The sequence below is a fragment of the Nocardioides flavescens genome (assembly GCF_009823805.1).
Taxonomy (GTDB): Bacteria; Actinomycetota; Actinomycetes; order Propionibacteriales; family Nocardioidaceae; genus Nocardioides; species Nocardioides flavescens.
In genome coordinates this window covers 1-49,823 of the sequence record NZ_WUEK01000019.1, presented here as the reverse complement: position 1 = coordinate 49,823, position 49,823 = coordinate 1, and the positions used below count along the sequence as shown (strand labels likewise).

The window sequence follows — 49,823 nt, the reverse complement described above, 5'->3', positions numbered from 1 at the left end:
GGCGGAGGCGACGCCGTCGGCGGAGGCGGTGACGGAGGTCATGAGCTGGCGCAGGGAGGTGTTGGCGGCATCCAGGCTGGTGGCCATGGTGCCGACCTCGTCGCGGGTGGTGACGCCGGCGGTCTTCGACAGGTCGCCGGCGGCCATGGCGTCGGCGACGTCCTTGACCTTCCCGACGGAGCGGGCCAGCGCCCGGGCGATCAGCCAGCCGAGCAGCAGCGCCAGCGCCGTACCGAGGACCAGCACCCCGATGACCAGGTTGCGGCTGGAGGCGTAGGTCGACTGCACGTCGGCGGCCGCCGCGGCAGCGGAGGTCTTCTCGATGCCGGTCAGGTCGGCCATCGCAGCCTTCATGTCCTCGGAGAGGGGAGCGACCTGGCTGTCGAAGGCGTTGGTCCAGCCGGCGATGTCGTTCTTGCTCGAGAACTGCGGCAGCACGTCGACGGCGGTGTCGTGATAGCTCTTGGTGGCCTCCTCCAGGGTCTGCAGCGCGGCACGCTTGTCGGCGCTCAGGTCGAGACCGGAGTAGTCGGCCGCCGCGGTCTCGAACGCCTGGTAGCCGTCGTCGAAGGCCTGGTTGGCGGCGTCGTACTCCGCGTCCTGACGGATCAGGGCCTCGCGGGCCTGGATGCGCATGGCGGCGATCCCGGCCTCCATCGACGCGGCGGCCTGCAGGCCGGCGACGTTCTGGTCGTTGATGTCGTTGGCCACGTGGGTCGACCCGCCCAGTGCTCGCAGTCCGACGACGCCCACGATCACCGCCACCAGGGCGGCGAGGCCGACGGCGAAGAGGATCTTGACGGCGAGGCGGAGGTCGCTGAAGCGGCTGGTGAGCCCGCGAGCGGCGGCTGTGTCCATGAGGTGGGGTCCTGTCTGGGGTGGGAGAGGGAGTGGCGGGGCGCCGGTCAGGCGGTCGTGAAGTGCCGGACGTTCGCCCGCAGGTCGGAGGCCATACGGGCGAGCTCGTCGACGGCGGACTGGGTCTGGGCCAGCGCCTGGGTGGTCGTGGTGGCCGCACCCGAGACCCCGGAGATGTTGGTGGCGATCTCGCTCGAGGAGGTGGAGGCCTCGGCGACGTTGCGCGACATCTCGTTGGTGGTGGCGGTCTGCTCCTCCACCGCCGAGGCGATGGTGAGCTGGTAGTCGTTGATCGAGGTGATGATGGTGGAGATCTCACCGATCGCCTCGACCGCACCGGTGGTGTCGCCCTGGATGGCCTCGACCCGGGCGGCGATGTCCTTGGTGGCCTGGGCGGTCTCCTGGGCCAGCTCCTTGACCTCGTTGGCGACCACGGCGAACCCCTTGCCGGCCTCGCCGGCACGGGCGGCCTCGATGGTGGCGTTCAACGCCAGCAGGTTGGTCTGCTCAGCGATGGAGGTGATGACCTTGACGACGTTGCCGATCTCCTGGCTCGAGGTCCCCAGCCGCGACACGGTCTCGTTGGTGGTCTCCACCATCGACACCGCCTGAGCGGCCACCCGGGCGGCCTCGTTGGCGGAGTGCGCGATCTCGCGGATGGAGGCACCCATCTGCTCGGCACCCGCCGCGACCGTCGAGACGTTGCGCGAGACCTCCTCGGCCGCACCCGAGACCACACCCGCCTGCACCGAGGTCTCCTCCGCCCCGGCCGCGATCTGCTGCGACGACGCCGACAGCTCTTCGGAGGCGGAGGCGACGCCGTCTGCGGAGGCGGTCGCCGAGACCAGGACTTCGCTCACCTTGTCCATCGCGCGGTTGAGGGCTCGCTCCAGGTCGCCGACGCACCCGGTGGTGCCCGACGACAGCCGCTGCCTGAGATCGCCGTCCGCGAACTGGCCGACCATGGCGATCGCCGCCTTGAGGGGGACGACGAGACTGCGAGAGATGAGCACGGCGAGGACGATGAGCAGGCCGATGGCGACGAGGGAGACCACGAGGATGACCGTCGTCATCTTGTCGATGGCGCCCTGCGTGCTGGCCGCGTCGTTCCTCGCGTCCGAGGTGAAGTCGTCGACCGCGGCGCCGAGCACCTCGTCGCTGGTGTCGTTGGCGTTCTGGACGTTGCCGATGCTGGCCTCGGCGGACTCCGGGTCGGCGGCGGCAGCGTTGACGAAGGTGCTGATCGCCGCGGTGTAGTCGGTCATCGCCTGCTCGACATCGTCGACCTGAGCGGCGTTGTGGGCGACGAGGTCGTAGCCCTGCAGCGTCCGCACCAGCTCCTGGACGGTGGCGGTGTCGTCAGCGACGTCGGCCTTCGCCTTGTCCCCGTCGCCTGCGGCGAGCAGGCGGTACGCCGTCGCCTTGAGCTCGCTGGCCCGCGTGTCGAGCGCGCGCAGCGTCACGGCCGCCTGCTCGGTCTGGCTGACGGCCCTGGTCTGCGCGCTCACACTGCGCGCCTCGACGAGCGCCACACCCCCGACGACCAGTGTGGCGAGCACGCCGATGGCCGCGATGACGGCGATCCGCTTGGCGACGGTCCAGTTGATGTGCGGCATGACGGTGCTCCGGTTCGGACGGGGGTCGGGTCGAGGGGACGGGTGGGGTCAGGCGGCGGCGGCGCGCTCGACGTCGAGGTCGAGCAGCAGCTCGCCCTCGAGCTTGTAGGCGCCGCGGATCAGCTCGCGCGAGGGACCGGACAGGGTGTCCGGCGGTGGCTCGAACTGACCGGCGCCGACGTCGACGACGGCGCCGATGGTGTCGACGAGCAGGGCGACCGGCTCGCCGGCGACGCGTACGACGACCAGCATCGGCTCACCCGCCTCGGCGTCGCGGGCCGGGAGCCCGAGCTGCTCGCGGAGGTCGATGGCGGTCAGCACCTGGCCCCGCAGGTTGATCAGCCCGGCGAGGCCGGGGGGTGCCAGCGGGATGCGGGTGCGCATCTGGCCGCGCAGCACCTCCTGGACGGCCTCCACGCTGACGCCGTACGTGCTGCCGTGCAGGGTGAAGGTGACCAGGCGGCGGTGACCGACGGAGTGGTCGGCCGCGACGGTCGCGACGGTGGTGCTCATCAGAGCGCTCCTTCCAGCTGGGCCTCGTAGGGGTCGGCCTCGTCGGCGTCGACGAAGAAGCGCGGGTCGGCCGCGAGGATCGCGCTGCGCACGTCGAGCACCTCGACGATGCGGTCGCGGATCAGCGTCGAGCCGAGCAGGCCGTGGTCGTCGATGTCGCTGCGCGAGCGGGTGTCCTCGTCGACGATGTCGACGATCTCGTCGACGACGATCGCGACGCTGCGACCGCCCGCGGAGTAGACGACCATCGCGAGGTCCTCGCCGTGGCGCTCACTCATCGCGCCGAGGTGGCTGTCGAGGCGCAGCAACGGCAGGATCGAGCCGCGGTACTGCACGACCTCGCGGCTGCCGACGACCTCGACCGAGCTGGTCGGCACCTGCTCGAGGCGGGTGACCGACGACAGCGGGATCGCGACCCGGCGCCCGCCTCCGATGCCGGCGATGAGCATGCTGACCTGCTCGGCGGCGTCAGTGGTGTCGAGGACCGACTCCCGGCCCGTCGAGCCGTGCTCGAGGGCCTCCTGGGAGAGCGCGTTGCGGGCGAGGGACTGCACGTCCAGGATCAGCGCGACCCGGCCGTCGCCGAGGATGGTGGCCCCGGAGAACGCGCCGACCGCCTTGAGCCTCGTGGTGAGCGGCTTGACCACGATCTCCTCGGTGCTGAGCACCCGGTCGATCACCAGGCCGAAGCGGCGGCCCTCGGCCTGCAGGACGGCGATGAGCACGTGGCCGTCGGAGCGGTCGGACTCGACGTGCAGCACCTCGGCGAGGTTGACCAGGGGCAGCAGGTCGCCGCGCAGGCGGTAGACGGGTGCGCCGTTGACGTCCTCGACCTCCGCCGCGGCGCGGTCGGCGTCGAGGGCGACCAGCTCGAGCAGGCTCACCTGGGGGATCGCGTATCGGTCGCCGGAGCACTCCACGGTCAGCGCCGGCACGATCGCCAGGGTCAGCGGGATCCGCAGCCGGCAGGTCGTGCCGCGACCCAGGACCGACTCGACCTCGATGGTGCCGCCGATGGCCTCGATGTTGGTGCGGACGACGTCCATGCCGACACCGCGACCGGAGACGTTGGTGACCGCGGCGGCGGTGGAGAAGCCGGGCAGGAAGATCAGCTGCAGCAGGTCGGCCTGGCTCATCGCGTCGATTTGGCCCTGCGTGCGCAGCCCCCGCTCGACCGCCTTCGCCGCGACCCGGGCCGGGTCGATGCCGGCGCCGTCGTCGGCGACCTCGACGACGACCTGGCCGCCCTCGTGGTAGGCGCGCAGGGTGAGCAGCCCCTCCTCGGGCTTGCCGGCCGCGCGACGCTGCTCGGGGGACTCCAGACCGTGGTCGACGGCGTTGCGGACGAGGTGGGTGAGCGGGTCCTTGACCGACTCCAGCAGGGAGCGGTCGAGCTCGGTCTCGCGACCGAACATGTCCAGGGAGACCTTCTTGCCGCAGATCGAGCCGAGGTCGCGCACGACGCGGGGGAGCTTGGCCCACAGGTGGTCCATGGGCTGCATCCGCGTCTTCATCACCCCCTCCTGCAGCTCGGTGGCGATGAGGTTGAGCCGCTGCGCGGCGCCGTTCAGCTCGCCGCCGGCCTGCTCGCCGGCCTGGCGCACGATCTGGTTGCGGGTCAGGACGAGCTCGCCCACCAGGCGCATCAGGCTGTCGAGGAGGTCGACGTCGACGCGGATGCTCGACTCGGCCAGGTTGCGCTTGGCCTTGCCCTCGCCGCCGTCTTGCGGGGCGGCGGCCTCGGTGGTCTCGGGCTCGGTGGTGTCGGGCTCGCGGGTCTCGGTCGCGGCGACGGGAGCCGGCGCCGGTACGGCGGCAGGCAGCTCGGGCGCGAGGTCCTCGAGCGCGACAGGCTCGGGCTCGTCCGGGGTCTCGTCCACGGTCGCGTCGGCCTCGTCGGCGACCTGTGGTGCGACGGGCAGGTCGACCGCGGGGTCGAGCACCGGGTCGACGACGGCCTCGGCGGGGGCGGCGGGGGCTCGGCCCTCGAGCACGGCGGTGACCCGGGCGACCACCGCGGTCACGTCGACGTCGCCCTCGGTGCCGTCGGCCTCGATGGCGGCGAGGAGCTCACGCACCGTGTCGACCATCGCGAGCAGCACGTCGGTCGTCTCCGGCGTCATCCGCATCTTGCCGTCGCGCAACCGGGCGAGGAGGTTCTCGCCGACGTGGGTCACCGACTCGAGCTGACCGAAGGCCAGGAACCCGCTCGTGCCCTTGATGGTGTGGATGGTCCTGAAGATGCTGGCCAACAGGTCGCGCGAGTCCGGCTGCTGCTCCAGCGCGACCAGGTCCCGGTCCAGCTGATCGAGGTTCTCGTGACTCTCGACCAGGAACTCCTGGACGATCTCGTCCATCTCATCCATGCCGACGTTCCCTCTCGTCCGTGAGATCTGCTCCGTAGGGAGCGCCGTCCACATCGGCCTTGTGGGGCCCGACCTGAGGAGAAGGTCGTCACAGGGGTGAGGACCGGACCAGACCGCTGCGGGTCAGCGCGCGACCAGTGAGACCAGACCGGCGCAACCGGCCGCCCCTAGGGCGTGGCTCCTGGACGTGCCGATGGTGAAGCGCTCGGTCCCGACGGCGCGGACGGCGCCGTCCCGAGGTCGAGGGAGCAGTCGACGCCCTCAGTGCGAAGACCGCGACGCCCTCGAGGAGGCCGGCGGCGAGCCCGGCGAGGTTCCCGGGCTGGATCGGGGCTGCACCAGCCCACAGGCTGTTGTCAGCGCGATCAGGCTGCAGCCTTCAGCGCTTGCCGATGATCCCGACGACCGCAGGCGCCTTCTGCTCGACCACGGAGACGCGGAACCCCGCGGTCTGCAGGGCCGCCGACGTCTTCTCGACGATGTGCGGCACCTGGTCGGGCCGGGTGGCCTCGAAGAAGAGGTAGACCGCACCGCCCGGCAGCACGCGCTCGTGCAGCAGCGCCACCTCGTCGGCGCAGTTGCGCACCCAGAACAGGTTGACGTTGAACGCGAAGACCTTGGTCAGGCGCTTGACCGGCACCCGCAGGGTCGCCAGGTCGATCTGCCGGACCGTGAGCCGACCGGCCTCGACGTACGCCGCGCAGCGCCTCTTGGTCCGGTCGACACCGGACTCCGAGCGGTCGATCGCGAACAGCTTGCCGGTCTGCAGGCGCGAGCAGATCAGCTCGGCTCCGGCACCTGGTCCACAGCCGATCTCGAGGATGTGGTCACCGGGCTGGACGTCCATGAAGTCCACCGCCCAGCGGATCCGAGCCGGGATCGTCTGCACCGCCATGACACACACCCTGCCAGATCGGGGCACACGCGCGCCCCGGTAGGTTCGCCACGTGACTGCGGTACGACGTGTCGGCGTGCTGGGAGCCCGGGGCAAGGTGGGCGCCGAGGTCGTCCGGGCGGTCGAGGAGGCCGATGACCTCGAGCTCGTCGCGAGCCTCGACGCGGGCGACGCGCTCGAGGAGCTCGTGAGCGCCGGAGCCGAGGCGGTGGTCGACTTCACCCACCCCGATGCGGTCATGGACTCCCTTCGTTTCTGCGCCGAGCACGGCATCCACGCGGTGGTCGGGACCACCGGCTTCGACGACGAGCGCCTGGCCACCCTGCGCGGCTGGCTCGGTGACGACCCCGGCGCGGGCGTGCTCATCGCCCCCAACTTCTCCATCGGCGCCGTGCTGATGATGCGGTTCGCCGCCGCGGCCGCGCCGTTCTACGAGTCGGTCGAGATCGTCGAGCTGCACCACCCCACCAAGGCCGACGCGCCGTCCGGCACCGCCCGGCGCACGGCGGAGCTCGTCGCCGCCGCCCGGCGCGAGGCGGGGCTGGGGCCGGTGCCCGACGCGACCAGCACCGGTCTCGACGGCGCGCGCGGTGCCGACGTCGCCGGCGTGCACGTCCACAGCGTGCGGGCGCGGGGGCTCGTCGCCCACCAGGAGGTGCTGCTCGGTGGGGTGGGGGAGACCCTGACGATCCGCCACGACTCGATGGACCGGGCCTCCTTCACCCCCGGGGTGCTCGCGGGGCTGCGCTGGATCGCCGACCACCCCGGCCTGACGGTCGGGCTCGAGCACGTCCTCGACCTGGACTGACCGCGGAGACCGGCACCGGGACCGGTCCCACTTCTGCAAGTTCCTGCAACGCAGGAACCTGCGAGCACACGTGTGTTCTCAACCGCGGCCCTGCGGCGGCAGGGTGCAGCCATCTCGTCCGACTCGGGACCAGATGAGTGAAGAGAAGAGAACGCCCATGTCACGGACCCACCGCCAGGTGTGGAGCGCGGCGGCCGCGAGCATCGTCGCCGCCGGCACGCTCTCGGTCGCCGCCGTCGCCGGCACCGCCAGCGCGACCACCAGCACCGGCACCGCCGCCAGCAGCACCACCACTGCCGCCACCACCCGCATCAGCAGTGACGAGGTCGACCCCGCCCGCGCCGTCCGCGTGGTCCAGGGTGCGGTGACCTCGCTGCGCCAGCACGGCCCCCAGGTGCGCCTCAGCCGCGGCCAGGCCTTCCGCGCCACCGACGCGGTGCTCGACAGCTCGGGCGCGAGCCACGTGCGCATGCAGCGCACCTACCGCGGCCTGCGGGTCGTCGGCGGCGACCTCGTGGTCCACCAGAGCGCCGGCGGCGCCTGGGCCGGGGTGAGCCAGACCCTCGGCAAGCCGCTGCGCCTGCGCACCACGCCCGGGGTCACCGAGGCCGAGGCGATCGCCGAGGCGCTCGCGCCGTCGAAGGAGACCCGCGAGATCGACGGGCTGCGTGCCCGCCAGCAGGCTCCCCAGCTCGTCGTCGACACCCTCGGCCAGGGCACCCGTCTCGCGTGGGCCGTCGAGACCGCCGGCAAGCGCACCGACGGCACGCCGAGCCGCATGACGTCGTACGTCGACGCCAAGACCGGTGAGGTGCTGCGCCGCGAGGAGGGCATCCAGACCGTCGACGGCTCCGGCCAGTCGCTCTACAGCGGCACCGTCCCGCTGCAGGTGACCCAGTCCGGCACGACCTACCAGCTCAAGGACGCGACGCGCGGTGGCACCTACACCACCGACATGGCCGGCAAGCAGGACTCGACCGGCTGCTCGCTCTTCGGCATCGGCTGCTCCAACGGCACGCTCGTGACCAGCTCGACCACGACCTTCGGCAACGGCACCAACGCCAACCGTGCCTCGGCCGCCGTCGACGCGCAGTACGGCACCAACGAGACCTGGGACTACTACAACCAGGTCCACGCCCGGGCCGGCATCTTCGGCAACGGCAAGGGCTCGTTCAACCGCGTGCACTACGGCAAGAACTACGCCAACGCCTTCTGGGACGGCACCAAGATGACCTACGGCGACGGTGACGGCACCAACTACGGCCCGCTCGTCTCGCTCGACGTCGCGGGTCACGAGATGTCGCACGGCGTCACGGAGAACACCGCCGGTCTGACCTACTCCGGTGAGTCCGGCGGCCTCAACGAGGCCACCTCCGACATCTTCGGCACGATGGTGGAGTTCTACGCCGCCAACAGCGCCGACCCCGGTGACTACCTCATCGGCGAGGAGTTCGACCTCAAGAACGCCAAGGGCTTCCGCCGCATGGACAACCCCGTCTCCGACGGCAAGTCGCCGAACTGCTGGAGCACGGGCACCAAGGACCTCGACGTCCACTACTCCTCGGGCGTGGGCAACCACTTCTTCTACCTGCTCGCCGAGGGCTCGGGTGCCAAGACCATCAACGGCATCGCCCACAGCTCCACCACCTGCAACGGCTCCACCGTGACCGGCATCGGTCGCGACGCCGCGCAGCGCATCTGGTTCCGCGCGCTGACGGTCTACATGACCTCCGGCACGACGTACGCCCAGGCCCGCACCGCCACGCTCGACGCGGCACGCGACCTGTACGGCGCGGGCTCGACCCAGCAGTCCACCGTCGCGGCGGCGTGGAGCGCGGTCAGCGTGAACTGAGCTCCACCCGACCGACCGCGGGGTCCCGGACAGCGGGGGTTGCCCGGCACCCCGCGGTGGTCCCTCGCGAGTCGGACGGAAACGGCGAGCGAGGGACCCAGGGGGTCCGCACCGGCTGATGTGGCTTCGGTGCGGACCCCTTCTCGCGCGTTCCCGGTGGTTGAGGAAGGACGTTCCCGGTGGTTGAGGAAGGACGAAGTTCTGTCTCGAAACCACTCTCGCCGGTGAGTGGTTTCGAGACAGTCGCTAGCGCGACTTCCTCAACCACCGACCAGCCGCAGCAGCGCGGCGGTGAGCGCGGCGCCGGCGACGACGACGAGGAACGGCGCCCGCAGGACGAGCAGCACGACGGCGGCGCCGAGGCCGGCGGCTCTCTCGTCGAGCACGAGCCGCGAGCCGTCGGCGAGCACCTGGACGGCGACCAGCGCCGCGAGGAGCGCGACCGGGATCAGGTCGGCGACCCGGCTCACGAGCGGCTGCTCGAGCACCTGGGGCGGGACCGAGAGACCGGCCAGCTTGAGCAGGTAGCAGCCGACCCCGGCACCGAGCACCGCCGCCCAGATCACGTCGGCCTCCTCTCGGGTCGGCGGCCGGGTGTCAGGAGCCCGGCGAGCAGGGCGACCCCGCCCGCCGCCAGCACCGGCACACCGGCCGGGGTCAGCGGCACGGCGCCGATCGCGACCGCCGCGGCCAGCACGGCGATCACGCGGGCCCGGGGGCCGGCCAGCCGCGGCCACAGCAGGGCGAGGAACGCGCCGCCGACGGCCGCGTCGAGGCCGTAGGTGCGCGGGTCGCCGATGGCGGTGCCGCCGAGCGCCCCGAGCAGGGTGAACAGGTTCCAGAGCACGAAGACCGAGCCGCCGGTCCACAGGTACGCCGTGCGCGCGCCGGCGCGCGTCGAACGGGCCACCGTCATCGCGGTCGACTCGTCGATCAGCAGCTGGGCCGCACCGGCGCGCCGGGCACCACCCATCTGGAGCAGCGTGGCCACGCGCAGGCCGTACAGCGTGTTGCGGGTGCCGAGCAGCAGCGCGGCGGCGCTCGCCGCCAGGGCGGAGCCGCCGCCCGCGAGCACCCCGACCAGCGCGAACTGCGAGGCGCCGGTGAACATCACCAGGGACAGCGCACAGGTCTGCGCGACCGAGAGACCGGCCGCGACGGAGACCGCGCCGAACGACACGCCGTACAGACCCGTCGCGGCGCCGACGCCGAGGGCGTCGCGGACGATCGCCCGCCGGTCCTCGACCGGCGGACCGAGGGGCTCGCTCACGACAGCTGCGTGTGGAGGCGCACCTGCTTGAGCCGCACCTCGCCGGCCTCGTCGAGCTCGAGCTCGCGGTGGGCGGAGTCCGCACCCCAGCCTGCGGCGGTGAGGAACCCCCGCAGCCTGTCGTCGCTCGCGCCCACCCAGGTCACCCCCCGGGTGAACCGGTCGGCGACCAGGGTGTCGGCGGCGGCCTGCAGGAGCCGGGAGCCGTGCCCGCGTCCGCGCTCGTCGGGGTCGACGATGAGCTCGCGCAGCTCGCCGTCGGCGACGGGGTCGCAGTCGGGGTCGCCGGCCGGACCGGTGATGGCGAAGCCCACCACCCGGTTGCGCTCGAGCGCCACCAGCACGCGGTTGCGGGCGTCGCCGGGCTTCGCGAACGACGCGCGCCAGGCCTCCGCCGCCCCGGCCACGGCCTCTGGGCCCGACGGGAACGCCTCGGCGGGCACGAGGTCGCCGTACAGGCTCGGCCACGCCCGCAGCTGGACGGTCGCGATCGCCTCGGCGTCGTCGGCCCAGGCGATCCGCACGGACACGTCAGCACTGGTCACGGGCCCATCGTCGCAGCCCCGCGGGGCCTCACCGGGGCCGACCTACGTTGGATCGCATGGAGACGCGCAACCTCGGCCGCAGCGGCCTGAAGATCTCGGCCATCGCCTACGGCAACTGGCTCACCCACGGCTCGCAGGTCGAGGAGGACGCCGCGCTCGCGTGCGTGCGCCAGGCGCTCGAGGAGGGCATCACGACGTTCGACACCGCCGACGTGTACGCCGGCACCCGGGCCGAGACGGTGCTCGGCAAGGCGCTGGCCGGCGAGCGGCGCGAGGGCCTGGAGATCTTCACCAAGGTCTACTGGCCCACCGGCAAGGGTCACAACGACCACGGCCTGTCCCGCAAGCACATCCACGAGTCGATCGACGCCTCGCTGCGCCGGCTGCAGACCGACCACGTCGACCTCTACCAGGCCCACCGCTACGACCACGAGACGCCGCTCGAGGAGACGATGGAGGCCTTCGCCGACGTCGTGCGCGCCGGCAAGGCGCTCTACATCGGGGTCTCGGAGTGGCGCGCGGAGGAGATCCGCGCCGCCCACGCGCTGGCCCGCGAGCTGCGCATCCCGCTGGTCTCCAACCAGCCGCAGTACAACATGCTGTGGCGCGTCATCGAGGCCGAGGTCGTGCCCGCGTGCGAGGAGCTCGGCATCGGCCAGATCGTCTGGTCGCCGATCCTGCAGGGCGTCCTGACCGGCAAGTACCGCCCCGGCGAGGACCTGCCCGCCGGCTCGCGCGCCGCCGACGACAAGGGAGGGTCCGGCGCGATCAGCCGCTGGCTGCGCGACGACGTCCTCGAGGGCGTCCAGCGCCTCCAGCCGATCGCCGACCAGGCCGGCCTCAGCATGGCCGCCCTCGCGGTCGCGTGGACCCTGCAGAACCCCAACGTCTCCGCGGCGATCATCGGCGCGAGCCGCCCCGAGCAGGTCACCCAGAACGTCGCCGCCGCCGGCGTCACCCTCGAGGCCGACGTGATGGCCGCGATCGACGAGGCCCTCGGCGACGTCGTCGAGCGCGACCCCGCCAAGACCCAGTCGCCGAAGACCCGCGACTTCTGAGGCAGGTGGTTTCGAGACGGTCGTTGCACGACCTCCTCGACCACCGGGCAGGTGGGTCGCCGGTGGTGGAGGAAGGACGGAGTCCTTGCCGTCCCGGTGGTTGAGGAAGGACGAAGTCCTGTCTCGAAACCACTCTCCTGATCGAAGTGGTTTCGAGACGGTCGCTGCACGACCTCCTCCACCACCGTCGGGGGACGATCACTCCGGCGCCGGACCGTCCGTCCGCACCTCGGCCCCGAGCACGGAGGCGCCGAGCATCGCCAGCAGCAGCCCGGCGACGACCGCCGGCCACCAGCCGTCACGGACCCCGTCGCCGAGGAAGGCGACTCCGACCGCCGACGGCACGAACGTCTGGGCGACGACGAGGCTGGCCGAGGTGGCGGGGACGGCGGCGCGCTCCATGCCGAGCGAGTAGAGGTAGAACGCGAGCACGCTCAGCGACGGCACGGCGAGCGCGACGACGACCACGACGACGTCCACGGGCAGGGCGATGCCGCGGGTGGCGATCGCCGAGCCGGCGTACCCCAGCCCGGCCACGAGCCCCAGCACCGGTCCGCTCAGCCGGCGCGCCGTCACGGTGGCGACGCCGAGGACGAGCACCCCGCCCCACACCGCCGCGGCGAAGCGTCCGTCCACGTCGATGGTGCCCGGCTCGCCGGCCCCGAGCGAGAGCAGCACCAGACCGCCCGTCACGAGGGCGACGGCGGTCCAGCCGCGCCGCGACAGCGCCGACTCGACGCGGCGCGAGGCGAGCGCGGTGACGGGCAGCGACATCGCCACGAGCGCCTGGGCGAGGTAGAGCGGCAGCAGCCAGATCGCGACGGCGTGCAGCACGAAGCCGAGCAGGTACGCCGCGACCACCAGCATCGTGCGGGCGTCGCGGACCGAGCGCCTCACGAACCCGGCCAGCCCGGGCTGCTGGGTGTCGAAGTCGCGCACCGCGGCCGCCTGGACGACCGCGGCGACCCCGAAGACGGCGGCCGAGACCAGGCCGGCGACGAGCCCGGCGACGGCCGAGGTGCTCACCGGTGCGTCACCGGTAGGTCTCGGGGAGCTCCTGGCCGATCTTGACCTGCGCCTTGGGCAGGCGCATGAACTTCATCTGCATCGCGCGGGTCACGGCGTAGTAGGTCGTGCCCTTGACCGGCTCGTCGGGGAAGCGGGCCGCGAGCTGGCGACGCAGCCGCAGGCGGAGCATCACCATGTCGAAGGCGACCAGCAGGATCGAGCCGAAGAGCAGCGCGTTGCCGAAGCGGGCGAGGCTCGGCTGGCCGGAGTAGCCCAGGATCATCGTGATGACGAGCAGCGGGATGATCAGCTCGATGAAGCTGAACCGTGCGTCGACGAAGTCACGGATGAAGCGGCGCTGCGGGCCGCGGTCGCGCGGCAGGAGGTAGCGCTCCTCGCCGTTGCGCATGCCCTGGCGAGCGCGGTTGCGGTCCTCGTTGGCCCGGGCGCGCTGCGCCGCCGTCATCTCCTTGCGGGTGCGCGGCGGCTTGTTGCGGGCCTTGGCCGCCGCCTCGGCCTCCTTGCGGCTCGGCGTCGGGCGGCCCTTGCCGCCCTCCTTGAGGGGCTGGTCGACCGGGGCGGTCTCCTGCTTGGTGCGACGGAACAAGGTGGGCCTATCCGGGATCGTTCGGCGTACGCGCGGCGCGACGCGGGGACGGGCAGAGCCTACCGGCGGGTTGCCGCAGCGCCGTACTGTCAGGTCAGCGCCGTAGTGTGAGGTCACCGCGCTGTGCCGACCGGGCAGTCGATCGAGCACTCGACCGCGCACCCCCGACTGACGAGCTGAGAGGGACCTGCCCCAGATGAGTCTGATGAAGCGGATGAGCCTGATCTTCCGGTCCAAGGCCAACACGGCCCTGGACCGTGCCGAGGACCCCCGCGAGACGCTCGACTACAGCTACCAGCGTCAGCTCGACCTGCTCTCCAAGGTGCGCCGCGGCGTCGCCGACGTCGCGACCAGCCGCAAGCGGATCGAGCTGCAGATCGCGCAGCTGCAGCAGCAGGCCGACAAGCTGCAGGGCCAGGCCGAGAAGTCGATCCAGATGAACCGCGAGGACCTCGCCCGTGAGGCGCTGACCCGCAAGTCGGCGCTGGGCGGCCAGATCGAGGACCTCAAGACCCAGCACGCGCAGCTGCAGGGCGAGGAGGAGAAGCTCACGCTCGCCCAGCAGCGCCTGCAGGCCAAGGTCGAGTCCTTCCGCACCCGCAAGGAGACGATCAAGGCGACCTACACGGCCGCCGAGGCGCAGACCCGCATCAACGAGGCGATGTCCGGCATCGGCGAGGAGATGGGCGACGTCGGCATGGCCATCCAGCGTGCCGAGGACAAGACCGCCAACATGCAGGCGCGGGCCGGCGCGATCGACGAGCTGATCGCCTCGGGCGCCCTCGACGACGCCAGCGCGATCAACCGCGGCGACGACATCTCCCGCGAGCTCGAGGCCATGAGCTCCCAGGCCGACGTCGAGGCCGAGCTGGCCCGCATGAAGGGCCTGTCCTCGTCCCCGCAGCCCGACGCCATCGAGGCTCCCGCCTCCGGCGACATCCTCGCCGACAGCGGGCAGGGTGAGCAGCAGGCGGTCACCCCGGAGCGCAAGGACGGCCAGGCATGATCATCCGCATCCTCGGCGAAGGCCAGTACGACGTCGCCGACGACGCGCTCGACCGGCTCAACGAGCTCGACGGCGCCCTCGAGACCGCCGTCGAGCAGGGCGACGAGACGGCGTTCTCCTCGGCGCTGCACGAGCTCCTCGAGGGCGTGCGCAGCGTGGGCGTCGCCCACCCCGCCGACAGCCTCGACGAGTCCGACCTGATCCTCCCGCCGGGCGATGCGAGCATCGACGAGGTCCGCGCGATGCTCAGCGACGACGGCCTCATCCCCGGCTGACGCCCGGGTCTACTCGCGGGCTGACACCCGGGCTGACACACGGCGCCCCCGCTCGGCGGATGCCGGCGGGGGCATCACAGTCGGCTCACAGGATCCTCTTGGGAGGACCCCGGAGAATGGGGCCATGGCACGCTCACGGTTCGTCGGTGACTCCGGTCTGACCATCCGCATGACCACGGTGATCTTCCTGCTGGGAGCACTCCTGGTCGTGCTGGTCGCCGGTGTCGGCCTGGCCTTCAAGAGCCCGGGGATCGGACTGCTCGTCGCGGTCGGCGGCATCGGCTTCGCGGTCTACCAGTGGGCCAACAGCGACAAGGTCGCGATGCGCGCCATGCGGGCCCGCGAGGTCAGCCCCCAGGAGGCTCCCGAGCTGCACGGTATGATCGACCGCCTCTGCGCCCTCGCCGACATGCCGAAGCCCCGCGTCGGCATCGCCGACACCCCGGTCCCCAACGCCTTCGCGACGGGCCGCTCGCCGGAGCGCGCGGTCGTCTGCGTGACGACCGGCATCCTCGGCATGCTCACCGCCGAGGAGCTCGAGGGGGTCCTCGCCCACGAGCTGTCGCACGTCGCGCACCGCGACGTGCTCGTCATGACGGTCGCCTCGAGCGCGGGCATCGCGGCCGGAGCGCTGACCCAGGGCTCACAGTACGGCGCGATGTTCGGCGGCAACCGCCGCGACAACAACAACGGCCTGCCGGTGTGGCTCGTCGTCCTGGTCGTGAGCCTGATGGTCTACGCCGTGAGCTTCGTGCTGCTGCGCCTGCTCTCGCGCTACCGCGAGATGGCGGCCGACCGGGCCGGCGCCTACCTCACGATGCGCCCCGACGCTCTGGCCTCCGCCCTGCAGAAGATCACCGGTGGCATCAACCAGATCCCGCAGCGTGACCTGCGCCAGGTCAGCGCCGCCAGCGCGCTGTGCATCGCCCCGGCGATCAGCGGCCAGTCGCTCAAGACCCTCACCTCGACCCACCCGTCCCTCGAGCAGCGCCTCGAGCAGCTGGCCCGCATCCAGGCCGAGCTCTCGCGGCCGACCGGCTGAGGTCGGCGATGGGGTTCTGGGACGCGATCACCGGTCGCTCGAAGCCGAAGCAGGCCAACCTCGACTCGCTCTTCCTCGTGCCGAGCGCGTCGATCACCCTCCAGACCGCGGCGGGCCTGACCCCGACCGGGGACGGCTCGGTCTGCTACCGCTCCGCGACCGGGGCGGGGTTCGCGCAGACGCAGGCGGGAGTGGAAGAGCTGCTGCGGAGCACACCCGACGCGCCCACCGTCGAGACGAGCACCGACGGCTTCGGCTTCACCTGGTTGCAGGTCCACCGTCCGCCGGAGGAGACCGACGGTCTGTGCACCGACCTGCACGCCGTCAACACCACGCTGGAGGCGGAGGGTTTCGGTCCCGGGCTGCTCTGCTCCCTCGTGCCGTTCACCCAGCCCGGCGGACGCCGGGTGGGGCTCGTCTACCTCTACAAGCAGGGCACGTTCTACCCCTTCGCCCCGACCGGGCCGTCGAGCCGCGACAACCTCCTCGAGCTGCAGGTCCGCGACGCCCTGCGCGACGAGCTGCCCATCGAGCCGGAGCTGTCCGGGTGGATGGCCCTGTGGGGCGCACCCGGCCTCTGAGCCGCGCCCGACCCGCGGCCGTCGTGACGGGTGACGATCCGGTGACGGCTGCGTGTTCCGACTCCGCGCGGATACCCCCACCCCTATCCTGAGGAGGTGAGCGTCGTGGACACGGTCGACCAGCGCCGGGCGACCGCCGTGGCGGCGTACGCCGCCGTCACCCGTCCGGTCCGCGAGCTCGACGACGTCGTGGAGCTGGCCGCGCAGCTGGCCGGCACCCCGCACGCCGCCGTCAACGTCTTCACCGCCGACCGTCAGCACCAGGTCGCGACCTACGGCTTCACCGAGACGGCGTGCCGTCGTGAGGACGCGATGTGCTCGGTGGTGCTCGAGGAGCGTCGTCCGATCGCCGTCCCCGACGCCCGGCTCGACCCGCGGCTGTGGGACAAGCTGGCCGTGACCGGCGAGCGCGGCGCCGTGCGGTACTGGGCGTCGGTGCCCCTGGAGAACGCCGACGGCGTCGTCTTCGGCACGCTCTGCGTCTTCGACGAGCAGCCCCGCGAGGTCGACCCCGGCGTGCTCCGCGCCCTCGGCACCCTCGCCGCCCGCGTCGTCGACGTCTACGAGCTGCGGCTGCGCAGTCGCGAGCTCGCGCTCAGCCTGCTCGAGCAGCAGGCCCTGCAGGCCGACCTCGAGCGTTCCAACGAGCGTCTCGACGGCTTCGCCGGTCAGGTGAGCCACGACCTCAAGACGCCGCTCACCACCCTGTCCCTGTCGTTGACGCTGGCGCGCGAGCAGCTGCGCAGCGGCGAGCTCGGCGTCGACACCCTGCACCTGATCGACCGTGCCATCGCCGGCTCGCAGCGGATGTCGCTGCTCATCGACGACGTCCTCGACTACGCCCGCCTCGGCGGGACGCTGCGCGCGACCGACGTCGACCTCGACTTCGTCATGGGGGAGGTGCTCGACGACCTCGGCCCCTACCTCGACGGGGTCGACCTCCACCTCGGACGCCTGCCGACCGTCAACGGCGACCGCTCCCAGCTCCGTGCGGTCCTGCAGAACCTCCTCGCCAACGCCGTGAAGTACGCCCGACCCGACCGCGCCCCGGTCGTCTCGGTCTCCGCCCGCCACGTCCAGCGCGCCTGGCGCATCGAGGTCACCGACAACGGTCGCGGCATCGCCCCCTCCGACCGCGCGCGGATCTTCGAGCCCCTGACCCGTCTCGACGAGGCCGAGGCCTCGGTCGAGGGCAGCGGCATCGGCCTGGCCACCTGCCGGCGGATCATCGGCGCCCACGGCGGACGGATCGGCATCGATCCCACCGTCACGGACGGCACCCGCGTCTGGTTCGAGCTCCCCGACTGAGCCACGCCGACCCGTCGCAGAGTGCAGCTGTGGGGACGCCGACCCGTCGCAGAGTGCAGCTGTGGGGACGCCGACCCGTCGCAGAGTGCAGCTGTGGGGATGCCGACCCGTCTCTTCGTGCACGCCGGAGGGTGCCGACCCGTCTCGTCGTGCACGCCGGAGGGTGCCGACCCGTCTCTTCGTGCACGCGCAGCAACCCTGCCTAGGATCCCCGCAGGAGGTGGCGGTGGACGAGGCCCGGCGGCACGCCTGGCGCATCGACGAGCGCGAGCTCGCGCGTCAGCAGGCGAGGCGCGGGCGCCCCCACGCCTACGACACCCTCGACGCCCGGCGCACCGCGCTCGTCGTCGTCGACCTCGTGCCGTTCTTCTTCGCCGACAACCCCTACGTCCACGGGATCGTCGAGCCCGTCAACGCACTGGCGGCCGTCGTACGCCGACAGGGTGGGTCCGTCGCCTGGGTCAGCCCCCGTCGCACGGAGCCGACCGCCTGGCAGGTCTCGTTCTTCGGGGCCGAGATCGCCGGGCGCTTCGCCGCGACGGTCGGCGACGAGCCGGTCCGCGACAGGCTCTGGCCCGGTCTCGAGGTCGAGGACGGCGACCTCTTCGCGGACAAGAGCGGGCCCAGCGCCTTCGACCTCGAGGACTGCGACCTGCACGAGCAGCTGGCAGCGCGCGACGTCGAGTCCCTGGTGGTCACCGGCACGGTCACAGATGTCTGCGTCACCGGGACGGTCAGAGACGCGGCCCGCCTGGGCTACCAGGTCGTGGTAGCGGCCGACGCCTGTGCGGCACCCGGCGACGAGGCGCACAACGCCGCCCTGCGCACCATCTACCGCGCCTTCGGCGACGTGCGCTCCAGCGCGGACGTCCACCGGCTGCTCGGCGACTGACCGGCCGCTGCCCGAGGGCGACGGCGCCCTGGCCTCAGACCCGCCCGGCCCGCATGTCCATGAGGCGCCCGAGGACGGCGGGGGCGCCGACGCGCAGGCCGTCGTGCTCGAACTCGTTGGTGACCCAGGTGCGCACCGACCCCACGCGCGAGGCGGTGTCGAGCGAGAGCCCGGCGTCGACGTACATGTCGTCGTGGTAGACCGCGGCCAGCACCGGCACCTCGTTGGCCGCGAGCCGGTCGAGGTCGTAGAGCGGCCCCCAGTCGTCGTACGCCGCCAGCAGGTCGGCCGCACCCAGGAACGGGCGCAGGGCCGCGATGTCGGTGAACATCCAGCGGTAGGCCATCTCGCCGGTCAGCAGCAGCGGATCGCGGTCGAGGGCGAACTCGGGGTGCTCGGCCATCGCGCGCTCGGCGGCCCAGGCGGTCGGTCCGGAGCCGGGCTGACCGTAGAGGTACTCCTGGAGGAGGAAGAGCGGCCCCTCGACGTGGGCGGTCTCGACGGCGACGCCGTGCAGGAAGGCGTCGGAGAGGCCGTCTGCGCCGCCCTGGGTCTCCCACGCCCGCTCGAGCAGCCAGTGCAAGCGCAGCGAGCCGTCGCCCATGCCCAGCAGCTGGCCGAGCATCCGCAGGCGACGGGTGGTGAGGCGGTCACCGTCGGGCAGCCGGACGTCGACCGCGTCGAGGTGGTCGGCGATCCGCCGCAGCAGCACGGCGTCGCCGGGGAAGCGGGCGTGGTGGGCGGCGTTCTTGGCCGCGACCCGGGGATAGGTGCGGGCGTAGACGTCGTCGGCCCGAGCGCTCAGGCCGGGCAGTCCACCGGTGACGTAGCAGGCGTCGAGCGCCTCGGGCGCGAGCGACAGGTAGCTCATCGTGATCCAGCCGCCGTAGCTCTGTCCGAGCGTCTCCCACCGGGACCCGCCGGCCACCTGCGCGCGCAGCACCTCTGCGTCGCGCACGATGCTGTCGGCCCGCATCAGCCGGACGTACGCCGCCAGCTCGGCGTCGCTCACCAGCCCGGGTCCGCCGATCGTGCGGCGGCTGAGCGGCGTGCTGCGTCCCGTGCCGCGCTGGTCGAGCAGGAGCACCCGGTGGGTGCGGGTCGCGTGCGCCAGCCAGCCGTCGCCCGGGCCCGCGCCGGGTCGTGGCGACATGCCCCCCGGTCCGCCCTGGAGGAAGAGCAGCCACGGCAGCTGCTCGCGCTCGCGCCCCGCGGCGACCACCTCGCGGGCGAACACCTCGATGGTCGGTCCGTCCGGATCGGCGTGGTCGAGGGGTACGTCGACGCGGTGGTCGGTGAGCGTGAAGCCGGGGATGCGCGTGGTGACAGGGGCGGCCATGGGCCCAGTCTCTAGGTTGAGGACGTGAGCAGGCGCGTGGTGGTCATCGGCGGCAGCGGGCACATCGGCACCTTCCTGGTGCCCCGGCTGGTGCGGGCCGGGCACGAGGTGGTGAGCGTGAGCCGCGGCCAGCGGGCGGCGTACGTCGACGACCCGGCCTGGGCCGACGTGCAACGGGTGACCGTCGACCGCGAGGCCGAGGACGCCGCCGGCACGTTCGGGGCCGCGGTGCTGGCCCTCGAGCCGGACGTGGTCGTCGACCTCGTCTGCTTCACCGCCGACTCGGCCCGCGCCCTCGTCGAGGCGCTGCGCGGCCGGGTCGACCAGCTGCTGCACTGCGGTTCGATCTGGCGCTGGGGCCGCAGCCTGCGGCTGCCGATCGTGGAGGGCGCCGGGAGCCCGCCGCCCGACGAGTACGGCATCGCCAAGGCGGAGATCGCCGAGCTGCTCATGGCCGAGACGGCGGGTGGCGGGCTGTCCACGGTCTCGGTGCACCCGGGCCACATCGTCGGTCCCGGCTGGGAGCCGATCAACCCGCTCGGCAACCTCGACCCCGGCGTCTGGCAGCGCATCGCCGCCGGCGAGCCCCTGCCCGTGCCCGGCAGCGGAGCCGAGCTGATGCACCACGTGCACGCCGACGACGTCGCCCAGCTCTTCGAGCTCGCGATCGCGCAACCGGAGGCGGCGTCGGGGCACGAGTTCCACGCCGTCGCCCCGACCGCGCTCACCGTGCGGGGCTACGCCGAGATCGCCGCGGGCTGGTTCGGCCGCGAGGTCCGGCTCGAGCCGGTCTCGTGGGACGCGTTCCGCGAGACCACCACCGCGGCGTACGCCGACGCGAGCTTCGGCCACCTCGACCGCAGCCAGTGCATGAGCATCGAGAAGGCCCGGGCGGTGCTGGGCTACGCGCCCCGCTACGAGCCGGAGGAGGCCGTCCTCGAGTCGCTGCGCTGGCTCCTCGAGCACGGTCGTCTCGAGGTCAGCCGTCCGCTGGTGGTTTGAGCCGCCCTCCGAGGGAGCGGTGCCTGGGCAACCGTTCTGGCGTTGCGCGAGGTTGCTGGGGCACCGCCGCGGTGGCCGGGCCTGGGGGTTCCTGGGCAGCCGTTCTGGCGTTGCGCGAGGTTGCTGGGGCACCGCCGCTCGGCGCCGGCTTGACCGCTCTGGCCGAGGACCTCAGTCCTTGGATGTCTTGCCGGGCAGGGCGAGCATCCGGTCGAGGGCGACCTTGGCCCACTTCTCGGTCTCGGGGTCGACCTCGATCTGGTTGACGACGACACCCTCGACGAGGTTCTCCATCGCCCAGACGAAGTGGGGCAGGTCGATGCGGTTCATCGTCGAGCAGTAGCAGACGGTCTTGTCGAGGAAGACGATCCGCTTGTCGGGGTGCTCGGCGGCGAGGCGCTTGACCAGGTTGAGCTCGGTGCCGACGGCCCAGGCGGAGCCGGCCGGGGCGGCCTCGATGGTGTTGATGATGAACTCCGTCGAGCCGACCAGGTCGGCCTTGAGCACGACCTCGTGGCGGCACTCGGGGTGCACCAGGACCTGCACGCCCGGGATGGTCGCGCGCAGGTCGTCGACGGTGTCGGGGGAGAAGCGGCCGTGGACCGAGCAGTGGCCCTTCCACAGGATCATCGTGGCGTCGCGCAGCTGCTGCTCGGTGAGCCCGCCGCCGGGGCGGTGGGGGTCCCAGACGACGCAGTCGTCGAGCGAGAGACCCATCTTCAGCACGGCGGTGTTGCGACCGAGGTGCTGGTCGGGCAGGAACAGCACCTTCTGGCCCTGCTGGAAGGCCCACTCGAGCGCGACCTCGGCGTTCGACGAGGTGCAGACCGCGCCGCCGTTGCGGCCGCAGAAGGCCTTGATGTCGGCGGAGGAGTTCATGTACGTCACGGGTACGACGTCCTGCGCGATGCCGGCGGCCTCGAGGGCGGCCCAGGCGTCCTCGACCTGCGGCAGCCGCGCCATGTCGGCCATCGAGCAGCCGGCGGCGAGGTCGGGGAGCACGACCTTCTGCGCGGGGGAGGTGAGGATGTCGGCCGACTCGGCCATGAAGTGCACGCCGCAGAAGACGATGTACTCCGCCTCGGGGCGGGCCGCGGCCTCGCGGGCGAGCTTGAACGAGTCACCGGTGACGTCGGCGAACCGGATCACCTCGTCGCGCTGGTAGTGGTGGCCGAGCACGAACACCCGGTCGCCGAGCGCCTCCTTGGCGGCGAGCGCGCGGGCGACGAGGTCGGGGTCGGAGGCCGACGGGAGATCGCCGGGGCACTCCACGCCGCGCTCCGAGCGGAGGTCGACGCCTCGGCCGAGGGGCAGCAGCGGCAGGTCGACGGTGGGGGGCGCAGCGGTCATGGCGGCCATCCTAGGAAAGAGCGCGTCAGAGCAGGGCACCGCTGTGAACGTAGGGGACGGGCGGTTTCATCCCGCGCAACGCGAGGTAGCCGCTCTGGCGCAGCTCGAGCCGCGCCGCCATCCCCACGTCGACCGCCCAGTCGTTCGCGCCGGTGACGTGCGCGAGCTCGACCTCGCCCGGCGCGTCGGCCAGCGCCGCCCAGGTCAGGCGCGCCGCGGTGCGCCGGTTGCTCGCGGCCACGAGGACCGGTGAGCCCGTCGGGGCGACGTAGGCGTAGCCCGAACCGGTCGTCGTGTCCGAGACCAGCAGGCGGTACGACGCCGCGAGCACGTCGTGCAGGTCGCCGTGCGCCGCGCCGCGGGTGCGCCGGTCGAGCGAGTCGAGCAGGTCGCGGTCGCCGGGCGTCCCCTCACGCACCTTGTCCCACGCGTCGTGCGGCACAGCGGAGCGGTCGACAAGACCGCTCAGCACCATCTGCGGGTGCAGCGTGAACCCCGCCTGGTGGTAGCGCCGCGCCGCCCGCGGGTCCACCGAGCTCGCGATCATGCCGCGCAGGCACCCGACGCTGTGGCCGAGGGCGGCCTCCAGCAGGGGACGCCCGACGCCGGCCGCCTGCCGGCCCGGCGCGACGGCGTACGTCACCAGGCACCACATCAGCTCGCGCCGGTACGACGTCGCGAACCCGACCATGCCGTCGTCGTCCTCGGCCACCCAGCAGCCGCCCGGGTCGGTGCGCACGAGGTGCTCGGTGCGCCGCACCCACGCCTCCCGCCACGCGTCCTCGCGACGCCGCGGGGCGGGCAGCGACGACGGCGTCGTCCGCAGGTCGAGCTCGTGGAAGCTCTCGTCGCTCAGCCGCTCCGCCGCCACCGCGTCGTCGAGCCGCATCGGCCGGATGGTCCAGGCGCTCACCCCGCCACGGTAGGGGCGGCGCGCGAGGTCTCGTGCGGGCGGACAGCGAGGGCGCCGCGCCGTCGGCCAGGATGGGCCCATGCGGGTTCTGGTGGCTCCGGACAAGTTCGCCGGCACGCTCAGCGCGGTCGAGGCGGCCGAGGCGATCGCCGCGGGCTGGCGCCAACAGGCGCCGGGCGACGAGCTCGACCTCGCGCCCATGTCGGACGGCGGGCCCGGATTCGTGGCGGTCCTGCACGAGGCCCTCGGCGGCGAGCTGGTCGCGGTGACCGTGCGCGGGCCGCACGGGGAGCCCACCCCGGCCACGGTGCTGCTGGCGGGTCCCGACGGCGCGACGGCGTACGTCGAGAGCGCCCAGGCCTGCGGTCTCCACCTCACCGGCGGTGAGCGACCCGAGACCGCGTCGTCGTACGGCGTGGGCGAGCTCGTCGCGACCGCCGTGGACGCCGGGGCGAGCACGGTCGTCGTGGGCCTGGGCGGCAGCGGCACGAGCGACGGCGGGGCCGGGCTGCTCGCGGCGCTCGGGGCCGTGGCCGACGCGCCGCTCGACGGCGGCGTCGCCCGACTCGACGGGGTCACCGAGGTGGACGTGTCCGCGGCCCGCGAGCGCGTCGGCGGGGCGCGCCTGGTCGCCGCCTCCGACGTCGACAACCCGCTGACCGGGCTCTTCGGCGCGCTGAAGACGTTCGGGCCGCAGAAGGGCGTCAGCGAGGACCGCATCGCCCCGCTCGACGCACTGCTGGAGGCGTACGCCACCGCCGTCGACCGACGCCTGTCCCTCGAGCCGGGCGCCGGCGCCGCCGGCGGCCTGGGCTTCGCCCTGATGGCGCTGGGCGCCACCCGCGAGCCCGGGATCGGGCTGGTCGCCGAGGCCGTGGGGCTCGCCGAGCGGGCCCGCGCCGCCGACCTGGTCGTCACGGGCGAGGGCGCGTTCGACTTCTCGAGCCGGGCGGGCAAGGTGCCGCACGGGGTCGCCGGGATCGCCGAGGCCGCCGTGCGTCCGTGCGTCCTGCTGGCCGGTCAGGTGCTCGTCGGGTCGCGCGAGATGCGCGCGCTCGGCATCGAGTCGGCGTACGCCGTCGTCGACCTGGTGGGGGAGGAGCGGGCCTTCGCCGACCCCGCCGGGGCGCTCGCGGACCTCGCGACCCGCACCGCCCGCACCTGGAGCCGGTGAGGCGCGCGGTCGAGGTCGGGGGCTGGTCGCGGCCCCGCGGAACAACCACGACTGTGAGACAGTTGCACTGTCGACACCACGACACCGCACCTACAGCTTCGGGAGACACACGACATGACCGAGCAGCTTGAGACCCAGGTCGAGACCGAGCGCCGCGCCGACAGCATCAACCTCAGCGACGTGGCCTCCGCCAAGGTCAAGAGCCTCCTCGAGCAGGAGGGTCGCACCGATCTCGCCCTGCGCATCTCCGTGCAGCCGGGTGGCTGCTCGGGCCTGCGCTACCAGCTCTTCTTCGACGAGCGCACCCTCGACGGTGACGTGGTCACCGACTTCGACGGCGTCTCCGTGGTCGTCGACCGGATGAGCGTGCCCTACCTCAACGGCGCCATGATCGACTTCGTCGACACCATCGAGAAGCAGGGCTTCACCATCGACAACCCCAACGCCACCGGCTCCTGCGCCTGCGGCGACAGCTTCCACTGATCCGATCTCGCGCGAGGTACGAGCGCGAGATCGGATCATGGTGGTCGAGCGAGCCGGCTGAGCGAGGAACGAGCTCGGCACCAGCGTGTCGAGACCGGGTGCGATGCGGTCGTCACCCGACCGGCGCCCGGCACCACACCCAGCACCACGACGAAGGCCCCCGCCCGACAGGGCGGGGGCCTTCGCGCGTCGTGGAGTCCTCAGTCGAGGCTGAGACCCAGCGCCGAGGCCAGCCGCTGAGCGGCCTCGGAGACCTCGATCCGCTGCTTGGGCAGGTCCTGGGCGTACGCCGAGTACAGGTCGGCGCGGCCTTCGCGGGGCAGCGAGCCGGCCAGGCTGCGACCGACGAGCAGCGCCGCCGCCTGGGCGTCGTCCTGCATCGTCTGCGGGGTGTCGAGGTCGTGGTAGGCGGTCACGAGATCGACGCTAGTGACTACCGTCGGGTAGTCCCACGACTACGCGTGAGTAGCTTCGCGCGCCTATCGTTGCGCCACGTGCCAGACACCGCGACCACCGCGTCAGAGACCGCTGCCCCCGGACCGCTGCTGATCGCCGGCTCCATCGCCACCGACCACCTGATGAGCTTCGGTGGCCGCTTCGAGGACTCCCTGGTCGTCGAGCAGCTGCACAAGCTGTCGGTCTCGTTCCTCGTCGACGACCTCGAGATCCGCCGCGGCGGCGTCGCGGCCAACATGTGCTTCGGCCTGGGCCGCCTCGGCCTGCGCCCCGTCCTGGTGGGCGCGGCCGGCGAGGACTTCGCCGACTACCGCTCCTGGCTCGAGCGCCACGGCGTCGACTGCGACCACGTGCGCATCTCCGACTCGCGCCACACCGCGCGCTTCGTCTGCACCACCGACACCACCGGCGCGCAGTTCGCGTCGTTCTACCCCGGCGCCATGAGCGAGGCCCGCCTGGTCGAGCTCGCGCCGATCGTGAGCCGCGTCGGCACGCCGTCCTACGTCCTCATCGGCGCCGACGACCCCGACGGCATGCGCCGCCACACCGACGAGTGCCGTCAGCGCGGCTACCCGTTCATCGCCGACCCGAGCCAGCAGCTGGCCTTCGGCGACGGCGAGCTGATCCGCAGCCTGGTCGACGGGGCGGCGTTCCTCTTCAGCAACGAGTACGAGTCGGCCATGATCGAGCAGAAGACCGGCTGGTCGGGGGAGGAGATCCTCGACCGGGTCGGCATCCAGGTCACCACGCTCGGCGCCGACGGCGTGCGCGTGCTGCGCCAAGGCGAGGAGACAATCGTGCGCTCGGCGGCCGCCGACGTCGCGGCGCTCGAGCCGACCGGGGTCGGCGACGCCTTCCGCGCGGGCTTCCTCGCCGCGCTGGCCTGGGGCCTGTCGCTCGACCACGCCGCCGAGGTCGGGTGCGTGCTCGCGGCCTACGTCGTCGAGACCGTCGGCCCGCAGGACTACTCCTTCACCGCCGCGCACTTCCTCGGCCGCCTCGAGGCGTCGTACGGCGTGGAGTCGGCCGACGCGGTGCGTCCGCACCTGCGCGACCTCGTCTGAGACCGGTCGGTCCCCGGGCGTGCCGGGGGCTAGGGAAGCGCTGGTCAATGGCAAGGGGCGGCGTCAGCGCCGCCCCAGCACGCACCCGAGCGGCTTCTCCTCGGTCGCCGTGCCTCCGGCACGGCTCCCTCGGCGGCACCACTCGTGCACGCACCGGGACGACGCTGACATCCACCCCCATTGATCAGCACTTCCCTAGGCGTCGCGCCGCACCAGGTAGCGCGGCGCGCCGTCCTCGGCGAGGTCCTCGCCGAGGTAGGTGTGCCCCCGCATCCGGCACCACGCCGGCACGTCGTGGCGCGCGGCGGCGTCGGTGGCCACCACGGCGACGACCGCGCCGACCGCCACGTCACCGACGTGCCGGGCCAGCTCGATGATCGGCCGCGGGCAGAGCATGGCCCGGCAGTCGAGCTCCAGCTCGGCGCCGGTCACAGTCCGCCCACCTCGGCCCGCAGCTCGGCCACGACCTCGGGCAGCACCTCGCACAGGGCCCTCACCTGCGCCTCGTCGGCGTCGCGGGTGAGCGAGAGCCGCACGTTGCCGTGGGTCAGGGCACCCATCGCGGCGAGCACGTGGCTCGGCTCCAGGGTCGAGGCGGTGCACGCCGAGCCGCTCGCGACCTCGAAGCCGCGCCGGTTGAGCGCGTCGACGATCGCCTCGCCGTCGACGTAGAGGAACGAGAACGTCACGAGGTGGGGGAGCCGGTCGTCGGCATCGCCCACGACCTCGGTGTCAGGGATGCGGGCGACCCGCTCGCGCACCAGGTCGACGAGCGCACGCTGGCGAGCCGTCGTCTCGTCGCGCTCGGCGACGACGGCCTGGAGGGCGGCGGCCGCGGCCAGTGCGCCGGCGACGTTCTCGAACCCGCCGACGCGCTCGTCGACGCGGTCGTCGGCCGGGAACGGCGAGCGCCAGCGCGCCCGGCCCGCCCCGGCGCGGACCAGGAGCACGCCGACCCCGGCGGGGCCTCCCCACTTGTGGGCCGAGCCGGCGGCCGTGGTCCAGCCCTCGGGCAGCGGCAGCCGCCCCATGGCCGCGCACGCGTCGACGAAGACCGGCGCGCCGAGCTCGGCCGCCGCCGCGACCGGCTGCACCGTGCCGACCTCGTGGTTGGCCGCCTGCAGCGCGACGACGTCGGCCCCGGCGAGCGCCCCCACCTCGACCCGGCCGAGGCGGTCGACCGGCGCGGAGCGCGCGGTGAGGTCGGGGCGCCAGGCGAGGGCGTGCAGGACCGCGGAGTGCTCCACCGCGCTGTGCGCCACCACCTGCCCCGGGCGCGTCAGGCCCAGCAGGCCGCGGTGCACGGCGTCGGTGCCGGACGAGGTGAACGACACCTCGTCGCGACGCACGCCCAGCGCCTCGGCCGTCGCTTCGCGGGCGTTGTCGAGCAGCAGCCGGGCCGTGCGCGCGGGGCCGTGCAGACGCCTCGGATCGGCGTACCCGTGCTCGAGTGAGGCCAGCAGCACCTCGCGCGCCGCGGGGTGCAGCGGCTCCGACGACGCGGTGTCCAGGTACACGTCCCGAACCTATCCAGAACCTGTCCAGGGAGATGCAGCCTGTCGTGGCAGGGGCCACGGGGGCGGGACCGGGCCCCGAGGGCTCTCTCAGCGTGTTGTTGGTCTAGGCTCAGGGATGTTCTGAGTACTGGTCGAGAGGGGCTGTTCGTGGGTCTGCAACGCAGTGCGCGTTGGGCTGTCCCGCTGGTGGGAGCGGTCCTGCTGCTGAGCGGCTGCTCCGAGGAGGGCAAGCGTCTCGCGATGCCCGACCCGGCGTCGGCGCAAGGCGAGCACACGCTGAACCTGTGGCAGGGCGCCTGGATCGCGGCGCTGGCCACCGGTGTCATCGTGTGGGGTCTGATCTTCTACGCGGTCATCCGCTTCCGTCGCCGCAGCGACGACGAGATCCCGGTGCAGACGCGCTACAACCTGCCGCTGGAGATCTTCTACACCATCGCGCCGGTCGTGATGGTCATCGTGTTCTTCGCCCACACCGTGCGCACGCAGAACGCCGTGCTCGAGGACGACGGCACGCCCGACAACATCATCGAGGTCACCGGCCAGCAGTGGTCGTGGACCTTCAACTACGGGCTCGGCGAGATGGACCCGGCGGCCGACGACGACCGCCAGGACGACGAGTACCCCTACCAGGAGTACGCCTACGAGGGCGGCACCGGCTCCTACATCCCGGAGCTCTGGCTCCCGGTCGACAAGACGACCCGCTTCAACCTGCGCAGCCCCGACGTCATCCACGACTTCGGTGTGCCGTCGTTCCTGCTGAAGATGGACGTCATCCCCGGGCGGGTGAACCACTACGTGATCACCCCGACCCGCACCGGCACGTTCAAGGGCAAGTGCTACGAGCTCTGCGGCGTCTACCACTCGCGCATGCTGTTCACGGTCAAGGTCGTGACGCAGGCGGAGTACGACGAGCACGTCGCCCAGCTGGAGGCCGCCGGCCAGACGTCCGAGAAGCCGCTCATCGGCGGCGACGAGGCGCGCACGGTGGACGGTCTCGACGAGGGTTCTGAATCTGGAGGCACCGAGTGACCGCCACCGCGTCACACCCCAGCACCGTCGTCGCGCCGCGACGTCAGCTGGGACAGCAGCTCGTCCGCGTCATGACGACCACCGATCACAAGCTGATCGGCAAGCTCTACCTCGGCACGTCGTTCGGCTGGTTCATGATCGGCGGCCTGATGGCCATGCTGATCCGCTCCGAGCTGGCCTACCCGGGCCAGCAGGTCGTCAACGACGAGCTCTACAACCAGCTCTTCACCATGCACGGCACGATCATGCTGCTGCTGTTCGCGACGCCGCTGTTCTTCGGCTTCGCCAACGTGATCATGCCGCTGCAGATCGGCGCGCCCGACGTGGCGTTCCCGCGACTGAACATGTTCAGCTACTGGCTGTTCCTGTTCGGCGGCCTCATCGCCGCCTCCGGGTTCCTCACCCCGACCGGCGCGGCCGACTTCGGCTGGTTCGCCTACACCCCGCTCTCCGACGCGGTGCGCTCGCCCGGCGTCGGCGGTGACCTGTGGATCATGGGTCTGTGGATGGCCGGTCTCGGCACCATCCTCGGCGCGGTCAACTTCATCACCACGATCATCTGCATGCGCGCGCCCGGCATGACGATGTTCCGCCTGCCGATGTTCGTGTGGAACACCCTGGTCACCAGCCTGCTGGTGCTCATCGCGTTCCCCGTGCTCGCCGGCGCGCTGCTGATGCTCGAGGCCGACCGCCAGTTCGGGGCCCACGTCTTCGACGCGGTCCACGGTGGCGCCATCTTGTGGCAGCATCTGTTCTGGTTCTTCGGCCACCCCGAGGTCTACATCATCGCGCTGCCGTTCTTCGGCATCGTGACCGAGATCCTCCCGGTCTTCAGCCGCAAGCCGATCTTCGGCTACGTCGGCCTGGTCGGCGCGACCCTCGGCATCGCGATCCTCTCGGTCGCGGTGTGGGCCCACCACATGTTCGTGACCGGCGCCGTCGACCTGCCGTTCTTCTCCGGCATGACGTTCTTGATCGCGGTCCCGACCGGCGTGAAGTTCTTCAACTGGATCGGCACGATGTGGGGCGGCTCGCTCGCCTTCGACAACCCGATGCTGTGGTCGGTCGGCTTCTTGACGACCTTCCTCTTCGGTGGTCTCACCGGCATCATCCTCGCGAGCCCGCCGCTCGACTTCCACGTGTCGGACTCCTACTTCGTGGTGGCGCACTTCCACTACGTCGTCTTCGGCACCGTGGTGTTCGCGATGTTCGCCGGGTTCTACTTCTGGTGGCCCAAGATGACCGGCCGGATGCTCGACGAGCGCCTCGGCAAGGTCCACTTCTGGCTGCTCTTCGTCGGCTTCCACACCACCTTCCTTGTCCAGCACTGGCTGGGTGTCGAGGGCATGCCGCGCCGCTACGCCGACTACCTGCCCGACGACGGCTTCACCGTGCTCAACCAGGTCTCGACCGTGGGTGCGTTCCTCCTCGGTGCCTCGACGCTGCCGTTCCTCTACAACGTGTGGATCTCGCGCAAGGGGCCGCTCGTCGAGGTCGACGACCCGTGGGGCTGGGGCCGCTCGCTGGAGTGGGCCACCTCGTGCCCGCCGCCGCGCCACAACTTCGTGACGCTGCCGCGCATCCGCTCCGAGTCGCCCGCCTTCGACCTCCACCACCCGGAGATCGCAGCGCTCGAGATGGAGCAGAACGCCGCTGCCGCCAACGGGATGTTCGCCGACGCACCCGACATGGAGGGCCGCGAGCAGGTCGTCCAGGAGCGTCTCGACGGTGACACCACCGAGGAGGGTGGTCAGCGATGAAGTCCGAGGCCTGGATCTTCGGGGGCTGCACCATCTTCCTGGTGCTCGTCACCCCGGCGTACTGGCTGGTCACCTCGGCCAGCAACAACGGGGGCGACTGGACCGGCACCTCTGCGCTGGTCATGACGACGCTGCTGACCCTCATGGTCACCATCTACCTCGGCTTCCACGCCAAGAAGATGGACCCGCGACCCGAGGACCGCAAGGACGCCGAGATCGCGGACGGGGCCGGCGAGCTCGGCTTCTTCCCGCCGTACTCCTGGTGGCCGCTGTGGACCGCCTCCACGCTGGGCGTCATCGTCTTCGGCGTGGCGATGGCCGCGTGGTGGCTCTTCATCATCGGGGCCGTCCTCGGCGCGGTCGCGCTGTGCGGCTTCATCTACGAGTACTACCGCGGCGAGCACGCTCACTGACACGAGCCGGTGTCGCTCCACGGCACCCTCCGCACTTCGCACGGCCCCGGAGGCAACTCCGGGGCCGTGTCGTGCGTCGTAGGGACGTGTGTGCTTTCCGCTCGTCGTCGGCTGGCGACGTACCATCGAAGCGTCGTGGCCGCTCGGCCGTGACCCCCCTTGACCTCTCGGAGTCGTGCATGTCCCAGCGCCGCCCTGCGCACCGCCTGCGTGGTCTCGTGGCCCTCTCCGCCCTGCTGCTCGGTGCCTCCGTGCTCACGGCGTGTGACAACGGTCCCGACATCGCCGGGGGCGGGTCCGCTCAGGAGACGGCGGGGCTGTCGTCGGGCTCGGAGTCCAGCAACGGTGCGTCGTCGGGCGACGACACCACCGATGGCCCCAACGCGGACGTCGACGTCAACGTCGAGCGCAACGCCACGGACGTGCCGGTCGACACCGAGCTGACCGTGACGGCGAAGGACGGCACTCTGCAGGCGGTCTCCGTGTCCGGCTCCGGCGACGTCGGCACGCTCGACGGCGAGCTGGCGGGCGACGGCAGCGGCTGGAAGGCCGGCGACCTCCTGGAGCCCGGCACGACGTACACCGTGCGCTCCAGCCTCGAGGACCCGGACGGCGAGACCGTGACCCGCCGTCAGAAGTTCACGACCCAGGCCCTCAGCCTCGACGAGCAGACCTACCCGTCGGTGGCCCCGCTGCCGGGTGAGACGGTCGGGGTCGGCATGCCCGTCATCGTCACCTTCGACCTGCCTGTCACCGACAAGGCGGCCTTCGAGAAGCGCATGCACGTCACCTCCTCGCCCCAGCAGATCGGCTCCTGGCGCTGGATCAGCGACACCGAGGCGCACTACCGACCCAAGACGTACTGGCAGGCCGGGACGACCGTCGACGTCGACGTCGACGTCAACGGCGTGGACGCCGGCGACGGCGTCTACGGCCAGGAGAGCCGCGACGTCAGCTTCGAGGTCGGGGACGCCAACATCTACGAGGTCAACATGAAGACCGACCAGATGAAGGTGACGTCCAACGGCCAGCTGCTGCGCACCATCCCGATCACGACGGGGGAGCAGCCGAAGTTCACGACCCGCTCGGGGGTCAAGGTCATCATCGAGAAGTTCGAGTCCAAGGACATGAACTCCGAGACCGTCGGGATCACCGGCGCCGACGCCTACAACATCGCCGGCGTGAAGTGGGCGATGCGGCTGACCTACTCCGGCGAGTTCATCCACGCCGCGCCGTGGAGCGTCGCCTCGCAGGGTCACGCCAACGTCTCCCACGGGTGCACGGGGATGAGCACCGAGGACGCCGACTGGCTCTACCACATGACCAAGCGCGGTGATGTCGTCGACTACACCGGCACCGACCGGTCGATCGAGCCCGGCAACGGCTACGACGACTGGAACGTCTCCTGGCGTGACTACAAGGCCGGCTCGGCTCTCTGACCCCGGCCTGATCCACGCGAGCGCCGCTTCCCTCCGGGGGCGGCGCTCGCGTCGTCTCCCGCTCTCAGCGCATCGTGCTGCGGAAGATCTCCAGCAGTCGCAGCGCCGAGCCGGACTGCGGGTCCTCGGTCGACTCCCGCAGGAAGCCGTTGACGCCGTCGACGTCGATGCCGGCGGCCTGGTCGTAGCGGCCGAAGCCCATCGACCAGTCCGGGAAGGCCCGCTCCGCGACCTCCTCACGGTGCAGCACGATGACGCCGTGGTGGCGGCCGTCGGCGGCGATCGTGTCGTACATCGTGTCCACCGAGTCCTCGGGGCCCTCGAGGGTCTGGATGACGTTGCCCTCGCTGTAGAGCAGCATCCCGGTGAGGTCGTGGCTGGCGTTGACCGGCCGCCAGCTGCGGAGCAGCTCGAGGAGGTGCTCGCTGGTGAGCGACGGGTCGGCGGTGCTGACGTAGGTCAGTGAGATCACGGGGGTGCTCCTGGGGCCGAGGTGGGCCGGGTCCCGGAGTCGGGAGCGGCCTGTTCCCTCTTCTATCGGCACCAGCAGGTCGTTCCTGATGACCCGCAGGGGTGAAATGACCAGAGGCCCGCTCCCCGTGGGGGAGCGGGCCTCTCGATGCTGCGGTCGCGGCTCAGTCGTCCGCGCGGAGCCGGTCGTCCTCGACGGAGTGGTGACCGTCGAACTGGTGACCGTCGGCCGCGTGGCCCTCGGCGCCCGCCTGGAGCTCGTGCTCGTGCTCGGCGTGGTGGTGTGCCGCCTCGAGCTCCTCGCGGGTCGGCTTCTGCACGTTGTCGGCGTACATCGCCAGACGCAGTCGCTGCCGCACGCCCTCGAGCTTGCCGGCGATGCCGGTCTTCGGCTCGACGCCGTTGCCGTCGGGACCGGACGGACCGGCCTCGAGCTCCGCGATCACGTCGGGGTCGCGGTCCTGGGCCGCGAGGACGTAGGCACGGTCGGGGGAGAGGGGCAGGTGACGCTCGGAGTAGCCACCCTCCGGCGAGCGCATGATGATGCCCGTCTCGTAGCCGTGGAGCAGGTCCTCCTGGTCCTTGCGCTGCAGCGAGATGCACCAGCGCTTGGTGATGATGAACGCGATCACCGGCCCGACGAACACGGCCACCCGCATGAAATAGGTGATCTGGTTGATCGAGAGGTGCAGCTTGATGGCGATGATGTCGTTGCCGCCGGCCGCCCAGAACAGGCCGTACATCGTCATCAGGGCGACCATGAACGCCGTGCGCGTCGGAGCGTTGCGCGGGCGCTGCAGGATGTGGTGGTCGCGCTTGTCGCCGGTGATCCAGGCCTCGATGAAGGGCAGGACCATGAGCACCAGGAACATCACGATCGGCAGCACGAGGATCGGGAGCATGACGTTCCACGAGATCGTGTGACCGAAGATGTGGGTCTCGATGCCGGGCATGATGCGCAGCGCGCCGTCGGGCCAGCCCATGTACCAGTCGGGCTGGGAGCCGGCGGTCACCTTCGACGGGTCGTAGGGGCCGTAGAGCCACACGCCGTTGATGGTGAACAGACCACCCATGAGGGCGCAGACGCCGAAGACGATGAAGAAGAACCCACCGGCCTTGGCGGCGTAGACGGGCAGCATCGGGAAGCCGACGACGTTCTGCTCGGTGCGGCCGGGGCCGGCCCACTGGGTGTGCTTGTGGTAGACGAGCAGCAGCATGTGGGCCGTGATCAGGGCCAGCAGCAGACCCGGGATCAGCAGGATGTGCACGACGTAGAGGCGCGGGATGATGTGCGTGCCCGGGAACTCGCCGCCGAAGAGGAAGAACGACATGTAGGAGCCGATGACCGGCGAGGCCTTCATGAAGCCGTCTGCGGCGCGGATGCCGGTGCCGGAGAGCAGGTCGTCGGGCAGCGAGTAGCCGGTGAAGCCCTCGAGCGTGCCGAGGATCAGCAGCAGGCAGCCGATGACCCAGTTCATCTCACGCGGCTTGCGGTGCGCACCGGTGAAGAACACCCGGAGCAGGTGGATCATCATCGAGGCGATGAACAGCATCGCCGCCCAGTGGTGCATCTGCCGCATGAGCAGACCACCGCGGACGTCGAAGCTCAGGTGCAGCGCCGAGGCGTAGGCACCCGACATCTCGATGCCGCGCAACTGGGCGTAGCTGCCCTCGTAGTGGACCTCGGCCATCGTCGGGTCGTACCAGAGCGTGAGGAACACGCCCGAGAGCAGCAGGACCACGAAGCTCCACAGGGCGATCTCGCCCAGCATGAAGGACCAGTGGTCGGGGAAGACCTTGCGCAGGTTCTTCTTGGCGAGGCTCGCGAGGCCGAGCCGCTCGTCGGCCCAGTTGGCGGCCGCGCCGACCCGGTTGGGCTTGTCTGCGAGGGCCGCGCTGGAGTTCGAGGTGGCGACCTTGCTGGTGTCGATGCTCATGACGCCTTCAATCACTCAGTCGTGCTGGCCTGGGAGTCGCGCTCCCAGAAGCTGGGACCGACCGGCTCGCGGAAGTCGCTCTGGGCTACGAGGTACCCCTCGGAGTCGACCGCCAGCGGCAGCTGCGGGAGAGGACGGGCGGCCGGACCGAAGACGACCTTCGCTGCGTCGGCCAGGTCGAACGTCGACTGGTGGCACGGGCAGAGCAGGTGGTGGGTCTTGCGCTCGTTCAGGGAGATCGGGCACCCGACGTGGGTGCAGATCTTGGAGTAGCACAGGATCCCGTCGATGGCCCAGTTCTCACGGCCAGGGGCGGGCTTGTTCTCGTCGGGGTCCATCCGGATCAGGACGACCGCGGCCTTCGACTTGGCGATCAGCAGCGACTCGCCCTCGAGGATGGGCTCGCCCTCCTCGTCGACGGCGAAGACGAGCTCGGGCTCGGCGTTGAAGAGGTCGCCGATCTCCATGTCACCGGGACGGATCGGGGTGCCGACCACGTCGCGCACGACGCGCATGCCCTTCTCCCACACCGTCTTCTCGAGACCGGCGCCGGGGTAGTCGGCATCTTCGGCCACCTGGTTGGGCGTCGGGCCGAGGTCGCGCAGGAGCACCACGGCCGGGGCCAGAAGCACGGTGACCGCGCCGAGCAGCGAGTTGCGGACCAGGGGGCGGCGGGCGATGCCGGACTCCTCGAGACCGTCGTTGAGCGCCTTGAGGGTGACCTCGCGGTCCTCGTCGGAGGAGCGCGCCGGGTGGCGCATCTCGACCATCTCGTGGTCCGACATGAGCTTGCGGGCCCACTGGATGAGCCCGACGCCGATCAGCAGCAGGGCGAGGCCCAGCGTGCCGCCGAGGGCGACGTTGGAGGCACCGAGGTTGCCGATCTGGCTGACCTGCGCCTCAGGGCTGCCGCCGATGCTGAACACGAAGTACGACACGACGAACAGGACCGCGCACACGGCGGCGAGACCGAAGATGCCCGCCACCTGACGCTCGGCGCGACGCTCGGCCTTGGGGTCGACGTCGGTGGGGCGCCAGGTGTGCTCGGGGAGCCCAGGGTTGCGGATGGGCTCGTCCGCGGCCTGCATCTCGCCCTCGTGCCCGGCGTACTTCTCGGGGAGGTCGTCGGACGAACCGTGCGGGTCGGAACCGTGCTGGTCGCTCATGCGGCCGCTCCCTTCTTCTTGTTCGAGCGGGCGGTGTGGGCCGCGATCCAGGTCGCGATGGCGACCAGGGCGCCGACACCGATCACCCAGGCGAGCAGGCCCTCGCCGACGGGGCCGAGGCTGCCGAAGGTGAAGCCGCCGTAAGCGGGCTGCTCACGCAGCGAGTAGAGGTAGGCGATGACGTCGCGCTTCTCCTCGGGCGAGAGGTTGCCGTTGGAGAAGCTGTCCATCTGGCCCGGGCCGGTGAGCAGCGCCTCGTAGATGTGCTTGGCCGAGGTGTCGCTCAGGTTGGGGGCGTAGCCGCCGCGCGGCATCGCGCCGCCCTTGCCGGCGTAGTTGTGGCACGCGGTGCAGTTGGTGAGGAAGATCTGGCCACCGCGGGCGATGGCCTCCTCGCGCTCGTCGGAGGACAGGCCGGCGAGGCTGTAGTCGCTCGGGTCCGGCACGGCCGGGCCCGGGGCCAGGCTCGCGACGTACGCCGCGAGCGCGTCGATCTCGCCCTGGTCGTAGGAGATCGGCTTGGTGGGGTTCTGCGCACCGGGCTGGGCCATCGGCATGCGGCCGGTGCCGACCTGGAAGTCGACCGCGGCGGCGCCGACGCCGGCCAGGGTGGGGCCGAGCCAGTTGCCGTTGACGGTCGAGACGCCCTCGCCGTTCTGGCCGTGGCAGAAGGCGCAGCCGACGAGGAAGAGCTCGCGGCCCTCGGCGACGAGCTCCTCGTTGTCGGAGGCGGTGCTGGCCGTGGCAGGAGCGAACGCGGAGTACAGACCGCCGGTGAGCAGGAGCCCGAGCAGGAGGAGCACGAGCCCAGCGAGCGGGCGGCGGCGGTGGCGGGAGAGCCGACCGACGGAGCGGTTCAGGAAGCGCACTGAGGTCCTCGCGGTTGTCACTGGATGAGGTAGATGGTGGCGAACAGACCGATCCACACCACGTCGACGAAGTGCCAGTAGTACGACACGACGATGGCGGAGACCGCCTGTTCGTGGGTGAACCGCCTGGCCACGTAGGTGCGACCCAGCACGAGCAGGAAGGCGAGCAGCCCGCCCGTGACGTGGATGCCGTGGAAACCGGTGGTGAGGTAGAACATCGAGCCGTAGGCCGAGCTCGACAGGGTGACACCCTCCTGGACCAGGGTGGTGTACTCCGTGACCTGGCCGGCGATGAAGATCGCGCCCATCACGTAAGTCAGGAAGAACCACTCGCGCAGGCCCCAGGCCTTGAACGCGAGCAGGGAGCCGGCCCGGCCGACGCGACCGCGCTCGGCGGCGAAGACACCCATCTGGCAGGTCAGCGACGAGGCGACCAGGATCGTGGTGTTCACCGCGGCGAAGGGGACGTCGAGCACCTCGGTGCTCTGCGTCCACAGGTCGGTGCTGACGGAGCGGATCGTGAAGTAGGCGGCGAACAGCGCCGCGAAGAACATCAGCTCACTGGAGAGCCAGATGATGGTCCCGACGGAGACCATGCTCGGACGGTCATGGTGTCCGTGCAGGCGCGAGGCCGGGACAGTCGTTGCAGTCGCCACTTCTTCATTATGTCTCGGGGTCCTCTCAGGTGCGACCTCGGGGCGGTGTGTGCCGCGACCTACCATCGGGGGGTGCCGCCCTTCGACCTCAGCAGCCTCGTGACGGGGTGGCAGCTGGCACCCCTCCCGCTGGTCGTGACGGTCTGGGCGGCGGGCCTCTACCTGCTCGGCGTGCAGTCGCTGCGCCGGCGCGGGGACCGGTGGCCCGTGGGCCGCACGGTGGCCTTCGTCGGCGTCGGGATGGGCTCGTTCTTCTACGCCACCAGCTCCGGGCTGGCGGCGTACGACACCACCCTGGTCAGCGTCCACATGGTCCAGCACATGGTGCTGTCGATGCTCGTGCCGCTCGCCCTCGCGCTGGGCGCGCCCGTCACGCTGGCCCTGCGGACCCTGCCGGCCACGCCCCGGCGCTGGCTGCTGGCCGTGCTCCACTCGCGGTTCGCGCGGGTCCTGACCTTCGCGCCGCTGGTCTTCGCGCTCTACGTCATCTCGCCGTGGGCGCTCTACTTCACGGGGTGGTACGACGCCACGCTCGCCAGCCCGTGGCTGCACGAGCTCATGCACGTGCACCTCGTCACCGTCGGCGCCCTGTTCTTCTGGCCGCTCGTGGGCATCGACCCGGTGCCCGGGCGGGTCGGCTACCCGGCGCGGATGCTGATGGTGGTGCTGACGCTGCCCTTCCACGCCTTCCTCGGCGTCACGATCATGGGTCAGGACACCCTGATCGGGGCCGAGCACTACCTCGCGCTGCGCCGCGACCCGGCGTACTCCTGGTTGCCGGACGCGATGGCCGACCAGCACCTGGCCGGCGGCATCCTGTGGGGCTCGGGCGACCTGGTGGCGCTGGCCTTCTTCGGCGTGCTGTTCGCGCAGTGGGTCCGCGCCTCGATGAAGGAGGCGAAGCGCGAGGACCGCCGCCTCGACCTCGTCGAGGCCCGGGAGCGGGCCGGGCGCTGAGCGCGGCCCTGCCCGGGTAGGCTCGCGGCCGTGGCCGACAAGAACCTGCGGGTGCTCGTCTACTCCGACGACGTCAACACCCGCCAGCAGGTCATCCTCGCCCTGGGGCGCCGGATCCATCCCGACCTGCCCGAGCTGGAGTACGTCGAGGTCGCGACCGAGCCGGTCGTGATCTCCAACATGGACGCCGGCACCGTGGACCTCGCGATCCTCGACGGCGAGGCGGTGCCCGCCGGCGGCATGGGGATCGCCAAGCAGCTCAAGGACGAGATCTACCGGTGCCCGCCGCTGCTGGTGCTCACCGGACGGCCGCAGGACGCCTGGCTCGCGACGTGGTCGCGGGCCGACGCGGCGGTGCCGCACCCGATCGACCCGATCCAGCTCGCCGAGACCGTGCTGGGTCTGCTGCGCCCGCGCGTGCCCTCGACCACCTCCTGACCGTGTCGACTGCTGCGTCGACGGCTGCGTCGACCCCGGCACCGACCTGGGCCGAGGTGCTCGGGTCGCTCGTCTCCGGCGCCGACCTCAGCCAGGCCCAGGCCTCCTGGGCGATGGGGGAGATCCTCTCCGGCGAGGCCACCCCGGCCCAGATCGCCGGGTTCGCCGTCGCGCTGCGCGCCAAGGGCGAGACCGTCGAGGAGGTGTCCGGCCTGGTCGCGGCGATGCACGCGGCCGCGACGCCGATCTCGGTGCCCGGGCGGCTGCTCGACGTCGTCGGCACCGGGGGCGACCGCTCCATGAGCGTCAACATCTCCACGATGTCGGCCATCGTGGCCGCGGGCGCCGGGGCCCGGGTGGTCAAGCACGGCAACCGGTCGGCCTCCTCGCAGTCGGGCTCAGCCGACGTGCTGGAGCGGCTCGGCGTCCGCCTCGACCTCCCGGCCGACCGTGTCGCGGCGATCGCGGACGAGGCCGGCATCACCTTCCTGTTCGCGGCCGCCTTCAACCCGGCGATGCGCCACACCGCGGTGCCGCGGCGCGAGCTCGGCATCGGTACGACGTTCAACTTCCTCGGGCCCCTCGCCAACCCGGCACGGCCGGCGGCCAACGCGATCGGCGTGGCCGACCCGCGCATGGCTCCCGTCCTCGCCGGCGTCCTGGCGGCCCGCGGTGCCGACGCCTGGGTGTTCACCGGCGACGACGGACTGGACGAGCTGACCACCACCACGACCTCGACGCTCCACGTCGTCCACGACGGGCAGGTCAGCACCGCGACCGTGGACCCGCGGGCCCACGGCATCGCGCCGGCCACACCCGACGACCTGCGCGGCGGCGGACCCGACCACAACGCCGACGTCGTACGCCGCCTGCTCGCCGGCGAGTCCGGTCCCGTGCGGGACGCCGTACTGCTGAACGCCGGGGCCGCGCTCGCGGTCTACGACTCCCCGGGCGAGCCCGTCGACGACTCCCTCGCCGCGGGCATCGCCCGTGCCGCCGAGTCCGTCGACTCCGGGGCCGCCGCGGCTGCCCTCGAGCGCTGGGTCGCGGCCAGCTCGGCCTGAGGACAGCCCGGCGCGACCGCGCAGGTGCCCGACGGGCCCGTTCGCGGTGCCCGACCACCCGACCGGGCCACGTAGCCGTGACCGATCGGAGGAGAGCGGGTGCGAACACGCCGAGAGGGAGCATCCCCCGCCTAGCGTTCTGGGTCGTGAGCTCCACCAGACGACGGGTCATCCTGTTCGGAATCGCCCTGGCCGTCGTCCAGTCCGTGTGGATCCTCGCTGTGCCGCCGTTCCGGGCCAGCGACGAGTTCGACCACGTCTACCGCGCTGCGGGTGTCGCGAGCGGGCAGTGGCTGCTCGACCAGCCCGCCGTAGACGGTCGAGGCCTCTACGTCGACATCCCCGCTGACATAGTCAGGGCCGCGTCAGCCCAGTGCGAGAGCCTCGACTACCCGGGTCCGGACAACTGCCGACCGGCTCAGGTGACGCCCGAGGGCCGGTGGCGGGTCGCTACGGCGGCGGGGCCGTACAACCCGGTCTTCTACGCGGTCGTCGGCACAGCTGCGCGACCGTTCGCGGGCGACGCTGCCCTCTACGTCATGCGCGGTGTCGGAGCCGCGCTGTGCCTGGTAGTCGTCCTGGCCGCACTGGCGGTGGCCCTGTCGCAGCGGCCGGGCCGCTGGGAACGGCTGGGTCTCCTCGTGGCGCTGACGCCGGTGGTGACCTTCTCGACCGCGATCCCGGCGCCCAACGGCCTCGAGATGGCCGCTGGGCTGCTGACCTGGTGTTCCCTCCTCGCCGTGGCGCGCGAGCGACGGCCGGACCTGGTCGGCTGGTACCTCGCCGCCGGTGCCGCCGGTGTCGCTCTGCTCGGCTCCGTGCGCATGCTGGGGCCGCTGTGGCTGGCCCTCATCTGTCTCGTCGTGCTGGTGGTCGGCGGGACCGGGCCCTGGCGCCGTCTGTGGGGCCGGCACCGCGGCGGGCTGGTGCTGGCCGCCGGCGCCGGGACCGCAGGCGTGATGTGGGGGGCGGTCTGGGTCGTCGTGTCTCGGTGGTACGCCGTGGAGGAGACAGGAGCCGGCCGGCCCGCGGACCTGGCCGTCCTCCTGCTGCGACAGTCCTTCACCTGGGTGATGCAGCTGACTGCCGCCTTCCCGTTCCGTGACGTCCCGGCTCCGCTGGCGGTGTACCCGACCGTCATGGTCCTCGTCGTGACAGCAGTCCTCGTCGCCGTCCGGCGAGGCTCGCCGCGGGAGCGCTGCGCGATCGTCGTCGCCGTTCTGCTGGCGGTCATCGTGCCCGTGGCGCTCACCGTGGTGACCGTCGACCGACAGGGTGTCGTCTGGCAGGGTCGTTACCTCTCGGCGTTCGTCGTGGGGATCGTCCCGCTGTGCGGCCACGTGCTCGACCGCACTCGCTGGGCGCCCTGGGAAGGCGGTCGACTGTCGCTGATCGCCGCGGTCATGGTCGCCGGGGTCTACAGCGCGTGCATCCACCGTGTCGTCGCGAGCGAAGAGCTCCGGGGTCGCGTCGACCCCGAGCTCGACTGGGCACATCTGCCGCCGGTCGTGTTGTCGGTGGCGGCCGCCGCGGCGATCGTCGGCTGCGCAGCAGCGCTGCTGTGGAGCGGGCCCGGTCGACGTCAGTGGACTGCGCCCGACAGGCCGGCCCGTGACGAGCGGGACTCTGCCGGGACGCGCACTGCTGTCTGAGACCAGCTCATTCCAGACCGATGGAGAACGCCGCCTCGAGGTCGTGCTGGGAGTAGGCGCGGAAGGCGATGTGGGTCTCGGTCGAGGTGACGCCGGGGACCTTGTTGAGCCGGTCGGCGACGACGGCCGCGACGTCCTCGTGGGCCCGGACGCGGACCAGGGCGATGAGGTCGATCTGCCCGGTCACGGAGTAGACCTCGCTGATGCCGTCGAGGGCGGCGATCGCCTCGGCGACCTCGGGGATGCGGGCCACGTCGGCCTTGACGAAGACGATGGCGGTGATCACGGCCCGAACCTACCGCGCCGTCTCAGCGGGCGGGCTGCGCGACGGGGCTGAGGGAACGACGCTCGGCGAAGGGCACGAGGCTCGTGCGGGACGTCGCCACGGCGTCGTGGACGGCGAGGTGGCGGGTGGCCCCGGCGACGGGACAGCTCCACTCGCCCTCCACCTCGACGAGGCGCACCCCGGGTGACTCGAGCCAGCGCAGGACCTTCTCGGACTCCTCGGCGGAGGCGACGGGCACGGGCCCGGGGCCGGGGGCCGTGACGGTCTCGGCGGACAGGCGGAGCTCAGCGACGTACTGGTGGGCGTCGGCGCCGGGCGGGATCACCCCGGCGGCGACGAGGCGGCCGTGGCGCACGACGTGCACCTCCCAGCGGCCGCGGGAGTCGTCGTCGCGGCGGGCGGCGACGATCTCGGCGCACCCGGCCAGTGCGGTGAGCCGCTGGGTGCGCGCCGCGGCTCGGACGAACGCCGCCAGCCGGTCGCGGTGCACCCCCGCCTCCTCGAACCGCTCCGACTCGGCCAGCTGCGTCATCCGCACGTTGATGGCGTCGACGACCTCGTCGGGTCGGCGCAGCAGGGTGTCGCGCAGCAGCCGGACCACCGAGCCGTACGTCGTCGCGTCGACGCTGCCGTCGCAGGGGGCCAGGCAGCGGCCGAGTTCGGCGAGCACGCACGGCGCGCGCGACGGCACCCGGCCGAACCGGTCGCTGCACTGGCGGACCGGGAAGGTGTCGTGCAGGGCGGCCAGCGACTTCTCGGCGGCCTTGCGCGAGCCGAAGGGGCCGAGGTAGTCGGCGTCGTCGTCGAGGACCTTCGTCACCATCGACAGCCGGGGCCACGGCTCGCGGGTCAGCTTGAGGAAGTGCATCTTCTCCGGGAACCGCGAGCGCCGGTTGTAGCGCGGCTTGTGCTGGGCGATGAGGCGCAGCTCGCGCACCTGGGCCTCCAGGGCGGTGCTGCACTCGATGGCCTCGACCCGGCTCGCGATGCCGACCATCTCGCCCATCCGCGAACGGGTCTCGGAGGCGGTGAAGTAGGTGCGCACGCGGGTGCGCAGGTCGCGCGAGGTGCCGACGTAGAGCACCCGGTCGTCGTCGTCACGGAAGAGGTAGACGCCCGGAGCGTGGGGGAGGTCCTCGGCGAGATGGCGCTTGCGGCGCTGGGCGGTCGTGACGCGGCCCGAGAAGGTCTGCAGCTCCTCGAGGGTGTGCACGCCGAGCCCGCCGAGCCGCTCCATCAGCCCGTGGAGCACGTCGACCGTGGCGCGGGCGTCCGACAGTGCGCGGTGGTTGGGCGTGGTCTGCGAGCGGAAGACCCGGGCGAGCGAGGAGAGCTTGCAGTTGGGTGCGTCGTCGCGGGTGATCACGCGGCGGGCGAGCCGGGCGGTGTCGAGGACCTCGAAGCGCGGCCAGGGCTGGCCCTGCAGCTCGGTGAAGTGGCGCAGGAACCCGACGTCGAACGGCGCGTTGTGGGCGACGAGGACCGTGCCGGCCGCGAACTCGAGGAACGCCGGCAGGGCGGACTCGACGGGGGGCGCGTCGGCCACCATCGTGTTGCTGATGCCGGTGAGCACGGCGATGAACGGCGGGATCGCCGTGTGCGGGTTGACGAGCGTCTGGAACTCCCCGAGCACCTCGCCACCGCGCACCTTGACCGCACCGATCTCGGTGATCATCGACCCGATCTCGGGTGAGCCACCGGTCGTCTCGAGGTCGACGACGGTGAAGGTGATGTCGCGCAGCGGGCGGCCCAGCTCGTCGAAGCTGCGCTGGGACTCCCACCGGGTGCCCTGCGCTGGTCCGCTCTCCTGGGTCGTGCTCACGGTCGAGGACGCTAGGCGCCGGCACCGACAACCGTCGGCACCACGCCCGGAGGGCGTCGCCCGGGCCCGCTTGAGTAGTCTCGCGAGAGTGCCCGTGACCCACCGTGAACCACCGCCGCTGCAGCCCGGGACCCTGCGGGTCACGCCGTTGGGCGGTGTGGGGGAGATCGGTCGCAACATGACCGTCCTCGAGCACCGCGGCCGGCTGCTCATCATCGACTGCGGCGTGCTCTTCCCGGAGGAGCACCAGCCGGGCGTCGATCTCGTGCTCCCCGACTTCAGCACCCTGCGCGAGCGGTGGGACGACGTGGAGGCGGTGATCCTCACCCACGGGCACGAGGACCACATCGGCGGCATCCCCTACCTCATCGAGGCGGGGCTGAAGGCCCCGATCGTCGGCTCCCGGTTCACCCTCGGCCTGCTGCAGGCCAAGCTGGCCGAGCGTCGCCTGGAGGCCACGCTGGTGGAGGTCGCCAGCGGCGAGACGGCCGAGCTGGGGCCCTTCACCTCCGAGTTCGTCGCGGTCAACCACTCCATCCCCGACGCTCTCGCCGTCTGCGTGCTGACCTCGGCCGGCACGCTGTTCCACACCGGCGACTTCAAGGCCGACCTCACCCCGCTCGACAACCGGCTGACCGACATGGCGTCGTTCTACGAGATCGGCGAGCGCGGCCTCGACCTGCTGCTGAGCGACTCGACGAACGCCGACGTGTCCGGTTTCGTCGCCACCGAGCGCGACATCGGGCCGGTGCTGGAGCGGGTCGTCGGTGATGCCGCGGGCCGGGTCTTCGTCGTCTGCACCTCGAGCCACGTCCACCGCATCCAGCAGGTCCTGAACGCCGCGAAGCAGAGCGGTCGCCAGGTCGCGATCGTGGGTCGCTCGATGGTCCGCAACACCAAGATCGCCGACGACCTCGGCTACCTGCAGGTCCCGCCGGGTCTGCTGCTCTCGGTGGACGACCTCGACAAGCTGCCCTCCAACCGGATGCTCGTGCTCTGCACGGGCTCCCAGGGCGAGCCCGCCGCCGCCCTGGCCCGGATGGCGCGCGGCGACCACCGCGACTTCGCGCTGACCGAGGGGGACACCGTCGTCTTCGCCAGCTCGCTCATCCCGGGCAACGAGAGCGCGGTCTACCGCCTCATCGACCGCCTCGCCTACGACGGCGTCGACGTGGTCACCCGCCAGCAGGCCCCGATCCACGTCAGCGGTCACGCCGCCGCGGGCGAGCTCACCGCCGTCCTGACCGCGCTGCGCCCGCGCAACTTCATGCCGGTGCACGGCGAGGGCCGTCACCTGCGCGCGCACGCCAAGTTGGCCATGCGGACCGGCGTCCCGTCCGACCGGATCATCATCGCCCGTGACGGCGACGTCGTCGACCTGACCGACGGCAAGGCCTCGGTCGTCGGACAGGTCTCCGCGGGCTTCACCTACGTCGACGGCGTCGGCGTGGGCGACGTGGGCGAGGAGAGCCTGCGCGACCGGCTGATCCTCGGCGAGGAAGGGTTCATCTCCGCCGTCGTGGTCGTCGACGCCCGTTCCGGCACCGTGGTGTCCGGCCCCGAGATCTCGGCTCGCGGCTTCGCCGACGAGGACACCCTGCTCGACGACATCCGCCAGCGGGTCGCCGACGACCTCGCGGGTGCGAAGTCCTCGGGGTCGTCGGCGCCGGTCGACCCCGACGAGCTGCGTCGCATCATCCGACGGTCCATCGGCTCACGGGTCAACCGCGTGCACCGGCGCCGCCCGATGATCCTGGTCTACGTCGTCGAGACCTGAGCCGGTCGTGGACCTCCCCGAGGCGGTGCGCACCCGGCTGGTCAGCCTGGTCGCGGGCTGCCTGGACGAGGTCGGCTCGCTGCCGCCCAGCCTGAAGCGCGTCGCCGGGTTCGCGCCGGCCCGCCGGGCGCGGCTCGGCGCCAGCGCGATCGTCGCGGAGCTGACGGGCTCCGCAGAGCTGCGCGAGCGCGTGCTCACGCACGTGCGACCCCTCGCCTCCGACGAGCCCGTCGACGCCGCCGCGGTGGCGTGGCTCGCCGAGGACCGCGAAGGCCTCGACGCCGCTCTCGCGCGCCTCGAGACGCGCGCGGAGCGCCCGGCGCGTGACGACGCGGTCGTCCGGCGTCTGCGCGAACGCGTCGACGAGGCCGAGCGCGCCCTGCGCGAGCAGCGCCGTGCCCACCGCGAGACCGTGGAGGCGCTCAAGGCCGAGCTCGCGACCGTACGACGCACGCTGGGCGAGACCAGGGCGCGCGACCGCGACGCACGGGCGGAGACTGCCGCACAGGTCACCGCCGCCCAGGAGCGTGCGGCTCGGGCCGAGCGGGAGGCCCGACAGGCGCGCGCCGAGGTCGCCCGCCTCGAGGAGCAGGTCGGGGAGCAGCGCCGCTCGGCGCGCAGCGAGCGCGACGACGTCACCGTGCGGACCCGCCTCCTCCTCGACACGCTCGCCGACGCCGCGGCGGGCCTGCGTCGCGAGCTGGCCCTCCCGCCCACCTCCGGGACGCCGGGGGAGCGGGTGGAGGGTGCCTTCGCGCCGGCCGAGGAGACCACGGTGGCCGGGCCGCCCCCGGCCGACGACCCGGCTCGGCTGGCGACGTACCTCGCCCTGCCCCGGGCTCGCCTCGTCGTGGACGGCTACAACGTCACGAAGTCGGTGTGGCCGACCCAGAGCCTCGAGGCGCAGCGCTCGCGTCTGCTGACCCTGCTCGGTGCCCTCGTCGCGCGGACCGGGGCGGAGACCACGGTCGTCTTCGACGGGGCCGGGGCGGAGGCCCGCGGCGCCACGGTGGCACCGCGGGGCGTGCGCGTGGTGTTCAGCCCGGCCGGGGTCATCGCCGACGACGTGATCCGCGACCTCGTCGACGCCGAGCCGTCCGGCCGCGTCGTCGTGGTCGTCACCGACGACCGAGCCCTCGGTGCGGACGTGCGGCGGGCGGGTGCGCGGCTCGCCACGGCCCGCTCGCTGGCTCACTGAGGTCGTCGCTGCTCCGCTCCGAGCGTCCGCGCAGGCGCTCCGGACCGCTCGGTGGGCCCGTTGTCGGTGGTCGGTGCCACGGTTCTGACCATGACGACGACGATCGACTGCGACTCCTGCGTGGTGCGTGGCCTGGCGTGCCACGACTGCGTGGTCACCGTGCTCCTGGGCCCTCCGCCCGAGCTGACCATCGACGACGACGAGCGCCGCGCGCTCGACGTCCTCGCCGCGGGCGGCCTCGTGCCGCCGCTGCGACTCGTGGAGCCGGTCTCGGGCCCGGTCGTCGAGTCCGCCTGACCCGTCGGCGTGCCACGGGCGTGGTGCTGATGTGGTCGATGTGACCAGTGGGATGCACGAGGCGGTTCGTCCGCGCTCGGGAGGTGAAAACCGCTGGACACGGTGGACTGGGTTTGGACCTCTCGACGGGCGAGCGGTTACGGTGCTGGTCCTGGCGCTCGTGGAAGTGGCCCGCCCGGGCCGCGCGAGCGCCGCGTCGAGTCCGGGGCCGTCCGCGGTCCTGGAGCCGGGGAACCACGTTCCACCTGGGGTGAATCCCCCGCGAGGCGCCGATGGCGAGGAGCTGGGGTAGGGCATGTCGTGTCCGAACCCGTCAGCTCACCCGGTAGGCGTACGACAACCAAGGAGACCCCGCCTCGTGGTCCACGCACGGTCGCGCACGGCTTCAGCCCTGTCCGGGCTGGCCCTGGCCGCCACTGTCGGCATCGTGGGGTTCCTCCCCTCGAGCCCTGCCCAGGCCGAGCCGGACGTCGACGACGTCCAGGCCCGCGTCGACAAGCTCTTCCACGAGGCCGAGCAGGCCTCCGAGCGGCTCAACGACGCCAAGATCGAGCTCGCGGACCTCCACGAGGACCTCACCTCGCTGCAGGCCGACCAGGCCCGCCAGGACAACCGCCTCGACGCGGCCCGAGAGGACCTGCAGGAGTCGATCGTCAACCAGTACGAGGGCCAGCACCTCTCCGCGCTGAGCAGCGTGGCCGTGTCGGGCGACCCCGACGCCTTCGTCTCCGGCCTGTCGACGATGTCGGCCTACAACGACCTGCAGGCGCAGCTCTTCCACAGCTTCAGCACCGAGGCGAAGGCGCTCGACCTGCGCGCTGACGCCACCGAGGAGCGCGCGGCCGAGGTCGAGAAGACTCAGGAGCAGCTGTCCGCGGAGAAGAAGACCATCGAGTCCAAGCTGGCCGAGGCCAAGTCGCTGCTCGCCGACCTCAAGGCCAAGGAGCGCGAGGCGCTGCTCAGCCGTGGCTCGGCCCGCATGCCGTCCGGGGTGGACGCCTCGGGTCGCGCCGGTGCGGCGATCGCCTACGCCATGGCCCAGGTCGGCGACGCCTACGTCTACGGCGCCGCGGGACCCAACGCCTACGACTGCTCCGGCCTCACGATGATGGCCTGGGCGCAGGCCGGGGTGGCGCTGCCGCACTCCTCGTCGGCGCAGTACGCCGGTGGCCGCAAGGTCGCGGCCTCCGACCTCCAGCCCGGTGACCTCGTCTTCTACTACTCGCCGATCAGCCACGTCGCGATGTACATCGGCAACGGGATGATCGTCGAGGCCGCCAACCCGGGCGCCGGGGTCCGGGTCTCCGACCTCTACTCCATGCCCTACGTCGGCGCCGTCCGGCCCGGCTGAGTCCCGCTTCCCACCGCCGTCGAGGGACGATCGGTCGGTGCAGGCACGCCGCGCCCGACCCGTCGCCCTCGCGGTGGTGGTGCTGCTCGTCGCCGCTGTCGCCACGTGGCTCGCGTTCCGGCCGGACGCCTACGTCGCTCCGTCGCGGAGCGAGCCCGGAGCGCGGTCTGCCGGTGGGGTGGACGCTGCGGCCGCGTCGGCGACCCTGGGGACGCTCGCCGAGGCCCTCGCCGCCGGTGACGCGGACGCCGCCCGAGCCGCCGCTCCCAGAGGGGACGCCGCCGCTGGTGCGTTGCTCGCCGCGGTCGCGACCAACGCGGCGACCCTCGACGTGGTGGACCTGACCGCCCGCTACGTCGACGAGGTGAGCCCCGCGGACGCGAGCGGGCGTTGGCAGGCTGCGGTCGAGTTGGGTTGGCGCTTCGACGGCTTCGACCGCGAGACCGTGCGCGAGGAGGTGCAGGTCGGCTTCGCCTCCGACGGCGCTGACGTGAGGGTCACCGGCTTCGGCGGTGGCGACGGTCGCACCCCGGTGTGGCTGACCGGTCCGGTCGAGGTGCGGCGTTCGTCCCAGGCGCTCGTGCTCGTCGCAGGCACCGACCGCGGCGACGAGGCCGACACGATCGGCGTGCGGGCCCGTCGCGCCGTCGGCGTCGTCGAGCGGGTGCTGCCGCAGTGGACGGGCGGCCTCGTGGTCGAGGTGCCGGCCGACGAGGCCGGGGTCGACGCGGCGCTGGGGGCCTCGCCCGGCTCCTACGCCCAGATCGCGGCCGTCTCGGCCTCGGTCGACGGAGCGGTCACCCCAGGCACTCCGGTCCACGTCTTCGTCAACCCCGAGGTCTACGACGCGCTCGACCCGGTGGGTGCCCAGGTCGTGATGAGCCACGAGGCCACCCACGTGGCCACCAACGCCCCCCTGACCGCGGGGGTGCCGCTCTGGCTGCTCGAGGGCTTCGCCGACTACGTCGCGCTCCGTGACGTCGACCTGCCGCTCTCGACGACGGCGGCCCAGGTGATCGCCCAGGTCCGCAGCGACGGCGTCCCGGCCCAGCTCCCGAGCGCCGCGGAGTTCGACCAGACGGCCACCCACCTCGGTGCGGCGTACGAGAGCGCCTGGCTGGTGTGCCGGGTCGTCGCCGCCGAGGCGGGCGAGGACGCGCTGGTGGGCCTCTACGAGCAGGTCTCGGGCGGCGCCGCGCTCGCCGACGCGCTGCGGGCAACCACCGGACTGACCGAGGCTCAGCTCACGACCCGCTGGCAGGCGGAGCTGCGGCGGCTGGCTGCCGGGTGATCGTGTCCTGACCCGCGCTGTCGCTGTCAATGGTTGAGGAAGGACGAAGTCCTGTCTCGAAACCAAGATCGATGCTGTCGGGTGGTTTCGAGACGGTCGCTAGCTGTGATGTCCAGCCAGGTTGGTCAACCGGGTGATGGGTGGGACCTTGC

Annotated in this window: 49 protein-coding genes and 1 riboswitch; of the genes, 26 read left to right on the top strand and 23 right to left on the bottom strand. The window is 72.0% G+C overall.

Going from position 1 to position 49,823, the window contains the following annotated elements; translation table 11 throughout:
- From GRQ65_RS21755 to GRQ65_RS21735, 5 genes are all read right to left on the bottom strand, one after another.
- On the bottom strand, nucleotides 1–858 hold an 858-nt coding region (locus tag GRQ65_RS21755; RefSeq protein WP_160880122.1), incomplete at its 3' end, for an MCP four helix bundle domain-containing protein.
- Between the two features lie 47 nt (nucleotides 859–905).
- Nucleotides 906–2,474, bottom strand: coding sequence for a methyl-accepting chemotaxis protein (locus GRQ65_RS21750; protein ID WP_160880121.1), 1,569 nt, complete (start codon nucleotides 2,472–2,474; stop codon nucleotides 906–908).
- 48 nt (nucleotides 2,475–2,522) lie between these two features.
- Complete coding sequence (locus tag GRQ65_RS21745) at nucleotides 2,523–2,987, bottom strand: chemotaxis protein CheW (protein ID WP_160880120.1); 465 nt, start codon at nucleotides 2,985–2,987, stop codon at nucleotides 2,523–2,525.
- Nucleotides 2,987–5,353 (bottom strand): chemotaxis protein CheW, encoded by a 2,367-nt coding sequence (locus GRQ65_RS21740; RefSeq protein WP_160880119.1) that lies wholly within the window; start codon nucleotides 5,351–5,353, stop codon nucleotides 2,987–2,989. The genes GRQ65_RS21745 and GRQ65_RS21740 overlap by 1 nt, the downstream gene beginning before the upstream one ends.
- 379 nt (nucleotides 5,354–5,732) lie before the next feature.
- On the bottom strand, nucleotides 5,733–6,248 hold the full coding sequence (locus GRQ65_RS21735; protein WP_160880118.1) for a class I SAM-dependent methyltransferase: 516 nt from the start codon (nucleotides 6,246–6,248) through the stop codon (nucleotides 5,733–5,735).
- 52 nt (nucleotides 6,249–6,300) lie between these two features.
- Here GRQ65_RS21735 and dapB point away from each other — a divergent pair, with 52 nt between their 5' ends.
- Nucleotides 6,301–7,056: a 4-hydroxy-tetrahydrodipicolinate reductase gene (gene dapB / locus GRQ65_RS21730; RefSeq protein WP_160880117.1), complete on the top strand. Its 756-nt coding sequence runs from the start codon at nucleotides 6,301–6,303 to the stop codon at nucleotides 7,054–7,056.
- Between the two features lie 157 nt (nucleotides 7,057–7,213).
- The gene (locus GRQ65_RS21725) at nucleotides 7,214–8,908 is read left to right on the top strand and encodes a M4 family metallopeptidase (protein WP_160880116.1); all 1,695 of its coding nucleotides are present in this window, start codon (nucleotides 7,214–7,216) and stop codon (nucleotides 8,906–8,908) included.
- A 260-nt stretch (nucleotides 8,909–9,168) separates the two neighbouring features.
- On the opposite strand, the gene GRQ65_RS24250 is transcribed toward GRQ65_RS21725, so the two are convergent.
- From GRQ65_RS24250 to GRQ65_RS21710, 3 genes are read right to left on the bottom strand one after another with little or no spacing between them, the layout of a single operon-like run.
- Nucleotides 9,169–9,474, bottom strand: a complete 306-nt coding sequence (locus tag GRQ65_RS24250; protein WP_160880115.1) for an AzlD domain-containing protein — start codon at nucleotides 9,472–9,474, stop codon at nucleotides 9,169–9,171.
- The gene (locus GRQ65_RS23640) at nucleotides 9,471–10,178 is read right to left on the bottom strand and encodes an AzlC family ABC transporter permease (protein WP_160880114.1); all 708 of its coding nucleotides are present in this window, start codon (nucleotides 10,176–10,178) and stop codon (nucleotides 9,471–9,473) included. Before GRQ65_RS23640 ends, GRQ65_RS24250 begins: the two co-directional genes overlap by 4 nt.
- Nucleotides 10,175–10,723 (bottom strand): GNAT family N-acetyltransferase, encoded by a 549-nt coding sequence (locus GRQ65_RS21710; protein ID WP_160880113.1) that lies wholly within the window; start codon nucleotides 10,721–10,723, stop codon nucleotides 10,175–10,177. Before GRQ65_RS21710 ends, GRQ65_RS23640 begins: the two co-directional genes overlap by 4 nt.
- Before the next feature lie 56 nt (nucleotides 10,724–10,779).
- Between GRQ65_RS21710 and GRQ65_RS21705 the strand changes: the two genes are divergently transcribed.
- On the top strand, nucleotides 10,780–11,781 hold the full coding sequence (locus GRQ65_RS21705; protein WP_160880112.1) for an aldo/keto reductase family protein: 1,002 nt from the start codon (nucleotides 10,780–10,782) through the stop codon (nucleotides 11,779–11,781).
- A gap of 198 nt (nucleotides 11,782–11,979) precedes the next feature.
- On the opposite strand, the gene GRQ65_RS21700 is transcribed toward GRQ65_RS21705, so the two are convergent.
- Both GRQ65_RS21700 and GRQ65_RS21695 read right to left on the bottom strand, forming a co-directional pair.
- Nucleotides 11,980–12,807: a hypothetical protein gene (locus GRQ65_RS21700; RefSeq protein WP_160880111.1), complete on the bottom strand. Its 828-nt coding sequence runs from the start codon at nucleotides 12,805–12,807 to the stop codon at nucleotides 11,980–11,982.
- A gap of 7 nt (nucleotides 12,808–12,814) precedes the next feature.
- Nucleotides 12,815–13,396: a DUF3043 domain-containing protein gene (locus tag GRQ65_RS21695; RefSeq protein WP_160880110.1), complete on the bottom strand. Its 582-nt coding sequence runs from the start codon at nucleotides 13,394–13,396 to the stop codon at nucleotides 12,815–12,817.
- Between the two features lie 196 nt (nucleotides 13,397–13,592).
- Here GRQ65_RS21695 and GRQ65_RS21690 point away from each other — a divergent pair, with 196 nt between their 5' ends.
- From GRQ65_RS21690 to GRQ65_RS21665, 6 genes are all read left to right on the top strand, one after another.
- Nucleotides 13,593–14,402, top strand: a complete 810-nt coding sequence (locus GRQ65_RS21690) for a PspA/IM30 family protein (protein WP_160880109.1) — start codon at nucleotides 13,593–13,595, stop codon at nucleotides 14,400–14,402.
- Complete coding sequence (pspAA, locus tag GRQ65_RS21685) at nucleotides 14,399–14,677, top strand: PspA-associated protein PspAA (protein ID WP_160880108.1); 279 nt, start codon at nucleotides 14,399–14,401, stop codon at nucleotides 14,675–14,677. Before GRQ65_RS21690 ends, pspAA begins: the two co-directional genes overlap by 4 nt.
- A gap of 124 nt (nucleotides 14,678–14,801) precedes the next feature.
- Entirely contained in the window at nucleotides 14,802–15,719 is a 918-nt protein-coding gene (htpX, locus tag GRQ65_RS21680; RefSeq protein WP_160880107.1) for a zinc metalloprotease HtpX, read from the top strand.
- Between the two features lie 8 nt (nucleotides 15,720–15,727).
- Nucleotides 15,728–16,300, top strand: a complete 573-nt coding sequence (pspAB, locus tag GRQ65_RS21675) for a PspA-associated protein PspAB (RefSeq protein ID WP_160880106.1) — start codon at nucleotides 15,728–15,730, stop codon at nucleotides 16,298–16,300.
- Nucleotides 16,301–16,396: 96 nt separating this feature from the next.
- On the top strand, nucleotides 16,397–17,608 hold the full coding sequence (locus tag GRQ65_RS21670) for an ATP-binding protein (protein WP_160880105.1): 1,212 nt from the start codon (nucleotides 16,397–16,399) through the stop codon (nucleotides 17,606–17,608).
- Between the two features lie 226 nt (nucleotides 17,609–17,834).
- On the top strand, nucleotides 17,835–18,500 hold the full coding sequence (locus GRQ65_RS21665; RefSeq protein ID WP_160880104.1) for an isochorismatase family protein: 666 nt from the start codon (nucleotides 17,835–17,837) through the stop codon (nucleotides 18,498–18,500).
- A gap of 34 nt (nucleotides 18,501–18,534) precedes the next feature.
- On the opposite strand, the gene GRQ65_RS21660 is transcribed toward GRQ65_RS21665, so the two are convergent.
- Nucleotides 18,535–19,839 carry an alpha/beta fold hydrolase gene (locus GRQ65_RS21660; RefSeq protein WP_160880103.1) on the bottom strand — a complete coding sequence of 435 codons (1,305 nt, stop codon included), beginning with the start codon at nucleotides 19,837–19,839 and terminating at the stop codon, nucleotides 18,535–18,537.
- A gap of 24 nt (nucleotides 19,840–19,863) precedes the next feature.
- On the opposite strand from GRQ65_RS21660, the gene GRQ65_RS21655 reads away from it, so the two are divergent.
- Entirely contained in the window at nucleotides 19,864–20,841 is a 978-nt protein-coding gene (locus GRQ65_RS21655) for an NAD-dependent epimerase/dehydratase family protein (protein ID WP_160880102.1), read from the top strand.
- A 171-nt stretch (nucleotides 20,842–21,012) separates the two neighbouring features.
- Here GRQ65_RS21655 and nadA read toward each other — a convergent pair whose 3' ends face one another.
- The gene (gene nadA, locus GRQ65_RS21650) at nucleotides 21,013–22,191 is read right to left on the bottom strand and encodes a quinolinate synthase NadA (RefSeq protein WP_160880101.1); all 1,179 of its coding nucleotides are present in this window, start codon (nucleotides 22,189–22,191) and stop codon (nucleotides 21,013–21,015) included.
- Nucleotides 22,192–22,216: 25 nt separating this feature from the next.
- The gene (locus GRQ65_RS21645) at nucleotides 22,217–23,104 is read right to left on the bottom strand and encodes a GNAT family N-acetyltransferase (RefSeq protein ID WP_337191943.1); all 888 of its coding nucleotides are present in this window, start codon (nucleotides 23,102–23,104) and stop codon (nucleotides 22,217–22,219) included.
- Between the two features lie 79 nt (nucleotides 23,105–23,183).
- Between GRQ65_RS21645 and GRQ65_RS21640 the strand changes: the two genes are divergently transcribed.
- Nucleotides 23,184–24,278 (top strand): glycerate kinase family protein, encoded by a 1,095-nt coding sequence (locus GRQ65_RS21640; RefSeq protein ID WP_160880099.1) that lies wholly within the window; start codon nucleotides 23,184–23,186, stop codon nucleotides 24,276–24,278.
- Between the two features lie 114 nt (nucleotides 24,279–24,392).
- The gene (erpA, locus tag GRQ65_RS21635; protein WP_160880098.1) at nucleotides 24,393–24,761 is read left to right on the top strand and encodes an iron-sulfur cluster insertion protein ErpA; all 369 of its coding nucleotides are present in this window, start codon (nucleotides 24,393–24,395) and stop codon (nucleotides 24,759–24,761) included.
- A 200-nt stretch (nucleotides 24,762–24,961) separates the two neighbouring features.
- On the opposite strand, the gene GRQ65_RS21630 is transcribed toward erpA, so the two are convergent.
- Nucleotides 24,962–25,177: a hypothetical protein gene (locus GRQ65_RS21630; RefSeq protein WP_160880097.1), complete on the bottom strand. Its 216-nt coding sequence runs from the start codon at nucleotides 25,175–25,177 to the stop codon at nucleotides 24,962–24,964.
- A 162-nt stretch (nucleotides 25,178–25,339) separates the two neighbouring features.
- Here GRQ65_RS21630 and GRQ65_RS21625 point away from each other — a divergent pair, with 162 nt between their 5' ends.
- Nucleotides 25,340–26,281: a carbohydrate kinase family protein gene (locus GRQ65_RS21625; protein ID WP_160880124.1), complete on the top strand. Its 942-nt coding sequence runs from the start codon at nucleotides 25,340–25,342 to the stop codon at nucleotides 26,279–26,281.
- A 195-nt stretch (nucleotides 26,282–26,476) separates the two neighbouring features.
- On the opposite strand, the gene GRQ65_RS21620 is transcribed toward GRQ65_RS21625, so the two are convergent.
- Together GRQ65_RS21620 and GRQ65_RS21615 are read right to left on the bottom strand one after the other, a co-directional pair.
- Entirely contained in the window at nucleotides 26,477–26,713 is a 237-nt protein-coding gene (locus GRQ65_RS21620; protein ID WP_160880096.1) for a sulfurtransferase TusA family protein, read from the bottom strand.
- Nucleotides 26,710–27,798 (bottom strand): aminotransferase class V-fold PLP-dependent enzyme, encoded by a 1,089-nt coding sequence (locus GRQ65_RS21615; protein WP_160880095.1) that lies wholly within the window; start codon nucleotides 27,796–27,798, stop codon nucleotides 26,710–26,712. The genes GRQ65_RS21620 and GRQ65_RS21615 overlap by 4 nt, the downstream gene beginning before the upstream one ends.
- Nucleotides 27,799–27,984: 186 nt before the next feature.
- On the opposite strand from GRQ65_RS21615, the gene ctaC reads away from it, so the two are divergent.
- The 4 genes from ctaC (at nucleotide 27,985) to GRQ65_RS21595 (ending at nucleotide 32,439) form a co-directional block, all read left to right on the top strand.
- Complete coding sequence (ctaC, locus tag GRQ65_RS21610; protein ID WP_337191942.1) at nucleotides 27,985–28,827, top strand: aa3-type cytochrome oxidase subunit II; 843 nt, start codon at nucleotides 27,985–27,987, stop codon at nucleotides 28,825–28,827.
- Nucleotides 28,824–30,587, top strand: coding sequence for an aa3-type cytochrome oxidase subunit I (gene ctaD, locus GRQ65_RS21605; protein WP_160880094.1), 1,764 nt, complete (start codon nucleotides 28,824–28,826; stop codon nucleotides 30,585–30,587). Before ctaC ends, ctaD begins: the two co-directional genes overlap by 4 nt.
- Complete coding sequence (locus GRQ65_RS21600; protein WP_160880093.1) at nucleotides 30,584–31,000, top strand: cytochrome c oxidase subunit 4; 417 nt, start codon at nucleotides 30,584–30,586, stop codon at nucleotides 30,998–31,000. The genes ctaD and GRQ65_RS21600 overlap by 4 nt, the downstream gene beginning before the upstream one ends.
- A gap of 179 nt (nucleotides 31,001–31,179) precedes the next feature.
- On the top strand, nucleotides 31,180–32,439 hold the full coding sequence (locus tag GRQ65_RS21595) for a L,D-transpeptidase (RefSeq protein WP_160880092.1): 1,260 nt from the start codon (nucleotides 31,180–31,182) through the stop codon (nucleotides 32,437–32,439).
- 64 nt (nucleotides 32,440–32,503) lie between these two features.
- Here GRQ65_RS21595 and GRQ65_RS21590 read toward each other — a convergent pair whose 3' ends face one another.
- The 5 genes from GRQ65_RS21590 to ctaE form a co-directional block, all read right to left on the bottom strand.
- Complete coding sequence (locus tag GRQ65_RS21590; protein ID WP_160880091.1) at nucleotides 32,504–32,911, bottom strand: BLUF domain-containing protein; 408 nt, start codon at nucleotides 32,909–32,911, stop codon at nucleotides 32,504–32,506.
- Nucleotides 32,912–33,074: 163 nt separating this feature from the next.
- Complete coding sequence (qcrB, locus tag GRQ65_RS21585) at nucleotides 33,075–34,847, bottom strand: cytochrome bc1 complex cytochrome b subunit (RefSeq protein ID WP_160880090.1); 1,773 nt, start codon at nucleotides 34,845–34,847, stop codon at nucleotides 33,075–33,077.
- Nucleotides 34,848–34,858: 11 nt separating this feature from the next.
- Nucleotides 34,859–36,013 carry a cytochrome bc1 complex Rieske iron-sulfur subunit gene (gene qcrA / locus GRQ65_RS21580; RefSeq protein WP_160880089.1) on the bottom strand — a complete coding sequence of 385 codons (1,155 nt, stop codon included), beginning with the start codon at nucleotides 36,011–36,013 and terminating at the stop codon, nucleotides 34,859–34,861.
- Complete coding sequence (qcrC, locus tag GRQ65_RS21575) at nucleotides 36,010–36,882, bottom strand: cytochrome bc1 complex diheme cytochrome c subunit (protein ID WP_160880088.1); 873 nt, start codon at nucleotides 36,880–36,882, stop codon at nucleotides 36,010–36,012. The genes qcrA and qcrC overlap by 4 nt, the downstream gene beginning before the upstream one ends.
- A 17-nt stretch (nucleotides 36,883–36,899) precedes the next feature.
- Nucleotides 36,900–37,538, bottom strand: a complete 639-nt coding sequence (gene ctaE, locus GRQ65_RS21570) for an aa3-type cytochrome oxidase subunit III (RefSeq protein WP_439331874.1) — start codon at nucleotides 37,536–37,538, stop codon at nucleotides 36,900–36,902.
- 72 nt (nucleotides 37,539–37,610) lie between these two features.
- Between ctaE and GRQ65_RS21565 the strand changes: the two genes are divergently transcribed.
- The 4 genes from GRQ65_RS21565 (at nucleotide 37,611) to GRQ65_RS21555 (ending at nucleotide 41,649) form a co-directional block, all read left to right on the top strand.
- A complete protein-coding gene (locus GRQ65_RS21565) occupies nucleotides 37,611–38,495 on the top strand; it encodes a cytochrome c oxidase assembly protein (protein ID WP_337191941.1) in 885 nt (294 codons plus the stop codon).
- 30 nt (nucleotides 38,496–38,525) lie between these two features.
- Nucleotides 38,526–38,933, top strand: coding sequence for an Rv3143 family two-component system response regulator (locus GRQ65_RS22280; RefSeq protein WP_337191940.1), 408 nt, complete (start codon nucleotides 38,526–38,528; stop codon nucleotides 38,931–38,933).
- Between the two features lie 2 nt (nucleotides 38,934–38,935).
- Nucleotides 38,936–39,997, top strand: a complete 1,062-nt coding sequence (gene trpD / locus GRQ65_RS21560; RefSeq protein ID WP_337191939.1) for an anthranilate phosphoribosyltransferase — start codon at nucleotides 38,936–38,938, stop codon at nucleotides 39,995–39,997.
- 146 nt (nucleotides 39,998–40,143) lie between these two features.
- On the top strand, nucleotides 40,144–41,649 hold the full coding sequence (locus tag GRQ65_RS21555) for a DUF2142 domain-containing protein (RefSeq protein WP_160880084.1): 1,506 nt from the start codon (nucleotides 40,144–40,146) through the stop codon (nucleotides 41,647–41,649).
- Between the two features lie 7 nt (nucleotides 41,650–41,656).
- Here GRQ65_RS21555 and GRQ65_RS21550 read toward each other — a convergent pair whose 3' ends face one another.
- Nucleotides 41,657–41,935, bottom strand: a complete 279-nt coding sequence (locus GRQ65_RS21550) for an Lrp/AsnC ligand binding domain-containing protein (protein ID WP_160880083.1) — start codon at nucleotides 41,933–41,935, stop codon at nucleotides 41,657–41,659.
- Nucleotides 41,936–41,957: 22 nt separating this feature from the next.
- The gene (locus GRQ65_RS21545; protein WP_160880082.1) at nucleotides 41,958–43,757 is read right to left on the bottom strand and encodes a DEDD exonuclease domain-containing protein; all 1,800 of its coding nucleotides are present in this window, start codon (nucleotides 43,755–43,757) and stop codon (nucleotides 41,958–41,960) included.
- An 88-nt stretch (nucleotides 43,758–43,845) separates the two neighbouring features.
- On the opposite strand from GRQ65_RS21545, the gene GRQ65_RS21540 reads away from it, so the two are divergent.
- The 5 genes from GRQ65_RS21540 (at nucleotide 43,846) to GRQ65_RS21520 (ending at nucleotide 49,671) form a co-directional block, all read left to right on the top strand.
- Complete coding sequence (locus tag GRQ65_RS21540; protein ID WP_337191938.1) at nucleotides 43,846–45,534, top strand: ribonuclease J; 1,689 nt, start codon at nucleotides 43,846–43,848, stop codon at nucleotides 45,532–45,534.
- Between the two features lie 7 nt (nucleotides 45,535–45,541).
- On the top strand, nucleotides 45,542–46,732 hold the full coding sequence (locus tag GRQ65_RS24245; protein WP_160880080.1) for an NYN domain-containing protein: 1,191 nt from the start codon (nucleotides 45,542–45,544) through the stop codon (nucleotides 46,730–46,732).
- Nucleotides 46,733–46,822: 90 nt separating this feature from the next.
- Nucleotides 46,823–47,029: a hypothetical protein gene (locus GRQ65_RS21530; RefSeq protein WP_160880079.1), complete on the top strand. Its 207-nt coding sequence runs from the start codon at nucleotides 46,823–46,825 to the stop codon at nucleotides 47,027–47,029.
- Between the two features lie 196 nt (nucleotides 47,030–47,225).
- Nucleotides 47,226–47,376: riboswitch (cyclic di-AMP (ydaO/yuaA leader) on the top strand.
- Between the two features lie 80 nt (nucleotides 47,377–47,456).
- The gene (locus GRQ65_RS21525) at nucleotides 47,457–48,380 is read left to right on the top strand and encodes a C40 family peptidase (protein WP_337191937.1); all 924 of its coding nucleotides are present in this window, start codon (nucleotides 47,457–47,459) and stop codon (nucleotides 48,378–48,380) included.
- A gap of 37 nt (nucleotides 48,381–48,417) precedes the next feature.
- Complete coding sequence (locus tag GRQ65_RS21520) at nucleotides 48,418–49,671, top strand: hypothetical protein (protein ID WP_160880077.1); 1,254 nt, start codon at nucleotides 48,418–48,420, stop codon at nucleotides 49,669–49,671.
- Nucleotides 49,672–49,823 lie beyond the last annotated feature (152 nt).

Bases quoted from the DNA above. Each gene is read 5' to 3' on its own strand.
- qcrB (WP_160880090.1), bottom strand. From the start codon at position 34,847: ATGAGCATCGACACCAGCAAGGTCGCCACCTCGAACTCCAGCGCGGCC.
- erpA (WP_160880098.1), top strand. From the start codon at position 24,393: ATGACCGAGCAGCTTGAGACCCAGGTCGAGACCGAGCGCCGCGCCGAC.
- GRQ65_RS21745 (WP_160880120.1), bottom strand. From the start codon at position 2,987: ATGAGCACCACCGTCGCGACCGTCGCGGCCGACCACTCCGTCGGTCAC.
- GRQ65_RS21660 (WP_160880103.1), bottom strand. From the start codon at position 19,839: ATGGCCGCCCCTGTCACCACGCGCATCCCCGGCTTCACGCTCACCGAC.
- GRQ65_RS21600 (WP_160880093.1), top strand. From the start codon at position 30,584: ATGAAGTCCGAGGCCTGGATCTTCGGGGGCTGCACCATCTTCCTGGTG.
- GRQ65_RS21640 (WP_160880099.1), top strand. From the start codon at position 23,184: ATGCGGGTTCTGGTGGCTCCGGACAAGTTCGCCGGCACGCTCAGCGCG.
- pspAA (WP_160880108.1), top strand. From the start codon at position 14,399: ATGATCATCCGCATCCTCGGCGAAGGCCAGTACGACGTCGCCGACGAC.
- nadA (WP_160880101.1), bottom strand. From the start codon at position 22,191: ATGACCGCTGCGCCCCCCACCGTCGACCTGCCGCTGCTGCCCCTCGGC.
- GRQ65_RS21595 (WP_160880092.1), top strand. From the start codon at position 31,180: ATGTCCCAGCGCCGCCCTGCGCACCGCCTGCGTGGTCTCGTGGCCCTC.
- htpX (WP_160880107.1), top strand. From the start codon at position 14,802: ATGGCACGCTCACGGTTCGTCGGTGACTCCGGTCTGACCATCCGCATG.
- GRQ65_RS21530 (WP_160880079.1), top strand. From the start codon at position 46,823: ATGACGACGACGATCGACTGCGACTCCTGCGTGGTGCGTGGCCTGGCG.
- GRQ65_RS21705 (WP_160880112.1), top strand. From the start codon at position 10,780: ATGGAGACGCGCAACCTCGGCCGCAGCGGCCTGAAGATCTCGGCCATC.
- GRQ65_RS21625 (WP_160880124.1), top strand. From the start codon at position 25,340: ATGAGCTTCGGTGGCCGCTTCGAGGACTCCCTGGTCGTCGAGCAGCTG.
- GRQ65_RS21750 (WP_160880121.1), bottom strand. From the start codon at position 2,474: ATGCCGCACATCAACTGGACCGTCGCCAAGCGGATCGCCGTCATCGCG.
- pspAB (WP_160880106.1), top strand. From the start codon at position 15,728: ATGGGGTTCTGGGACGCGATCACCGGTCGCTCGAAGCCGAAGCAGGCC.
- GRQ65_RS21735 (WP_160880118.1), bottom strand. From the start codon at position 6,248: ATGGCGGTGCAGACGATCCCGGCTCGGATCCGCTGGGCGGTGGACTTC.
- GRQ65_RS21740 (WP_160880119.1), bottom strand. From the start codon at position 5,353: ATGGATGAGATGGACGAGATCGTCCAGGAGTTCCTGGTCGAGAGTCAC.
- qcrA (WP_160880089.1), bottom strand. From the start codon at position 36,013: ATGAGCGACCAGCACGGTTCCGACCCGCACGGTTCGTCCGACGACCTC.
- GRQ65_RS21690 (WP_160880109.1), top strand. From the start codon at position 13,593: ATGAGTCTGATGAAGCGGATGAGCCTGATCTTCCGGTCCAAGGCCAAC.
- GRQ65_RS21725 (WP_160880116.1), top strand. From the start codon at position 7,214: ATGTCACGGACCCACCGCCAGGTGTGGAGCGCGGCGGCCGCGAGCATC.